At 44.6% G+C, this 53,629-nt stretch carries 64 protein-coding genes and 2 tRNA genes (2 of these 66 only partly in view); 49 read left to right on the top strand and 17 right to left on the bottom strand.

The annotated features are described in order from the left end of the window. Together ACXJGZ_RS05085 and ACXJGZ_RS05080 are read left to right on the top strand one after the other, a co-directional pair. A protein-coding gene (locus tag ACXJGZ_RS05085; protein WP_456321200.1) for a cation:proton antiporter crosses the window boundary here: on the top strand, nt 1-343 show its end. The gene continues 803 nt to the left of window position 1, outside the view; the window shows 343 of its 1,146 coding nt (coding positions 804-1,146); its start codon lies off the left edge, out of view; its stop codon occupies nt 341-343. Continuing rightward, nucleotides 336-581, top strand: coding sequence for a KEOPS complex subunit Pcc1 (locus ACXJGZ_RS05080; RefSeq protein ID WP_456321199.1), 246 nt, complete (start codon nt 336-338; stop codon nt 579-581). The genes ACXJGZ_RS05085 and ACXJGZ_RS05080 overlap by 8 nt, the downstream gene beginning before the upstream one ends. Here the strand turns inward: ACXJGZ_RS05080 and ACXJGZ_RS05075 are convergent. Further along, a complete protein-coding gene (locus tag ACXJGZ_RS05075) occupies nt 550-858 on the bottom strand; it encodes a DUF4389 domain-containing protein (protein WP_293252931.1) in 309 nt (102 codons plus the stop codon). The two genes, ACXJGZ_RS05080 and ACXJGZ_RS05075, sit on opposite strands and share 32 nt — an antisense overlap. 126 nt (nt 859-984) lie before the next feature. Between ACXJGZ_RS05075 and ACXJGZ_RS05070 the strand changes: the two genes are divergently transcribed. The 7 genes from ACXJGZ_RS05070 (at nt 985) to ACXJGZ_RS05040 (ending at nt 6,097) form a co-directional block, all read left to right on the top strand. Continuing rightward, nucleotides 985-1,332, top strand: coding sequence for a prefoldin subunit beta (locus ACXJGZ_RS05070; protein WP_293252974.1), 348 nt, complete (start codon nt 985-987; stop codon nt 1,330-1,332). Between the two features lie 26 nt (nt 1,333-1,358). Next, nucleotides 1,359-1,667, top strand: a complete 309-nt coding sequence (locus tag ACXJGZ_RS05065; RefSeq protein WP_293252928.1) for a DUF3194 domain-containing protein — start codon at nt 1,359-1,361, stop codon at nt 1,665-1,667. Continuing rightward, nucleotides 1,645-2,631, top strand: a complete 987-nt coding sequence (locus ACXJGZ_RS05060; RefSeq protein WP_456398413.1) for a DHH family phosphoesterase — start codon at nt 1,645-1,647, stop codon at nt 2,629-2,631. Before ACXJGZ_RS05065 ends, ACXJGZ_RS05060 begins: the two co-directional genes overlap by 23 nt. Nucleotides 2,632-2,783: 152 nt before the next feature. Continuing rightward, nucleotides 2,784-3,116 (top strand): hypothetical protein, encoded by a 333-nt coding sequence (locus ACXJGZ_RS05055; protein WP_456398412.1) that lies wholly within the window; start codon nt 2,784-2,786, stop codon nt 3,114-3,116. Then, nucleotides 3,113-4,189 (top strand): hypothetical protein, encoded by a 1,077-nt coding sequence (locus ACXJGZ_RS05050; protein ID WP_456321196.1) that lies wholly within the window; start codon nt 3,113-3,115, stop codon nt 4,187-4,189. Before ACXJGZ_RS05055 ends, ACXJGZ_RS05050 begins: the two co-directional genes overlap by 4 nt. Further along, nucleotides 4,173-4,898, top strand: coding sequence for a tRNA-binding protein (locus ACXJGZ_RS05045; protein ID WP_456398411.1), 726 nt, complete (start codon nt 4,173-4,175; stop codon nt 4,896-4,898). The genes ACXJGZ_RS05050 and ACXJGZ_RS05045 overlap by 17 nt, the downstream gene beginning before the upstream one ends. 62 nt (nt 4,899-4,960) lie before the next feature. Then, nucleotides 4,961-6,097 carry an RNA ligase gene (locus ACXJGZ_RS05040; protein ID WP_456326622.1) on the top strand — a complete coding sequence of 379 codons (1,137 nt, stop codon included), beginning with the start codon at nt 4,961-4,963 and terminating at the stop codon, nt 6,095-6,097. Nucleotides 6,098-6,099: 2 nt separating this feature from the next. On the opposite strand, the gene ACXJGZ_RS05035 is transcribed toward ACXJGZ_RS05040, so the two are convergent. Further along, nucleotides 6,100-6,693, bottom strand: a complete 594-nt coding sequence (locus ACXJGZ_RS05035; RefSeq protein ID WP_456321211.1) for an RNA ligase partner protein — start codon at nt 6,691-6,693, stop codon at nt 6,100-6,102. A 52-nt stretch (nt 6,694-6,745) separates the two neighbouring features. On the opposite strand from ACXJGZ_RS05035, the gene ACXJGZ_RS05030 reads away from it, so the two are divergent. Continuing rightward, nucleotides 6,746-7,954 (top strand): hypothetical protein, encoded by a 1,209-nt coding sequence (locus ACXJGZ_RS05030; RefSeq protein ID WP_293252902.1) that lies wholly within the window; start codon nt 6,746-6,748, stop codon nt 7,952-7,954. Nucleotides 7,955-8,000: 46 nt separating this feature from the next. On the opposite strand, the gene ACXJGZ_RS05025 is transcribed toward ACXJGZ_RS05030, so the two are convergent. Genes ACXJGZ_RS05025 through ACXJGZ_RS05015 form a run of 3 tightly spaced genes read right to left on the bottom strand, consistent with a single transcriptional unit; the run spans nt 8,001 to nt 11,765 of the window. Next, on the bottom strand, nt 8,001-10,313 hold the full coding sequence (locus ACXJGZ_RS05025) for a TRAP transporter permease (RefSeq protein WP_456398410.1): 2,313 nt from the start codon (nt 10,311-10,313) through the stop codon (nt 8,001-8,003). A gap of 1 nt (nt 10,314) precedes the next feature. Then, nucleotides 10,315-10,719 carry a DUF1850 domain-containing protein gene (locus ACXJGZ_RS05020; RefSeq protein ID WP_456398409.1) on the bottom strand — a complete coding sequence of 135 codons (405 nt, stop codon included), beginning with the start codon at nt 10,717-10,719 and terminating at the stop codon, nt 10,315-10,317. A gap of 47 nt (nt 10,720-10,766) precedes the next feature. Then, complete coding sequence (locus ACXJGZ_RS05015; RefSeq protein WP_456321191.1) at nt 10,767-11,765, bottom strand: TAXI family TRAP transporter solute-binding subunit; 999 nt, start codon at nt 11,763-11,765, stop codon at nt 10,767-10,769. Between the two features lie 234 nt (nt 11,766-11,999). On the opposite strand from ACXJGZ_RS05015, the gene ACXJGZ_RS05010 reads away from it, so the two are divergent. The 10 genes from ACXJGZ_RS05010 to ACXJGZ_RS04965 all read left to right on the top strand — a co-directional run bounded on the left by ACXJGZ_RS05010 (nt 12,000) and on the right by ACXJGZ_RS04965 (nt 18,703). Next, on the top strand, nt 12,000-12,818 hold the full coding sequence (locus ACXJGZ_RS05010) for a D-aminoacyl-tRNA deacylase (RefSeq protein WP_456326620.1): 819 nt from the start codon (nt 12,000-12,002) through the stop codon (nt 12,816-12,818). 73 nt (nt 12,819-12,891) lie between these two features. Next, on the top strand, nt 12,892-14,022 hold the full coding sequence (gene ftsZ / locus ACXJGZ_RS05005; protein ID WP_456321189.1) for a cell division protein FtsZ: 1,131 nt from the start codon (nt 12,892-12,894) through the stop codon (nt 14,020-14,022). A 31-nt stretch (nt 14,023-14,053) separates the two neighbouring features. Continuing rightward, on the top strand, nt 14,054-14,248 hold the full coding sequence (locus ACXJGZ_RS05000) for a protein translocase SEC61 complex subunit gamma (protein WP_293252881.1): 195 nt from the start codon (nt 14,054-14,056) through the stop codon (nt 14,246-14,248). A gap of 19 nt (nt 14,249-14,267) precedes the next feature. Continuing rightward, the gene (locus ACXJGZ_RS04995; RefSeq protein ID WP_293252878.1) at nt 14,268-14,720 is read left to right on the top strand and encodes a transcription elongation factor Spt5; all 453 of its coding nucleotides are present in this window, start codon (nt 14,268-14,270) and stop codon (nt 14,718-14,720) included. 15 nt (nt 14,721-14,735) lie between these two features. Further along, nucleotides 14,736-15,227 carry a 50S ribosomal protein L11 gene (locus ACXJGZ_RS04990; protein WP_456321188.1) on the top strand — a complete coding sequence of 164 codons (492 nt, stop codon included), beginning with the start codon at nt 14,736-14,738 and terminating at the stop codon, nt 15,225-15,227. Nucleotides 15,228-15,307: 80 nt separating this feature from the next. Further along, entirely contained in the window at nt 15,308-15,958 is a 651-nt protein-coding gene (locus tag ACXJGZ_RS04985; RefSeq protein ID WP_456398408.1) for a 50S ribosomal protein L1, read from the top strand. A 5-nt stretch (nt 15,959-15,963) separates the two neighbouring features. Beyond that, nucleotides 15,964-16,983 carry a 50S ribosomal protein L10 gene (locus tag ACXJGZ_RS04980; protein ID WP_293252869.1) on the top strand — a complete coding sequence of 340 codons (1,020 nt, stop codon included), beginning with the start codon at nt 15,964-15,966 and terminating at the stop codon, nt 16,981-16,983. A 64-nt stretch (nt 16,984-17,047) separates the two neighbouring features. After that, entirely contained in the window at nt 17,048-17,362 is a 315-nt protein-coding gene (rpl12p, locus tag ACXJGZ_RS04975) for a 50S ribosomal protein P1 (RefSeq protein ID WP_293252866.1), read from the top strand. Nucleotides 17,363-17,442: 80 nt separating this feature from the next. Further along, nucleotides 17,443-18,216, top strand: coding sequence for a hypothetical protein (locus ACXJGZ_RS04970; RefSeq protein WP_456321187.1), 774 nt, complete (start codon nt 17,443-17,445; stop codon nt 18,214-18,216). Nucleotides 18,217-18,460: 244 nt separating this feature from the next. Continuing rightward, nucleotides 18,461-18,703 carry a CGP-CTERM sorting domain-containing protein gene (locus ACXJGZ_RS04965; RefSeq protein WP_456398407.1) on the top strand — a complete coding sequence of 81 codons (243 nt, stop codon included), beginning with the start codon at nt 18,461-18,463 and terminating at the stop codon, nt 18,701-18,703. Here ACXJGZ_RS04965 and dcd read toward each other — a convergent pair. Further along, entirely contained in the window at nt 18,700-19,170 is a 471-nt protein-coding gene (gene dcd / locus ACXJGZ_RS04960) for a dCTP deaminase (RefSeq protein ID WP_456398406.1), read from the bottom strand. The genes ACXJGZ_RS04965 and dcd overlap by 4 nt on opposite strands. A 47-nt stretch (nt 19,171-19,217) precedes the next feature. Here dcd and ACXJGZ_RS04955 point away from each other — a divergent pair. From ACXJGZ_RS04955 to ACXJGZ_RS04935, 5 genes are all read left to right on the top strand, one after another. Beyond that, nucleotides 19,218-19,293, top strand: a tRNA-Arg gene (locus ACXJGZ_RS04955). Between the two features lie 369 nt (nt 19,294-19,662). Continuing rightward, nucleotides 19,663-19,863 carry an archaeal histone HpkA gene (gene hpkA, locus ACXJGZ_RS04950; RefSeq protein ID WP_293252857.1) on the top strand — a complete coding sequence of 67 codons (201 nt, stop codon included), beginning with the start codon at nt 19,663-19,665 and terminating at the stop codon, nt 19,861-19,863. Nucleotides 19,864-19,925: 62 nt separating this feature from the next. After that, nucleotides 19,926-21,194, top strand: coding sequence for a TIGR04013 family B12-binding domain/radical SAM domain-containing protein (locus ACXJGZ_RS04945; RefSeq protein ID WP_456398405.1), 1,269 nt, complete (start codon nt 19,926-19,928; stop codon nt 21,192-21,194). A 46-nt stretch (nt 21,195-21,240) separates the two neighbouring features. Continuing rightward, a complete protein-coding gene (locus ACXJGZ_RS04940; protein WP_456321183.1) occupies nt 21,241-23,460 on the top strand; it encodes an OB-fold nucleic acid binding domain-containing protein in 2,220 nt (739 codons plus the stop codon). 73 nt (nt 23,461-23,533) lie between these two features. After that, entirely contained in the window at nt 23,534-23,752 is a 219-nt protein-coding gene (locus ACXJGZ_RS04935) for a hypothetical protein (protein WP_293252965.1), read from the top strand. A 13-nt stretch (nt 23,753-23,765) separates the two neighbouring features. On the opposite strand, the gene ACXJGZ_RS04930 is transcribed toward ACXJGZ_RS04935, so the two are convergent. The 5 genes from ACXJGZ_RS04930 to ACXJGZ_RS04910 form a co-directional block, all read right to left on the bottom strand. After that, nucleotides 23,766-24,944 carry an MFS transporter gene (locus ACXJGZ_RS04930; protein WP_456398404.1) on the bottom strand — a complete coding sequence of 393 codons (1,179 nt, stop codon included), beginning with the start codon at nt 24,942-24,944 and terminating at the stop codon, nt 23,766-23,768. Between the two features lies 1 nt (nt 24,945). After that, nucleotides 24,946-25,245 carry a PadR family transcriptional regulator gene (locus ACXJGZ_RS04925; protein ID WP_293252849.1) on the bottom strand — a complete coding sequence of 100 codons (300 nt, stop codon included), beginning with the start codon at nt 25,243-25,245 and terminating at the stop codon, nt 24,946-24,948. A 109-nt stretch (nt 25,246-25,354) separates the two neighbouring features. Beyond that, the gene (locus ACXJGZ_RS04920) at nt 25,355-26,377 is read right to left on the bottom strand and encodes a PLP-dependent cysteine synthase family protein (RefSeq protein WP_456321182.1); all 1,023 of its coding nucleotides are present in this window, start codon (nt 26,375-26,377) and stop codon (nt 25,355-25,357) included. Continuing rightward, the gene (gene speB, locus ACXJGZ_RS04915; protein ID WP_456398403.1) at nt 26,374-27,342 is read right to left on the bottom strand and encodes an agmatinase; all 969 of its coding nucleotides are present in this window, start codon (nt 27,340-27,342) and stop codon (nt 26,374-26,376) included. Before speB ends, ACXJGZ_RS04920 begins: the two co-directional genes overlap by 4 nt. A gap of 137 nt (nt 27,343-27,479) precedes the next feature. Then, nucleotides 27,480-27,863, bottom strand: coding sequence for a PaaI family thioesterase (locus ACXJGZ_RS04910; protein ID WP_456321180.1), 384 nt, complete (start codon nt 27,861-27,863; stop codon nt 27,480-27,482). Between the two features lie 97 nt (nt 27,864-27,960). Between ACXJGZ_RS04910 and ACXJGZ_RS04905 the strand changes: the two genes are divergently transcribed. The 5 genes from ACXJGZ_RS04905 (at nt 27,961) to ACXJGZ_RS04885 (ending at nt 32,611) form a co-directional block, all read left to right on the top strand. Next, nucleotides 27,961-28,587, top strand: a complete 627-nt coding sequence (locus tag ACXJGZ_RS04905; RefSeq protein ID WP_456321179.1) for a hypothetical protein — start codon at nt 27,961-27,963, stop codon at nt 28,585-28,587. A 40-nt stretch (nt 28,588-28,627) separates the two neighbouring features. Further along, nucleotides 28,628-29,014 carry a DUF2240 family protein gene (locus ACXJGZ_RS04900; RefSeq protein ID WP_456326614.1) on the top strand — a complete coding sequence of 129 codons (387 nt, stop codon included), beginning with the start codon at nt 28,628-28,630 and terminating at the stop codon, nt 29,012-29,014. Between the two features lie 44 nt (nt 29,015-29,058). Next, nucleotides 29,059-29,436 carry a toprim domain-containing protein gene (locus tag ACXJGZ_RS04895; RefSeq protein WP_293253906.1) on the top strand — a complete coding sequence of 126 codons (378 nt, stop codon included), beginning with the start codon at nt 29,059-29,061 and terminating at the stop codon, nt 29,434-29,436. Nucleotides 29,437-29,457: 21 nt separating this feature from the next. Continuing rightward, on the top strand, nt 29,458-30,813 hold the full coding sequence (gene dnaG, locus ACXJGZ_RS04890) for a DNA primase DnaG (protein WP_456326613.1): 1,356 nt from the start codon (nt 29,458-29,460) through the stop codon (nt 30,811-30,813). Between the two features lie 76 nt (nt 30,814-30,889). Then, on the top strand, nt 30,890-32,611 hold the full coding sequence (locus ACXJGZ_RS04885; RefSeq protein ID WP_456398436.1) for a glutamate--tRNA ligase: 1,722 nt from the start codon (nt 30,890-30,892) through the stop codon (nt 32,609-32,611). A 1-nt stretch (nt 32,612) separates the two neighbouring features. Here the strand turns inward: ACXJGZ_RS04885 and ACXJGZ_RS04880 are convergent, their stop codons facing one another. Beyond that, entirely contained in the window at nt 32,613-32,906 is a 294-nt protein-coding gene (locus tag ACXJGZ_RS04880; RefSeq protein WP_456321175.1) for a hypothetical protein, read from the bottom strand. A gap of 129 nt (nt 32,907-33,035) precedes the next feature. Here ACXJGZ_RS04880 and sufC point away from each other — a divergent pair, with 129 nt between their 5' ends. From sufC to nuoI, 15 genes are all read left to right on the top strand, one after another. Then, nucleotides 33,036-33,782 (top strand): Fe-S cluster assembly ATPase SufC, encoded by a 747-nt coding sequence (gene sufC, locus ACXJGZ_RS04875; protein ID WP_456326612.1) that lies wholly within the window; start codon nt 33,036-33,038, stop codon nt 33,780-33,782. Then, the gene (gene smsB / locus ACXJGZ_RS04870; protein WP_456398434.1) at nt 33,775-35,103 is read left to right on the top strand and encodes an SUF-like minimal system protein SmsB; all 1,329 of its coding nucleotides are present in this window, start codon (nt 33,775-33,777) and stop codon (nt 35,101-35,103) included. Before sufC ends, smsB begins: the two co-directional genes overlap by 8 nt. Nucleotides 35,104-35,346: 243 nt before the next feature. After that, a complete protein-coding gene (locus ACXJGZ_RS04865) occupies nt 35,347-35,853 on the top strand; it encodes a Na+/H+ antiporter subunit E (protein ID WP_293253863.1) in 507 nt (168 codons plus the stop codon). Then, nucleotides 35,850-36,104, top strand: a complete 255-nt coding sequence (locus ACXJGZ_RS04860) for a monovalent cation/H+ antiporter complex subunit F (protein ID WP_293253866.1) — start codon at nt 35,850-35,852, stop codon at nt 36,102-36,104. The genes ACXJGZ_RS04865 and ACXJGZ_RS04860 overlap by 4 nt, the downstream gene beginning before the upstream one ends. Then, nucleotides 36,101-36,463, top strand: a complete 363-nt coding sequence (gene mnhG, locus ACXJGZ_RS04855) for a monovalent cation/H(+) antiporter subunit G (protein WP_456321172.1) — start codon at nt 36,101-36,103, stop codon at nt 36,461-36,463. The genes ACXJGZ_RS04860 and mnhG overlap by 4 nt, the downstream gene beginning before the upstream one ends. After that, nucleotides 36,460-36,741, top strand: a complete 282-nt coding sequence (locus ACXJGZ_RS04850; protein WP_293253872.1) for a DUF4040 domain-containing protein — start codon at nt 36,460-36,462, stop codon at nt 36,739-36,741. Before mnhG ends, ACXJGZ_RS04850 begins: the two co-directional genes overlap by 4 nt. Continuing rightward, the gene (locus tag ACXJGZ_RS04845) at nt 36,735-37,448 is read left to right on the top strand and encodes a Na(+)/H(+) antiporter subunit B (protein WP_293253912.1); all 714 of its coding nucleotides are present in this window, start codon (nt 36,735-36,737) and stop codon (nt 37,446-37,448) included. Before ACXJGZ_RS04850 ends, ACXJGZ_RS04845 begins: the two co-directional genes overlap by 7 nt. Beyond that, nucleotides 37,441-37,785 carry an NADH-quinone oxidoreductase subunit K gene (locus tag ACXJGZ_RS04840; protein ID WP_293253875.1) on the top strand — a complete coding sequence of 115 codons (345 nt, stop codon included), beginning with the start codon at nt 37,441-37,443 and terminating at the stop codon, nt 37,783-37,785. The genes ACXJGZ_RS04845 and ACXJGZ_RS04840 overlap by 8 nt, the downstream gene beginning before the upstream one ends. Continuing rightward, nucleotides 37,782-39,266, top strand: a complete 1,485-nt coding sequence (locus ACXJGZ_RS04835) for a proton-conducting transporter transmembrane domain-containing protein (protein WP_456398402.1) — start codon at nt 37,782-37,784, stop codon at nt 39,264-39,266. Before ACXJGZ_RS04840 ends, ACXJGZ_RS04835 begins: the two co-directional genes overlap by 4 nt. Further along, nucleotides 39,263-41,122 carry a proton-conducting transporter transmembrane domain-containing protein gene (locus tag ACXJGZ_RS04830; RefSeq protein WP_456398401.1) on the top strand — a complete coding sequence of 620 codons (1,860 nt, stop codon included), beginning with the start codon at nt 39,263-39,265 and terminating at the stop codon, nt 41,120-41,122. The genes ACXJGZ_RS04835 and ACXJGZ_RS04830 overlap by 4 nt, the downstream gene beginning before the upstream one ends. Beyond that, entirely contained in the window at nt 41,123-42,016 is an 894-nt protein-coding gene (locus ACXJGZ_RS04825; RefSeq protein ID WP_456326609.1) for a respiratory chain complex I subunit 1 family protein, read from the top strand. Between the two features lie 22 nt (nt 42,017-42,038). Next, a complete protein-coding gene (locus ACXJGZ_RS04820; RefSeq protein ID WP_293253887.1) occupies nt 42,039-42,617 on the top strand; it encodes a NuoB/complex I 20 kDa subunit family protein in 579 nt (192 codons plus the stop codon). Continuing rightward, a complete protein-coding gene (locus ACXJGZ_RS04815; RefSeq protein WP_456326608.1) occupies nt 42,608-43,120 on the top strand; it encodes an NADH-quinone oxidoreductase subunit C in 513 nt (170 codons plus the stop codon). The genes ACXJGZ_RS04820 and ACXJGZ_RS04815 overlap by 10 nt, the downstream gene beginning before the upstream one ends. Before the next feature lie 10 nt (nt 43,121-43,130). Then, on the top strand, nt 43,131-44,315 hold the full coding sequence (locus ACXJGZ_RS04810; RefSeq protein WP_456321166.1) for an NADH-quinone oxidoreductase subunit D: 1,185 nt from the start codon (nt 43,131-43,133) through the stop codon (nt 44,313-44,315). Between the two features lie 5 nt (nt 44,316-44,320). Then, on the top strand, nt 44,321-44,944 hold the full coding sequence (nuoI, locus tag ACXJGZ_RS04805; protein ID WP_293253898.1) for an NADH-quinone oxidoreductase subunit NuoI: 624 nt from the start codon (nt 44,321-44,323) through the stop codon (nt 44,942-44,944). A gap of 121 nt (nt 44,945-45,065) precedes the next feature. Here nuoI and malP read toward each other — a convergent pair whose 3' ends face one another. Continuing rightward, on the bottom strand, nt 45,066-47,552 hold the full coding sequence (gene malP / locus ACXJGZ_RS04800; RefSeq protein WP_456398400.1) for a maltodextrin phosphorylase: 2,487 nt from the start codon (nt 47,550-47,552) through the stop codon (nt 45,066-45,068). A 100-nt stretch (nt 47,553-47,652) separates the two neighbouring features. On the opposite strand from malP, the gene ACXJGZ_RS04795 reads away from it, so the two are divergent. From ACXJGZ_RS04795 to ACXJGZ_RS04785, 3 genes are all read left to right on the top strand, one after another. Next, entirely contained in the window at nt 47,653-48,411 is a 759-nt protein-coding gene (locus ACXJGZ_RS04795; RefSeq protein WP_293253018.1) for a molybdopterin-binding protein, read from the top strand. Between the two features lie 4 nt (nt 48,412-48,415). Beyond that, entirely contained in the window at nt 48,416-49,243 is an 828-nt protein-coding gene (locus ACXJGZ_RS04790; RefSeq protein ID WP_456398399.1) for a translation initiation factor eIF-2B alpha/beta/delta subunit family protein, read from the top strand. An 87-nt stretch (nt 49,244-49,330) separates the two neighbouring features. Beyond that, on the top strand, nt 49,331-49,666 hold the full coding sequence (locus ACXJGZ_RS04785) for a GMC oxidoreductase (protein ID WP_456321209.1): 336 nt from the start codon (nt 49,331-49,333) through the stop codon (nt 49,664-49,666). Nucleotides 49,667-49,873: 207 nt separating this feature from the next. On the opposite strand, the gene ACXJGZ_RS04780 is transcribed toward ACXJGZ_RS04785, so the two are convergent. The 4 genes from ACXJGZ_RS04780 to ACXJGZ_RS04765 all read right to left on the bottom strand — a co-directional run bounded on the left by ACXJGZ_RS04780 (nt 49,874) and on the right by ACXJGZ_RS04765 (nt 53,382). Then, a tRNA-Thr gene (locus ACXJGZ_RS04780) sits at nt 49,874-49,950 on the bottom strand. 44 nt (nt 49,951-49,994) lie between these two features. Then, the gene (nikR, locus tag ACXJGZ_RS04775; protein WP_293253776.1) at nt 49,995-50,411 is read right to left on the bottom strand and encodes a nickel-responsive transcriptional regulator NikR; all 417 of its coding nucleotides are present in this window, start codon (nt 50,409-50,411) and stop codon (nt 49,995-49,997) included. Nucleotides 50,412-50,680: 269 nt separating this feature from the next. Then, complete coding sequence (locus ACXJGZ_RS04770) at nt 50,681-52,006, bottom strand: TldD/PmbA family protein (RefSeq protein WP_456327010.1); 1,326 nt, start codon at nt 52,004-52,006, stop codon at nt 50,681-50,683. Between the two features lie 5 nt (nt 52,007-52,011). Then, nucleotides 52,012-53,382, bottom strand: a complete 1,371-nt coding sequence (locus ACXJGZ_RS04765) for a metallopeptidase TldD-related protein (RefSeq protein ID WP_456321693.1) — start codon at nt 53,380-53,382, stop codon at nt 52,012-52,014. A 146-nt stretch (nt 53,383-53,528) separates the two neighbouring features. Here ACXJGZ_RS04765 and ACXJGZ_RS04760 point away from each other — a divergent pair, with 146 nt between their 5' ends. Then, nucleotides 53,529-53,629: the 5' end (the start) of a cupin domain-containing protein gene (locus ACXJGZ_RS04760; RefSeq protein WP_456321686.1), read on the top strand. 238 nt of this gene lie beyond the right edge of the window; the window shows 101 of its 339 coding nt (coding positions 1-101); its start codon is at nt 53,529-53,531; its stop codon lies beyond the right edge, outside the window.

Below are 53,629 nucleotides of genomic sequence, written 5' to 3'. Positions count from 1 at the left end.
TTACGGGATATTTGCTCCCATATTCTTTGCATGGAGGGGGATTAATTTTGAGACCGAGTTCTCAATTCAGGTTATCTACTTCTTTGTTGTCATATACCTCGTTAGAATTCTGGCAACTATGGTGATGGTGTGGGAGAAGAACTTTAAGGTTTCTATCATGAGAGCGGCGGGGATATCAAGCTTTGGTGTGCTTGGACTTCTGGTCGGTGAAATAGGGTATTCCTACGGGGTTTTGAGCGAACACATGTATGCCCTTGCATCACTGGCAAGCATACTTGGAATATTTGTTTCAGCCACGGTGGGGAGAATAGTAAACCACATGGGAGGTATTGGTTATGAGTGAACCTATAGAAGGATTCATTGAAATTGAATTTCCAAGTGAGGAAATAGCCAGGGTGGTTTATGAGAGCGTCCTTATTGAAGATAAAAGCGTTCCCTACAGACGCACAAGGACGAGGCTGCTCTTGAAGGGTAAAAGAATAAAGCTGGAATTTACGGCGAAGGATAACTCAGCGTTGAGGGGAACTTTAAATTCCTACTTAAGATGGATCAAAGTTGCTCTGGATACTCTTGACCTTTAGCTTTTTTCAAATCCGTTGGTTCTAGTATCCTGAGTTCTCCTTCAATTGGCCATGCTCTCTTGTTGGTGGCCATATATAGATAGCGGTTTACGTCGTAGGAGTACGCCACGAACTGATTCACAAAATCCGCAAGTGTCTCACTCCTCTTCCCGAATATCAATGCATAGAACCAGTTTACTATCGCCGCAAGCTCTGCAACAAAGCCCCATATTCCTGTAATTATCCCATAGAGTATTGCAAGGGGAATCCTTACCAACGCTTCGATTCTTTCTCCCATTGGATCACCGAGATTTATTACTATTGTTGGATATATAAATTTAACGCTTTGATATAAGGGGAAGGAGGGTAAAACTATTTAAATGACTCAATAGACTATGAGATGGAAGGAAATGGAGGTGTTGAAATGCAGAATATTCCACCGCAGGTTCAACAGATGTTGGGACAGCTTGAGAGCTATCAGCAGCAGCTTCAGCTGGTCATCCAGCAGAAACAAAAAGTTCAAGTTGATCTGAATGACGCAAAGAAAGCTCTGGAGGAACTCGAAAAAGCCGGCGAAAATACTCTCATGTATAAGACAGTTGGCACTTTAATCGTGAGGACAGATAGGGCTGAGGCGCTCGAAGAACTTAAGGAAAAGATTGAGACTCTTGAAATTAGGCTTAAAGCCCTTGAAAGGCAGGAACAGAAGATAAACGAAGCGGTTAAAGCTCTGACTCAGAAGATACAGGGATCTTTAGGTGTTGCCGGCTGATTTCTTTTATCTATTTAGGTGATTCTATGAGGAAGGTTATTCACATAGGGCTTCCGGAGCTCGATGAAGAGGATATTATTGCCCTTGGGGACGTGGTTCAGGAGGTTATTTTAAAGCACATTTTCGATTCTCTTCATAAGAGCGATGTCAAGGATATAGAAGTGACCACGAGAATAAACCAGGAGGATACTCTCGATTTAGAGGTGGACGTCTACATTGAAGTTCCCATATTTGTGAAGGCAGATGTTGACAGACTCGTTGAAGAAGCCCTGGATATGGCTTATGAAAAAGTTGAGGAAAGGTTGAGGGAAATTGCGCGGGAAAATAAAGCTTAAGAGATTTCTAAAAGAGGCAAAGGAGAGAGATTACTCCTTCCTCCTGCTGTGCCATCATAATGCCGATCCGGATTCTCTGGGTAGTGCTATTGCTTTTTCCCGATACCTCCATAAACTGGGACTAGAATACAGAATAGGAGTTGCTCAAAGTGTCTCTTCCTATGCCAAACGCCTTCTAAATTTTGCTCCTGTTGAGAAGAACCCTTACGTGAAGGAGGATGTGGTGGTGATATTTGATACATCATCCCTTGAGCAGCTGGAACCTGTAAAAATCCCCAAAAAGGATGGGAAGTTTGTGATAGTCATAGATCATCATGTGGAAAAGGAGAATCCTATAAAAGGTGACATAGTTGTGATCGACTCATCGAGGACATCGACGGCTGAAATAGTGTGGGAGCTCCTGAAATACCTTAATTTTTATGATGAGATTGCTGCCAGAGCTATTCTCGCTGGAATTGTTACGGATACAGCTAATTTTAGATTTGCAAACGCCAGAACATTCAAGACCGTAGGCGAGATCCAAGCACTCTTCAACATACCCATGGGGGAGATTTACAATCTCATTGCACCCGTTAGCGATGAAGCCCTGGACATCGCCAAGAGAATGGCAATTTTAAAGGCATGCCAGAGGATGGAAATTAAGAAGATTGGAAAATATCTAATTGCGCTATCTAAAGTTTCAGCCTATGAATCCCTGGCATGCAAGGTGTTCCTCCAGCTTGGGGCGGATATCGCAGTTGTCGGGAGTGAGAAGAAAGGGGTTAGAATTTCGGCCAGGGCAAAGGAAAGTCTGGTTAAAAAAGGACTGCATCTTGGAAGGCTCATGGAAAAAATTGGCCCGATTATAGAGGGTTCTGGAGGCGGACATAGCGGGGCTGCGGGAGCAAATGGAAAGAAAAATCTTGAGGATGGAATCAGGTTCCTCGTTGATGAGCTTGAGAAGTTTTTAAAATCCTGCCCATAGGATGCATGTTTGATTTCACCTTTCGAGAGTGTCCCCCCGCTTAGGGATCACAATGACCATGATAGACCCTTAAATAAAAGCATACTATAAACAGCCCTTCCCATAGAAAAGCTTTATTTATCTGAGGACAAGTCTTATTTGAAGGTGGTAATATGGCAAGATGTCCAATATGCGGAGAGGCTCTGAAGTGGGAGGAAATCATAGAACAGATGCTCACACTTGAGGATTTTGAGAACCTTCTTGAGGATAGGGATGAATTTCTTAAAGCTCTCGATGAGTTTGTGTTCAGATGTCCGCACTGCGGAGAAGAGTTCTGGGGCAGGGCACTGGATAGGAGGGAAGCCTCCAAGGTTTTTGAACTTTTGAACGAATTTAAAGGTGGAATTGATTATAAGAATGGAAAGGTCAGGCTCAAACTCACAAACCTCTTGGCTTTGGATGTAATGCTTGAAGAATGGGATAGGAAGGTAGGGCGAGGAACATGATGAAGGATGCCATATCATCCCTCCTGAAGGAAGGGAATGTTGAGGGAGCGATAGAACTCGTGCTCCCGCTGGAGGATAAGATGTTGAAGCTCGAACTTCTGTGTTACATGATGGAGGAGCTGGGAGAAAAATACAAGGAGTATCCTGTTTTGCTCTCCGAGGCTGTTAGCCTAGCCCTCTCTCCTGTTGAGGATAAAGAAAAGGTTAGGGCATTGGGAATGCTCAGTCATGCTCTGGCTAGTGCAGGAGACTCTGAAAAAGCAGAGAAATATATGATTGAAGCCCTGAAAATCGCAAAGAAAATAGAATATCCCCTCTGGAAGGCAGAAGCCCTCGCCTACGTTGCCTACTATCTGGGGATGATGGGAACAACGAGCGATGCCTTCTATTACTTCAACGTGGCACTTGAGACGGCAGGGAGATCAAAAGAACAGTATTCGACGATTCTCCAAGTCCTCTCCCTAATCGCGGAATTGGCGATTGAAGTTGGAGATTCCTTGAATACCGGGGAAGCTGTGGATTTCTATTCAATAGCCAGGGATATATACACTTCTATCAAGAAGTTCGTGAGTGCAAATGAAATTGAAAACAAGATAAAGCTCGTTGAAGATGCAATCAAGAACGGTAGCTTTGCGGTTAAGAGGGCAATAGCAGAGGGGGATATAGATAGAGCCATAACAGCCGTTAAGTATCTGCCCCCTGAGGGTAAAGCGATAGCTCTTCTCGATATAGCTTACTGGCTCTTCCTTCACGAGAGAAAAGATCTGGCTAAAACGCTATTAGCTGATGTCTACAACATGTTCTTTGTTGAAAAGGTCAGACCGAATGATATCGAACTCATAGCTGTTGCCCATAAATTTATCAAGATAGGTCTGCTTGATGAAGCCCTAATCCTAGCGGGAATAATCCAGGATAAAAATGAAGCTTCAAAAGCTTTATATGAAATTGCTCTTGGATATGTCCGTTTCGGAAAGAAAGCCAAAGCCCTCAGCATAGCGGAGGGCATTCCAAACGAGCTGCTTAGAGAGAAAGCATTGAAGAAGCTGGGTGATAAAAATGTGGGATACGAGTAAGGATTATCGTTTGCTCGTTGCCGAAAAGAGCGTCGAGCTTTTCCTGAAGACCATTGAAGGTGCAAGATTTAAGGGAAGATGGGACAAGAAAAATGCCATCCGGCTCGCTAAGGAGATGATCCCGGAGCTTCAGGCTATGAGGTACTCCTATGTGGAACCCGGTCTTCTTGTAGAGTCACCTCAGATGAAGGCACTTAAGGAAAAAGCAGAGGGCATAATAGAAGCGCTTGGAGGGGATGAGTGGCACCACCGCTTTCTGGAGCTTGCAAGCAGGGAAGAGCGGGGCAAAGTGGAGGAGGCGGTCGCAAAGGTGAGGTTTTTCTTGAACACCATCATGAACCTTGACAAACGCCTCGCCCTTGGAAAGATAAATGATCCTGTTATAGCGGTGGATATAAAAGTTGGGGAGATCATGAGCGTCGGAAAGCACCCGAACGCGGATAAACTCCTCGTGTGCAATGTGAACATAGGGGATAGAGCCATAACGGTTGTGACGAATGATTTGAGCGTTAAGGACGAGGACAGGGTGGCAGTGGCTTTGCTCCCGCCCGCAAACTTCCGCGGTGTTACGAGTGAGGGAATGTTCTTGGGTGCTGGAGAGGGAGTTTTAAAGGAAGTTAAGGGAGAGGTTGGCGGACTGCCCAAAGGCATTCCATTAGAGGCATTCAATGAGACCAGGAACTTCGTGGAGGCATTTTTGAAGGCTTGAGCTTTCTCTCTCTTTACTAATTGTTATAAACTTCAAAGTCCAATTTATTACAGGTGCCTCCCATGGTGAGCTCTCACTTCAAGCACATTCTACTGAATCTGGGTGTAAGCGAGGAGAGAATAACCATACTGGAGAACAAAGGGGGTATAATGGAGGATGAATTTGAAGGTCTCCGATATCTCCGCTTTAAGGACTCTGCGGGACAGCTCAGAAGGGGCACGGTAATCTTTAACGAGCATGAGATCATACTCGGGTTTCCCCATATAAGGCGAATTGTTCATCTGGAAAACGGGATAAGGCGGGTCTTCAAGAGAAAGCCCTTCTACGTTGAGGAGAAAGTTGATGGCTACAATGTGAGGGTTGCCAGAATTGGAGATAGAATTCTTGCTTTTACGAGGGGCGGGTTTATCTGCCCTTTCTCCACCGAGCGGATTGAGGATTTTGTGAACTTTGACTTCTTCAGGGATTATCCCAACATGGTTATATGTGCGGAGATGGCGGGACCCGAAAGTCCCTACCTTGTGGAGGGTCCACCTTACGTTGATGAGGACATAAAGCTCTTCGTCTTTGATATTCAGGAGAAGAGGAGCGGAAAATCAGTTCCCGTGGAGAAGAGGTTGAGGCTCGTGGAGGAGTACTCCCTTCCAAGCGTTGAAACCTTTGGGATGTACGACCTCAGCAAAATAAAAGAGTTAAGGGATCTAATAGATTGGTTGAGCGAGGTTAGGAGAGAAGGTATAGTCATGAAGAGTCCGGATATGAAGCGCATCGTCAAATATGTGACCCCTTATGCCAACCTCAATGATATAAAGATAGGCTCAAGGATATTCTTTGATCTGCCGCATGGTTATTTTATGCAGCGCATAAAGCGCCTTGCATTTCACATGGCAGAGCGAAGGGTGAAGGAGGATTTTGATGAATATGCAAAAGCCCTTGGGAGAGCTCTTCTTGAACCCTTTGTGGAAAGCATATGGGATGTTTCAGCAGGGGAGGAGATTGAAGAAATCTTCACGGTTCGAGTTAAGAGAATTGAAACCGCCCACAGAATGGTCTCCCATTTTGAGAGGCTCGGCCTGAAGATACACATCGAAGAGATAGAAAAGCTTGGCGACTACTGGAGGATAACATTCAAACGCGTTTATCCGGATGCCACGAGGGAGATGAGGGAGCTGTGGAACGGCAGGGCTTTTGTGGATTAGCATTAACCCTTTCCAACCTTCTCAACAAGCTCCTCAAGGACTTCTTTAAATTTCACCGCATCCACCCATTTAATTCCCATCTTTTGTGCCCATGTCAAAATCCCGATGTCCGCCGAAACTATTGTGGCGTCGAGCTCTTTGGCTAAAAGAATCAGCTCAAAATCTTCTTTGCTATCCAGGATTCCCTCCCTAAGTGCTCTCCTATAATTTCTCCTGAGTTTCCGGATTATTTTATCCACATTGTTTATGTCTATAACACTCTCCCTCACTGCAGTTTCGGCAACCCTTAGACCTTTATCAATTCTCCGCCTTATGTCTTCGATGAGCTCATAAACAACAAAAGCCGGGATTCTAATGTCGTGCACATTGGGCGGCTTCCGAATAATATAAAGCTCGATATCCGGAGAAACCTCCTCTTCCTCGACGAAGTTCGTGAGTTCTCTGTATATCCCAGGAGATACATAGAACTCTACCCTTCCAAAGAGCTTCTCTGCATAGCTTAGAAAGCTTTTCATGGCTTCTGTGGGATTATCTCCCAGTTTTCCTCTGACGTCGGGATTTACAAAAATGCTCGTGTCGAGGACAAAGCGGATCATTCCAACCACAAGTTTATTTAAGACTTTGAGGTTTAAAATACTTGGTGATAGCATGAAAGTTGGAGTCGTTTTTGGTATAAGCGAACTGGCAGACCCCAAGATGTTTGAGAATAAATCATCCAAATTTTTAATGGCCATTGCAAAGGATTTTGAAGTTATGGGAGGGGTTTTTCTATCTGAAAAATCCGAATTCAAAAGCATGAAGGAGGAGATTGATTTTAATGAAGCTGATGTGCTCGTTCTCTATCCTCTGACTGGCGGAACGGAAAACGCACTTAAAGAATTCACAATTTACAGGAAGCCGATAGTTCTTTTTGGTGATTCCTTTAACAATTCAATAGCAGCGGCAGTTGAGCTTAGGGAGTACTTCAGGGATAATCTCATTCCGGCAACTCTTGTAAAGGATTTGGACTCTCTCAAAGCTGCACTGTTGGGGTACGAGGATATGAAAGAGCTGTTCGAAAAATTCCTCAAAATGCGTCTTGGACTCATTGGACGAACTTCGCCGTGGCTCATAAATGAGCGTTTCGAACGTCCGTATGTTCATATAAGCCTCAAAAAGTTCTACGAATACTATGATGCAACAACGGAAGCTGAGGGATGGAGGGCAGTGGAGGAGATAGTTGCAAAGGCAAAGAAAATTGAAGAACCTCACAGGGAAGATTTGATAAAGGCTGGAAGGATTTATGTGGCACTGAAGAGAATAGTAGAGGATTACAGGTTGGATGGCTTCACTATAGGATGCTTTGATCTCATAGGCAAGATTAAGGGAACCCCCTGTTTAGCACTGGCGATGTTCAATGCTCAGGGAATCCCTGCAGCGTGTGAGGGAGAGCTCAATTCCCTCTTGGGCATGGTGATAGCCCGTAGATTCTTTAACAAGCCTGCTTTTATGGGAAACATAGCAGATTATAGTGAAAACCATATAATCCTCGCTCACTGCACGGCTCCACTAATATCGAGCTATGTTATAAGATCCCACTTTGAGAGCGGAATGGGCGTGGGGGTTGCCGTCAAGCTTCCAAAAGGAAAAGCATCCCTGCTGAAAATTAGGGGGAGGAAAGCCGTTGTTGCAGGAGTAGAGGTCATTGAGCAGGAAAAGAGCGAGTATCGCTGTAGAACACAGCTCAGGCTTAAAGTGGAGGAAGCAGGGGATTTCATAGATGGAACCCTTGGGAATCATCACCTTCTCATATACGCTGACAGTGAGGAGCTGGCAGACCTTTTAAGCGAGCTCGGCTTTGAGGTTATGCTCTACTGAAAGCCTTTTTCTCAGTAGAGCATTAATAAAATTTAGAAAGGAGGATTTAACGCTCCACTATCGGGAGTTTGTCCCCAAAGAACCATATGCCGAGCACTGCGAGAAGTCCTATGCCAATAACCAAATAGTTAAGTGTGGCTCCAGCAACTCCCACTATAACCAGCAAAGCTCTAATCTCTTTCTTTAGGGACCTCCTGAACCATCCTGTTAGAGCTATAGCAAGTAGATACATTACCAGTAGTGTTGCTCCGAGGTCGTATGCTACTTTTATTGCGGTTCCAGCAGTCCATGGATGCACGGTTATTATGAACATCTCCGGGTGTGTGAAGTATATGTATGGCCCAATGTATCCTGCAAGGGCATATTTCACTGCATTCATCGCAGTTTTCCAGAAGTCTCCTCCCGCTAGAGCAGAGCCCGCATAGGATGCCAGAGCTACAGGTGGAGTTACATCTGCTAAGATCCCAAAATAGAACACGAAAAAGTGTGCCGCCAGGAGAGCTATAGGCGTTCCAAAGCCCGGAACCGGAGAGCTGTATGGCTGTAATCCCAAAACGGCATTGTATATTGCTGGAGCTGCTACAAGGGATGTTATAATATAGTTTGCCGTTGTTGGGACGCCCATACCGAGTATCAGGCTAAATATCATGGTCAATAGGAGTAATAACCATAGGTTCCCGGCAGTGAGGCTGACCAAGCGGTACCCCAAGCTCGTCACGAGCCCGGTCATTGTAAGAACTCCCTGTATCAATCCAGCACTTGCTGCGGCTAGCATAACGCTCGTACTTGTCTTTCCTGCATCTATCATCGATTCATAGGTCGCCGAGTACATCTTCCTCCCTTCCTCTGTCTTTGAAAAGTAGCCCACTATAAGTGAGAAAACTATTCCCAGAACTCCTGTCATTAGGAGTATCTGCTCCTTTCTCATGCCCAGGTATTTTGTCATTGCAATAAAGAGTATAAAGAGCAGACTTATGTAGAGCTTCTCGTTCCTTTTTGTCAGATTTGATACGAAGGAGAGAGCTACAAGGGTGAGGGCTAGCAGCAGCAGGATCAGTGCCACGGGCTTCCCTATCTCTCTCCCGGTGAACATCAACACCGTCGTTAAGAACGCCACACCGACATAGAACATCTCATGTCCTTCTATTTTGTCCTTTGAAATCCATGAAACCCAGATGGCTATTCCAAGGGACGATATTGCCGATATGTGAGGGGCTATGCCCCAAACCAATGCCACGGTGATTACGAGTATTGGAGAGAGTATGTAGAGCTTTCTCACGAAGTATCTAAGGGGGGGAAAGCTCTCCTTGGGCATGCCTTTCAATCCAAGGCGCTTTGTTTCAAGGTCTATGAATAGGTAAACACCGGAGTAGTAAACCAACGCTGGGAGAACCGCGGCGATGATGAGTTTGTTATATGGGACTCCCAAAAACTCTGCCATGATGAATGCCGCCGCACCCATGATTGGGGGCATCAGCTGGCCTCCCGTCGATGCCACAGGCTCAACAGCCCCGGCTATTTCTTTGGGATAACCGGCTTTTTTCATAAGAGGTATGGTAAATGTTCCTGTCGTTAGAACGTTAGCGACACTTGAGCCGCTCACCGTACCCATGAGTCCGCTTGAAACGACTGCTGCCTTTGCAGGTCCGCCCGGACGGGCGCCAAATAGGGATATCATAAACTCCGTGATATAATCGCTCACGCCTATTTTGAGGAGGAACGCTCCAAAGAACACGAAGGCAAAAACGTATATTGTCATGACGAAGAGAGGAATACCAAATATTCCTTCATCAAAGTAGAGCTGCTGGGTAAAGCGTATCCAGTTAAAGCCGACCTTATAGATTCCGTAAATTAGGAATACCATCACTACGGATGGCAGAACCCATCCCAAAACCCTCCTTGTAGCTTCAAGCACGAGAATTATTGCGAGGATTCCAAATATCACGTCCTGCATGTAAACCTCGGCAAACTCTGCATATCTGTTGTAGACTGCGAAGAGGTAAAACATTGAGATCAGACTTAGAGCTACAAGCAGATAATCGTAAATCGGCACTTTTTTGAGCTCCTTCTCCCTTTTCCTGAATGGGTAGAGAATGTATGTGATTAGGAGAATCATTGCCAGTACAAATGCTTCTCCCTGCTTGCTCTGAAATGTGATCTTTAGTATTCCAATGTTTATCCCCAATCTTGAGAACAGATCGTAGAGAGTGTAGTTGAAGTTGAATATGAAGAGTATTTCATAGATACCGATCAAAACTGCTGCGATTCTTATTAGAATCTCCAGTTTGGGTGATAGTGTTCTGGTTCTTTCCAAAACAACCTCTACTTTTTCTTTTTCCAGTTCTTTTATCTCTTCCATCTCAGCACCTCCCTACCATAGCTTGTACTAATAAACATCTCTTCACCTCGAATTTCATAAGCGTTTCCGTTTTTGGAGCAAAGATAAGAGAACCATCAACACTTATTTGGGCCTTGTTTAGGGGGATAAACCAGAGTTCCAGGCTTTTTCCCAGGTATATGTTGATTTCCTTCACGTAGTAGCCGTTTTCCATGTATTGGATATCTTCGGGCAATCCTGCACCAAAGTCCTTCCATCTCATTTCAGTGGCATAAATTCCTGTTCTATTGATTTTTAAGCCTTCATATATCTCGCTCCTTTCAACACTGTGTATATAGAAAATCGTGACGTTCTTTTCCCCCAAAATGTAATCATGAGATGAACTCCCATCACTAACAATGAGGACATTAACCGGAAAAAATACCACGAGAAGAACTGCTAGAATAAAAAAATAAAAAAGTTTGTTCAAGAAATTCACCCTTTAATTTCACTTGGTATGCTCAATCCTTTCTCCTCGTAATACTTGATGGCTCCCGGGTGGAGTGGTATGCTCATACCATCCAGCGCTGTGTCAAGGCTTATCAATTTGGCTTTCTGATGGACAGCTCTCAGATCTTCCACATGCTCGTAAAGTATTTTAGTCATTTCATAGACGACATTATCCGGTAAATCAGCACTCACGGCAAGCATGGCTTTAACCGCGACTGTTGGTGTATCTTCCTCAACACCATTGTATGTTCCCTTTGGAACAATCTGTCTAACGTAGAATATGTATCCTTCGTCTTTGAGTTTGTTTAGGGTCTCATCCGGGATTGGCAAGACTCTAACGGGTGTTTGAACTGCTATTTGATTAACGGCAGGAGTGGGAATTCCTGCAACTAGAACAGCTGCATCAACTTGGCCAAGCTTTAAGCTTTGGGCTGCTTCACTAAACTTCTGGTTAACCTTCTCGATGCTGTCCCAGACGCCAGCCGCTCTAAGAACCTGCTCGGCTGCAACGGCTGTACCGCTTCCCGGAGCACCGATAGCAACTTTCTTACCTTTCAAGTCTTCTAAACTCTTAATATCACTGTCCGCTCTAACTACAAATTGCACTGTTTCGGGGTATAAAGCAGCAACACCCTTTAATTTCTTTATGGCTGTGCCTTGGAACATGTATAGCCCATTATAGGCATAGTATGCAACGTCGTTCTGGAGAATAGCGGCTTGGGCGTTCCCATCGCCAATTGCCTTTGCATTTGCAACACTTGCACCGCTTGTGACAGCTTCAGCACTTACAACCGTGCCATACTTTGTTAGAAGTTCTGCATACTTGGAACCAAGCGGGAAATATACACCGCTTGTACCACCGGTGTATATTGTAATTTTCGTCTTTTCAACGGAGCTGGTTGTTGTTCCTCCCTGCTGTGTGCAGCCCGAAACAACTAAACCAAGGGCCAAAACAAATATTATTCCCAAAATTTTCCACTTCATTTCTCGTTCCCCTCACAATAGTTCTTGATTTTATCTATGTTATATTTTAATCCCCCACTCCGTTATATATTTTACGGTTGTAAAGTTTTACAAGCAAATAAATGTTATGATTTCGATATGAAAATGCAAAATTTTTAGAATTTTCGAAAAATATTCGTGATTGTTGACAGTATACTGTAAGTTTATGAGGCAAACCTTTTTATTATGCTTCCTACTTCAATGTGGGGGTTGAAAATGAACGTGATAATGACGACCAAAGTGGATCTCGCGTCCATGAATATTAAGAGAAAGCTTATAGAGAATTTTGGGTTTAAAGAGAGCGATGAGCTTTTTGATGGGAATCCGGTCTATCAAAACGCGAAAACCATAATTCTGACGACCAACGATGAGATGATATATTACGATAATCTGGATCACGAAATTGAGAAGCAGCTCGGATTTAAGCCAGAGATAATAATCTTTGCCTCAAGGCATTCCAGCAAACAGAAACTTCCTGCGTTAACAACCCATATAACCGGAAACTGGAGAGAGGCAATGTATGGAGGAAGAGATGGGAGTCTGGCAATTGCGGAACCAAATGCCATGAAGCTTGCGCTCCTTAAGTTAAATGAACTGAATGATATGGACTGGTTGGTTTGTTATGAGGCTACCCATCATGGTCCGAGCGAGCTCGATGTACCATCTCTCTTCATCGAGATAGGTTCGAGCAAAGAGGAGTGGATAAATGATAGAGCGGGTGAGATTGTGGCGGAAACGATAATTTATGTGTTAGATAACTATAAAAAGACTAAAAACAAAATTGCTCTTGGCATTGGCGGTGGACACTATGCACCGAAACAGACGAGAAGAGCACTTGAAGGCGAGCTTGCATTTGCACACATAGCACCGAAATATGTTCACCCATTACCCAAGGAAATGCTTTTAAAGGCATTAGAGAGAACAAACGGAAGAGTCGAGGCGATTCATGTGGATTGGAAGGGAAGCAGGGGAGAAACTCGTCAGATGGCAAGGGCACTTGCTGAAGAGAGGGGCATAGAATTTATTAAGGATTAGCTAAGTTTATATATTGCTTTGCAACAAAATTTACCAGATTTTAAATTATGATTTCCCGTGGAGGGTGAAAAAGATGTTGAAGTTGGTTGAAGGCGTAATCGAAAGAACCTCGGAAGAGGTTAACAAAGTCGAAGCTACAGTTAGCACACAAATTCCCGGTTCCGATATTGATGAGGAGCTTAGAAAAATTTTGGAACAAACACAGGCAAAAATATACGTTGTCGGCGTTGGTGGTGCTGGTTGTAATACTATAAATAGGATGATGGAAGTGGGAGTTGAGGGTGCCAAGATTATTGGTGTTAACACCGATGCTCAGGATCTGCTTAAAATTAGAGCTCATAGGAAGATCTTAATAGGCAAGGAAATCACCAAAGGGTTGGGAGCTGGAAACAATCCAAAAATCGGTGAAGAAGCTGCAAAGGAAAGCGAGAGAGATATTAGAGATGCATTAGAAGGAGCCGACATGGTCTTCATAACCTGTGGATTGGGGGGAGGAACGGGAACCGGTGCTGCTCCCGTAGTGGCTGAGCTCGCCAAAAAGATGGGTGCATTAACGGTTTCTGTCGTAACACTTCCCTTTACCGTAGAGGGCATTAGAAGAATTAAAAACGCTGAATATGGCCTTGAGAGATTGAGGAAGAACAGCGACACCGTAATTGTAATTCCAAATGATAAGCTGATGGAGGTCGCTCCTAACCTGCCAATACACATGGCATTCAAAGTTGCGGATGAGATACTCGTGCACTCCGTTAAGGGGATTACAGAGCTCATAACAAAGCCAGGGCTGGTTAACCTCGACTTTGCGGACGTCAGAGCGGTGATGAAAGACGGCGGAATTGCCATGATAGGCATTGGTGAAAGTGATAGTGAGAAGAGAGCTCAGGAAGCAGCGATACAAGCCCTCAACAGCCCGCTGCTGGATGTGGATATAAGCGGTGCAAAGGGCGCGTTGATAAGCATAAGCGGTAGCGATGTTAAGCTTGAGGAAGCCCAGCAGATAATAGAGCAGGTCACGAGTAAACTTGACCCGGAGGCGCAGATGATCTGGGGAATCCAGCTTGATCCCGAGCTTAGCAAAACGATTAGGGTTATGATTGTGGTGAGTGGTGTGAACTCACCCTATGCCGTTACGGAAGAAAGACCCCTGACATTCGAAGAGGAAGGAGAAAGGAAAATAGTCAGGCTCGACATAGAAGAGCTTTGATCTTCTTTCACAATTTTTGGAGGGTTGAGTGATGGCAGAGAAGAGCTTCATGGAAAAACTTAAAAACTTCATAACGGAGTCCAAGAGGGTTTTGCTGGTTACAAAAAAACCGAGCACCAAGGAGTTTAGTATGGCCGCAAAGATTACAGGCCTTGGAATGATCCTAATTGGTGCCATTGGGATGATAATCAGAATTATTGGAACTCTGGTATCAGGCGGCAGTTAAACACATTTGGGTGGTTGAAATGGGCAAGATATTTGCAGTAAGGGTCACGGTAGGTCAAGAGGAGAATACGGCCAGCTTGATTTATAGCAAGGCCAAGACATACAACATTCCCATATTTGCAATACTGGCTCCAAGCAAGGTTAAAGGGTATATATTTGTTGAGGCTGAGAATAAGAGTGCCGTTGATGAGGCGATTAGGGGCATCAGGCATGCTAAAGGGACTCTTCCCGGAGAAGTTGCTTTTAGTGAAATTGAGCACTTCTTAGAGGAGAGGCCGAGTGTCAGCGGCTTCGAGCCGGGAGATATTGTTGAGCTCATTGCGGGCCCGTTTAAGGGCGAAAAAGCTAAAGTTGTTAGGGTTGATGAGGCCAAGGATGAGATTGTTGTCGAGCTCGTGGGTGCAATAGTCCCAATACCCGTCACCGTAAAAGGTGAATACGTTAGACTTATAAGCAAACGTTCAAACCAATAGCCAGAGGTGAGGTAGATGGCACAAATAGTTGAAGTGTTAGTTGAGGGAGGTAAAGCTACTCCTGGTCCACCACTTGGACCTGCAATCGGTCCATTAGGATTAAACGTCATGCAGGTAGTCCAAAAAATCAACGAAGCTACAAAGGACTTTGCAGGAATGCAGGTGCCGGTGAAAGTCATAGTCACAGATCCAAAGAAAAAGACGTTTGAGATTGAGGTGGGTAAACCACCAGTCAGTCAGCTCATAAAGAAGGAGCTGGGGATTTCAAAAGGTTCAGATGCTTCAAGGACGAACATAGTTGGTGATTTGAGCATTGAACAGGCAATAGCCATCGCAAAAACAAAAATGGATCAGATGCTTGCTGCTGATCTGAAAGCGGCTACCAAAGAGGTCATTGGAACAGCTTTAAGCATGGGTGTTACAATAGACGGCAAGCCTGCGAAACAGGTTCAAAGAGAGATTGATGAAGGCCTCTACGATGAGGTATTTGCAAAGGAGGAGCAATAGAAAAGTTTAAAAATCTCCTCTTTTTACGAAACTTTGATTTTTAATGGCTTAAATCACAAAAAATTTGGGAGGTCTAAGAAATGGCCTACGATAGGCAAAAATTCGTGGAAGCGGTGAAGGAGGCTAAAGCCCGGGCCAAGCCGCGTAACTTCACACAGACCGTCGAAATGGCAGTGAACCTCAAGGATATTGATTTAAAAAAACCTGAGAACAGGTTTAAGCTTGAGGTTTTGCTGCCTCACGGGAGAGGTAAAGAAGTTAATATCGCGGTCATAGCTGATGGAGCCGTTGCCGAGGCGGCTAAGAAGCTCGGGCTAGACGTGATTAGTGGTGAGGAATTGGAGAAGCTTAAGGAAAGCCCAAGGGAAGCCAGAAAGGTAGCTAGGAAGTACGACTTCTTCATAGCAGCAGCGCCATTGATGCCAAAGATTGGTAGATATCTCGGTAGGTTCTTGGGTCCCAGAAACAAGATGCCCCAAGTTGTTCCACCAACAATGACAAACTTGGAACCCATAGTTAACAAACTCAAAAAGACTGTCAGGCTTCAGCTGAAGAACAACCCGGTTCTGCATGCTCCAATAGGTATTGAGAACATGGAAGACGAGAAAATAGCGGAAAATGCCGAGGCACTGCTGAATGCAGTGATCAACAAGCTCGAGAGAGGAGAGCACCAGGTTAGATCAGTGTACGTCAAAACAACCATGGGCCCCGCTGTAAAGGTGGAGAGGTGATGTAGATGGCCCACGTAGCCGAATGGAAAAAGAAAGAAGTTGAAGAGCTTGCAACACTCATCAAAGAATACCCAGTAATTGCCCTAATAAACGTTGCAGACGTTCCAGCATATCCGTTATCGAAGATGAGGGATACCATTAGAGAGCAGGGTGTTCTCAGAGTTTCAAGAAACACTTTAATTGAGCTGGCAATAAAGAAGGCTGCTCAGGAAGGTGTTGAGGGAATAGAAGAGCTTGCAAAGTACATTCAGGGTGGGGCTGCAATTTTGGCTACAAGCATGAACCCGTTCAAGCTCTATAAATTCCTTCAGGAGAGCAAGAAACCGGCTCCAGCCAAACCCGGTGCGGTGGTAAACAAGGACGTCATCATACCTGCAGGACCGACATCATTGGCTCCAGGCCCAGTTGTTGGTGAGATGCAGGCTATGGGCATACCAGCGAGGATTGATAAGGGTAAGGTTAGCATTCAAAAGGACACCGTTGTTTTGAAAGCTGGAGAGACAATCACTCCCCAACTTGCCAACATATTGAACAAGCTTGGGATAGAGCCCCTTGAAGTGGGTCTCGAACTGCTGGCTGCTTATGAGGAGGGATTGGTCTACAAACCCGATGTGCTGGCAGTGGATGAGGAGCAATATATCCAAATGCTTCAACAAGCCTATATGCATGCATTCAACTTGGCAGTTAACGTAGCTTACCCAACAAAGCAGACGATAGAGGCACTTATTCAGAAGGCATTTATGGGCGCAAAGAACGTTGCGGTGGAGGCAAACTATCTCACGAAGGACACAGCTGGCGACATACTTGGCAGGGCATTCAGGGTTGCTTTGCTCATAGCTCAAGAATTGCCGGAGGACTTGCTTGACGAGAAGACCAAAGAGCTTTTAAACCAACAGGCACAAATAGCCGTTGCCGCTCAACCTCAACCACAGGAAGAAAAGGTTGAGGAAGCTGAAGAAGAGGAAGAAGAAGAGGAAGCCTCTGAGGAGGAAGCCCTCGCAGGATTGGGGGCGTTGTTTGGTTGATTCCCTTTCAATTTCCCTCGTATCCTAAATAAGTGAAAAATGAAGATGATTGGAGGTGCAAGAAATGGAGTATGTATATGCTGCATTGTTATTACATGCCGCTGGCAAGGAGATAAATGAGGAGAACATCAAAAGCATCTTGAGCGCTGCTGGTGTTGAAGTTGATGATGCTAGGGTTAAAGCTTTAGTTGCAGCCCTTGAGGGCGTCAACATCGAGGAGGCAATCGAAAAGGCCGCTATGCCAGTTGCAGTTGCCGCCGCTCCGGCTGCTGCTCCAGCTGCAGCTGAAGAAGCACCGGCAGAGGAAGAAGAGGAAGAAGAAGAGGAAGAGGAGAAGGAAGAAGAGGCTCTCGCTGGACTTGGAGCCCTCTTCGGTTGAAGTTTCCTTTCCTCTCTCTATTTCAACTTTTCTGAGCATTTAATCGCAAAGCTTATTATGATGTGCCTGTATTCTCTTATGTGAGAGCTATGGATGAGGTTCTACCACCTGATCTTAAAAAGAGGAAAGGAAGGGGAATTGATGAATACCTCTCGGAAAGTTTGGATATTATACTCTCAAATCCAAAGCTCCTCATACCATTTGTACCAGCCCTTCTGGCGATCTTAATTTACAGTATTTATATTCTCATACCCCTTATTAAAGGAGGTTCTCTTTTCCATCCTCGCCTGGACTTCTTCACCTCAAAAAATTTCATAATTCTATCGATAGCCGTTACGTTAATAATGCTCCTCTTTTCGTTGATTGGCATGATAGGTGTCTCATATTTCATTCTGAAGAAAAGTGCTCCAGAGGAGGCAATTCGCTTCGGGGTCAAAAGACTTCCCTTAGCCTTAATATCCTACACAGTTTTACTCGCGCTTTTAATGATCCCCTATGCTCCGATAGTGGTTGTACGCAATGTTCCCTTTATCATAGTATATACTGTGATCATCTCGATGCTCATAGTATCTCCTCTCTTCATGCTTTCTCCACTCATTGTAGAGAAGAGCTTTCCGATAATAGATTCCTTTAGGGTTTACACTGCCAACTTCAAGAAAGGCGTGATCCTAGCTATACTTTACTCTCTGGCTTCATCTGCCGTGAGCTCCCTAATACCCTTCATAGGCTCCTTCCTCAATATCCTTATAGTTATCCCGATGTTTACAGCTGCCTATACTCTGATGTATGAGGAGTGGAAAATAAGCAAAGAATCCCTTTTCATGATATTTCATGAGGAGGACGTGGTGAAATGAAGGGCTTGCAGCAAATGGAACTCATGCAATGGCGAGTTATCACATAAAATTTTCGCATTTATTCCAACGGTTCGGCAGTGCTTATAGCGACGAATTATGGTATTTATTCTTACAACGGGAACATTAACAAAATCTCCCCAATGAATGCCCATTTTCTCAAATGGGGTGGGTATTGGATGATTGCTACGGGTAGGGGACTCTTCAAATATGATGGAAAAAACACACAAAGATTGCTGATTCCAGCATGAGCATTGTTCATATTAATAATTTCTGGCTGATTGCGGGTACGCACGGGCGGCTCTTAAAGTATAATAGTACATTTGAGGACCTGACAGGCGAACTTTCAAATCCAAAGCCGTGGCCAATTCCGGGATTAAATGACTTCACTCCCCTCAACTCCACAGAACCTCAGGGAAGAAAAGGGATATGCGGGCCCGGTGTGTTAATGCTCCTTTCTCTGTTCCCGCTCGTGAAGATGAGAACTTAACGTTTCCTCCTTTTGGACAGAGCTAAATGCTGACTTCCCTGGTAGCTTCCCCTGTATGGTCTGCTTGAGGGGCTTTCCAAACGGTGAAAAGCTATCTGGACAAACCTCTCCCCGTACTCAAGGACAACCTCCTCTTCGGAGGAGTTGAAGAGCGCCAGCGTCAGATTCCCGTCCCATCCCGGGTCAACCCACGCGAAGCTCCCGAGAATTCCTTCCCTCGCAAACGTACTCCTCAGCCTCATATCCCCCATTACATCGTCGGGTAGCTTAATTCGCTCAAGTGTTAAAATTAGCGCATGCCCTTTTGGAGGTATGACCACTTTCCCCGTCTCCTCAACGTTGATGAACTCTCCATTGACCATCGCTTCTCTTCCTACTCTCAAATCATAGCCTGCCGATTGAAGTGAGCGCTCATTGAAGGGTTCGATTAGGATTTCCTTCACTATTTTAGTATCGGGCAGCATCATTTTATCACCGCAACTTTTATGTATGCGGGGATTATAACCTTTTTGAGGGGCCCGTGGCTCAGGGGATACGGCACCGGCCTTCGGAGCCGGGTTTCCCGGGTTCGAATCCCGGCGGGCCCGCCATAGATTTCTCCTTCTATTACCTTCTGTTTCCATGTATCCACATACCTCCTACATGACATCATTAACATCTGAAGAACTCATCTTCCATCTCATGAACTGCTCTTTTTTCGACAATTGTTTAAAGGTATGTTCAATCTGAATTCTAAAATTTAAGCCTCTACCCAGATAAAGCCTTGGATTAGTGGGAATGTTTTCCAGCGTCGATGTACCCTGCAGATTGCTATCGAAAATTTTTAGATTGCCTGCATATATTTGTTAAACCCTTCATACGCCTAAAATTACCCTGAAAATGCTCTTTTAACCAAAAAGCTTATATACCTCTAATTCGAAAAAGAATAGTGAAAATGCTTTGTATGGAGGTGTTGAAAGATGGAGTTGCCAATTGCACCAATTGACAGGTTGATTAGGAAGGCTGGTGCTGAGAGAGTTAGTGAAGATGCCGCTAAGGTATTGGCCGAGTACTTGGAGGACTATGCTATCGAGCTTGCTAAGAAGTCAAGCGACTTCGCAAGGCACGCCGGTAGAAAGACAGTAAAAGCTGAGGACATTAAGCTCGCTATTAAAGCCTGAAGCCTCTTTTATTTTTGTTTTTACAGTAAACCTTTTAAAAGCCTCTTCTTGGAGTTTTTATCATGTATGAGATAGCCGTTAGAATGACAAAAAGGAACCACAATGCTTTCGTTCATCTCCTGGGTGCACTGGAGGCTCAGGGCTTTGATGTGGGGGAAATCCTGATTACCAAGGACTTTGAGAGAATATTAGAATCGAGACCCAGAGCTGTGCTTTACTCATTCTACACTGAAGAGCTCTGGGAAATTGAGAGGGAGATTGAGATACTTAAGGAGAAAACAAATGCCCTTCTGATAGCAGGGGGATACCACGCCACAGCAATGCCCAAGCACACCCTTAGATACTTTGACATTGCTATCATAGGGGAGGGGGAGGAGGTTCTTTATCAACTTCTAACATTCCTTAAAAGAAATAGTTTTAAGCTGACGAAGGAGTTGATGAAAATTCGTGGGCTCGCATTTTATCTCAACGGTGATTTCATATTCACGGGCTTTGCAAAGGTGGATGATTTCACAAAATTCCCTCCCTATGCTGAAGGCCTCCGGTACATAGCTCCCATAGAGATAAGCCGTGGCTGCCCCTTTGCATGCTACTACTGCCAGACTCCCTACATGAAGGGCTTTAAAATGAGGCACCGCCCCATACCTCAGATAGTTAAATATTCCCGGAGGATGAAGGATATACGTTACATAACTCCAAATGCCTTTGCTTACGGCTCTCCGGGTGCTCTTTTAAGAATCGATAAGCTTGAAGCACTTTTAAAGGCACTTCAGCCCCTCAGGAAAGAGGGAAGGAAGCTTTTCTACGGCACATTCCCAAGCGAAGTGAGGCCCGAGTTTGTGAAACCTGAAACTCTGGAGCTCATCATGAGGTATGCTGATAACAGGAGGCTCGCAATAGGTGCACAGACGGTAGATGAGATGATGCTTAAAAGAATACACAGGCTCCACACGATCACTCACGTAAAGGAAGCAGTGGAATATATGCTCGAATATGGCATAGAACCGGTGGTTGACTTTATAGTGGGCCTCCCTGGGGAAAGTGAGGAGAGTCAGAGGAGGAGCATGGAGTTTATGAAGTGGGTCATGCGCAAGGGAGGAAAAGTCAGAGCACACTATTTCATGCCCCTGCCGGGAACTCCCTTTGCGAGATGCAAACCCTCACCAGTTAGCGATGAAATGAAGCGCTTTTTAGGGCAGATGGCTGCAAAGGGAAAAGTCGAAGGGTCCTGGACAAATCAGATGGAGCTCTCAAAGAAGCTTCAACGCCTTATAGAGGAGTTTTATGAAGAACCAATGAGCTATAACGGACAGGTTAGGAGTGTGTGTTAGATAATGTTTTAAATTCAAGACATTATCTCTTTTGGAGGTGGGCGAGATGGTTGTTAAGGAGTGTCCCGAATGTCACGGGAGCGGTAAAGTAAAGATAGGCGAGAAAGAATGTGAGGTTTGCAATGGATGGGGTTATGTTCCAGCGGATTTCAAGCTCGACAAGCAGCTTAGGGGTTATAAAAACCTCGATTATTTTGGAGTGGACGAGGAGGTTGATGAGATTCCATGTCCCGAATGCCATGGGAAGGGCACCGTCCCGGTTTACGGAGACTGCCCGATGTGCGGCGGCACGGGAAGAGTTCTGGCATGTGATATATGCGGAAAAGTTAAAGGTTCATGGGAGCCCGGGATGGAGAGCACCTGGATATGCCCCGAGTGCGAGAGGAAGTTCAAGATAGTCTATATTCTTGACAACACGTGTGACTACGAGGATGTTGAGGTGGGCAACGCATATAAGGGAAGTGTTGAGAGAGTGGAACGTTTTGGGGTATTTGTGAGACTTAACAAGCACGTTGTAGGACTCATAAAAAGAAAGGACCTCCTTAAAAAGGATTATTCTGTGGGAGACGAAATAGTGGTGCAGGTTCTGGATGTTAGACCCGATAGAAACGAAGTTGATTTGATTGAATCCGCCTTAAAGAAATACCGCGAGGTGCTGGTTAGGAAGGAGATACCTCTAAGTGATATAGGGGCCTTAACCAAGGAAATGGCGGGTAAAACCGTGAGATTCAGGGGGAAGGTCACCCAAATTCAGGTCACCGGGGGTCCAACGGTATTCACGGTGAGTGATGGAACGGGTATAACATGGGCTGCAGCATTTGAAGCTCCGGGCGTTAGGGCTTATCCCAAAATCGAAGTTGGGGATGTTGTGGAAGTAATTGGAAAGGTTTCCTTCCATGCGGGGGAGATCCAAATAGAAGTAAGTGATATGGCGAGGCTTTGGGGCCCCGATGCGGCTCAGGTGAAGACCAAAATAGAGGAAGAGCTCAATAGAAAGGCACAGCCCGAAGATGTGGGCTTTTTAATTGACAGTGAAATTCTGGAGAAGCTCAAGCCCAAGATAATGGAGGCTGCATTTATAATTAGAAAGGCTATTTACGAGGGGAGACCGATCCTCCTGAGGCATCATGCGGATACGGACGGTTATGTCTCCGGTTTGGCATTGGAAAGCGCAATAATTCCTCTCTTGAAGGAAGTTTCACCCGATCCTGATGCCGAGTGGCACCTCTTTAAGCGTAGACCGAGCAGGGCTCCTTTCTACGAGCTTGAGGATGTCCTCAAGGACATAATCTTTGCCGTTGAGGATTCGAGGAAGTTTGGGGAGGAGCTTCCCCTTATAGTTATAGTGGATAATGGAGGTACGAGTGAGGACATACCTGCTTACAGACGCCTGAAGGCATATGGTGTTCCCATAGTTGTTGTGGATCACCACGACCCGAGGGAGTTTGTAAGTGAGAACAGAGCCCTCGTAGATGAGTACGTGGACGTTCATGTTAACCCTCATCTCGTAAAGCGCGGCTATTATGAACTAACCGCCGGAATGCTCGCCACAGAACTTGCACGCTTTATATACCCACCTGTGGAAGAAAAGATCAAACATCTCCCTGCGATAGCGGGAACAGGCGATAGGAGCAATGCACCTGAGTTTGAGCAGTACAAGAGGATAGCAAAGCAGATGAAGGGATTAACAGAGGAGGATTTAAAGAAAATAGCAGAGGTTGTTGACCACGAAGCCTACTTCTGGAAGTTCATGGACGGGAAGGGCATAATAGAGGAACTCCTCCTTTTGAGCGGCAACCTAAAGAGGCACCGCCTCTTGGTGGATTCAATCTATCCCGAGGTGGAGGAGAAGCAGGAAAAGGCCTTGAGAGCATCGTTACCTCATGTGAAGAGCGTGGTTCTTCCAAACGGCATAAGATTTAACACAATAGACATAGAACTCTTTGCTCCCAAATTCTCGTATCCAAGCCCTGGCAAGCTGGGTGGGCTGATACACGATCATTTCAAGGAGAAATACGGAGAAAATAGCCCAATTTTAACATTGGCATACGGTCCAGATTTTGCCGTTATCAGAGCGAGCGATGGAATGGGCGAGTATAACTTTGACCTGAACATGATAATACCCAAACTTCAAGAGCTTCTTCCCGCGGCGGGAATAGAAGGAGGGGGACACAGCTTTGCCGGTTCCATAAAGTTCTTTGAAGGCATGCGCAAGGAGGTCCTTGAAGAGTTTGCAAAGCAGGTCGTTAAGCTTAGGAAAGCTTAACCTTACCTCAACTTTTCCGCATTTGATGAACAAACTTTTATATTCCAAGGACTATACTTCTTTGGTGATGTCCATGTACATGGCGGAGTTCAAGCTCAGATTCGGTTCTTTAAAATGGTACGTTAGGAGAATTGTTGAAGCGAAGTCTTTTGAGGAAGCTAAAGAGCTAGCAGAGCGTTATGCAAAAGCCATGAACAAAGGAGAGGTTTCCTGGGAACTTGCTGATATCTATGAGTCGGATAAACCATTAACTTTAACTGAGGAACTTGTTGAAAAGCTTGAGAAGGTTTAATCTTTGAGGGAGGTCAATCCTCCCCCACAAAGCTCATCAAGACCATAGCCACAGCACTCATGAAGGCAGCGTACAGGAAAGCGTACTCTAAAGAGTAATTCTGCCATAGAAATCCTGCTATCACAGATGCAGGGAAGACGAACAAACCAAACACGGTGTGATATGCCCCTATTACCATACCTTTTTCGAATTCCTTGGCAAGATCCGCCATATACGCCCGGGGTATTGTATCCTCTATAGCCAGATATATTCCATAGAGCACGAATCCCAGGATCAGGGTTGGAAGGGTATTTGCAAGGGCGAATGTAAGTGCGGCGAGGGTTGCAACTCCAAAGCCGAGTGTTATAACCCTCTTTTTTCCAACCTTGTCCGAACGAACCCCTATGGGGTATGCGGACAGGGCGTATATCACGTTGAAGAGAGCATAAAAGGCAAGGCTTTGAACGACGCTGTATCCAAGCTCCTCCGCCTTCCACATGATAAAGGCATAGCTGTATCTGCCAAGGGCTCCTATGGCGACCACAATTAAAAAGAGCCTTAAATTTTTGCTCTTCAGTGCCGAAATTCCAGTTATCTTCTTTTTAACTTCCTTTCCAGTATCCTTCACAAGGAAGAGCACTATGAGTACGCCGATTATTCCAGGAACTGCGGAGAGAAGAAAAACGTATCTGTAGGCTTCCACCTTGGCATAGTTTCTCAAGAGCGCCAGAATCCCAATTGCAACGAGAGGCCCCGCAACGGCGCCCATTGTGTCCATCATGCGGTGGAAGCCAAAGGATTTTCCGCTCTTCCCTTTTTCACTCGATTCTGCTATTAGAGCATCTCTTGGAGCCGTTCTTATTCCTTTTCCGACCCTGTCAAGCACTCTAAGGCTCAAAAAGTCCCACCATGCATGTGTGAATGCGAGCGCTCCCTTTGCCACGGTTGAGAAGAGGTATCCAAAGGCAACGAAGAGTTTTCTTTCTCTGAATCTGTCGCTTATATATCCAAAGGCAACCTTGAAGAGGGAGCTCAGACTTTCTATTAGCCCCATAAGGGAACCACTTAGCGCCTTATTTATCCTCAGGATGTCCGTGAGGTAAGAGGGAACTATGGGGGCAATCATTTCGCTGCTCATGTCATTTAAAAAGCTCACGATTCCGAGGAGAAACACGTTCCAGCTTATTCCAATGATTTTCTTCTTTTCTGTCATCTTAATCACCTAAAATTTCTTGTGAGAGCTCTCTAACCTTCTTCCTTCCTTCTTCAAGGAATTCCATCCCCTTAGATGTTATTCTGTAAAGCTTTACCCTTCTGCCATTTTTAACATCCCATCTACTCGTTAGAAGATCCATATCCTCCATTTTATGGAGGAGAGGATAAATTGTCCCGGGGCTTACCTTGTATCCATGTCTCCTGAGCTCTTCCATTATAAAAACCCCGCTTATATCTTCTTTGCTTGCATGGTAAAGTATATGGAGCTCCATGAAGCCGAGGAGGATGCGCCTCATCATATCGAACACCGATATCGATCTCCAATATCAAGGTATAAAAATGTTGTGTTTTCTCTTGGAGTTAGCGTTGGGATAGGGGCCTCCTGAGTATGAAAATTAAAAGTAAAAGTCAATCTTTTCTGGCTAATTCTAGCATTTTTTTGTGTTCTTCTGTTGTCAATCTTCTTTTCAAGAATAATCTGGTGCTGAAGTATCTAGCTGCATAGTCGGGCAATATTGTAACTATCTTATCTCCTTCATCAAACGAATATTTTTCTGCAAGTTTTATTGCTGCTGCTACGTTTGCTCCTGAGGAGATGCCCACTCCTAAAGCTTCTTTCCTAGCTATTTTTCGAGCCATTTTAATGGCCTCATCACTGCTCACGGTTATCCATTCATCAATGTAGTCCCTGTATTTCTGGATTAATCCCGGTACAAACCCATCTCCAATTCCTTCTACTTCATGTCTTCCCCAAGCCCCAACTTTGCCTGTCTTAAACCAGCCTTCTGCAGTTGGGCACTCTGCTGGCTCCATTCCTGCAGTTATTATCTTTGGATTGGCTTCCTTCAACCGCTTTGCCACTCCAACGAGTGTTCCTCCCGAGCCAACTCCGGTTACAAATCCGCTTATATTTTCTGCCCCAAGCTGCTCTATTATTTCCTTTCCGGTTGTTTCGTAATGGGCTTTGAAGTTTGCTTCATCACTCCATTGATCAAGAGCTAGGTATTTATCGGGATTTTCTTCTTCCAGCTGTTTCGAATATTTTAGTGCACCCATTGCGTCGCTTTCTCCTCCGGGAGTATAAATTAATTTAGCACCAAAGAGCATGTCTAAGAGCTTTCTTTCGTAGCTCATTTCTTCAGGCATGACAATTAGCACGTCATAACCAAAATAAGCCCCCCATGCAGCAAATGAGATCCCTGTATTCCCGGTTGTAGCTATTACTATAGTCATTCCGGGTTTTAGTTTCCCCTGTTTTTCCGCTTCCCTTATCATGTAATACGCCATCCTATCTTTCACACTACCTGTGGGGTTCATAAACTCACATTTTGCCCAAATTTCAAATGGATAGTCTTTATCTACCTTAGAAAGCCGAACGATTGGAGTATGTCCAATCAATTCAACACTATTTTTGGCTACCTTATCATTCATATTTTCGCCTCCAAACCTGCTTTCTTATTCAGGGCTATTAGGGATATAAACTCGAAGATTACATGTGCCGCTAGAAGTGAGGTGATGAATCCCGGATCATATTGCGGATAGACCTCTACTAAATCAAAACCCACAAAATTTAGCCCTTTCAACCCTTTTCGTATTAATTCCAAGGTTTCTCTGCTTGTAAAACCTCCCACTTCCGGCGTGCCTGTTCCGGGGGCATATGCGGGATCGACGAAGTCGATATCAAATGTAACAAAAACTCTAGCATCTCCCAACCGCTCTTGGATCCTCTTTGCTACATAATCAATCCCGGTTTTGTAAACCTCTTCGGCAGTTATAACCTCAAATCCAAGGTTCCTGGCATTATCTATCTCCCCTTTTGAATATGTGGATCCTCTTATCCCAACCTGAATCGAATGATCAACTAGGAGCAAGCCTTCTTCAACAGCCCTGATAAAAGTGGTTCCATGGTTATACCTATGCCCATAATAATCTGGGTCGGTATCCGTATGTGCATCGAATTGTACTAGAGCCACGGGACCGTATTTCTTAGCTATTGCCCTAAGCTCCGCTAAGGTTATTGAGTGATCCCCTCCAAGAGCTATTGGAATCACATCCCTGCGTATTATCGAGAGATACTCTTTCTCAATACTCTCATACGAGTGCTCTATGAATCCTGGGATAACCTGTATGTCACCATAGTCAATTCCCGAGCAGTATTCAAAGGGAGTTATGTTCAGAGCGGGATTGTGAGATCTCAATATGAGCGACTGGCTTCTAATTGCCTCTGGCCCATATCTGGCTCCAACTCTATAGGATGCTCCAGTGTCAAAGGGTATACCGACGATTACAAAATCAACGTCTTTAGGCACATTTTTTAGATAAGGCAGGCGCCAGAAAGTCCTGATACCAGAAAATCTCGGCACTTTCAAGGGGTTAAGAGGTTTGTACTCCTTCATTTGTGCCACCATAAGATTCTTGGCTCTTACAGTATTTTTACTTTTTTATTGTTTAGGAGAGTGTATGGAGCTTCAAGCTCGGATCTTTCAAATTTGAAAATTAAGATGGGGTTTGAAAAGAGTTTTATCGCAATAAATTACTCCAAAACATGCTTCTCTAGTACGTAGCAGTGGAAGGTGCCCTCAAAGACCTTCTCGTTCTTTTGGTTGAAGACCTCAACAAAAACTATTTTTTTCTTTCCAATATCTTCTTTTATTTGCGCTTCAGCCAGAAGTTCATCTCCTACCTTAACAGGCTTTGTGAACTTTACTTCCGCCTTTCCAAGAACCACCGTAGGTTCGTTAACAGCCAGCATTGCCGCATAATCCGCCAGCCCGAAAGTGAATCCTCCATGAACGAGTCCATGCCCATCGACCTTCATATGCTCTTTCGTTTTGAGCTTCACCTTTGAAAAACCTTCGCCAAGCTCAATTACCTCTCCAACAAGCTCTTTTGATGTGAGCAAGTGAGTCCTCTGCATGCCATCACCGGATATTAGTATGCCGTTGTGAATATAAGCCTTCTCACTTTTACAATGCAGTAAAACTTAAATAAAGAAGAACCTATGTACCCCTGAGGTGGTAAATGTGTATTATGAGCACTACCCAACCTTCGGAGGTTACTTCTTATCATACATATTCTATTTTATCCTAATACCCGCAGTGATCCTGATAATTATCAGAGCTAAATGGGGCTACATTCAGGAGAGAAGGTGGAAGCACGTTCTAAAGCCACTGGCTTACGGACTTATCATAGGATTCTTTTTAACGGCACTCCTTCAGCTAAATCTTACCAACGACTACATCTACTTGTATTCACTAACAGGAACGGGCACGTGCTTCACCTCCTCATGCCTCGTGGAAGAGATGCAGAGCAACACCCAGTATAAATTCAATGTCGAGGGCATTGAAAGATTCGGAATGCCAAAGTTTGGAATAATGAGATCTTTTAGGCTTTCAGACAGGAAGTACAACAAGCTGAAGTTTAAATACGATGTCGTGAACTCCGTTGTAATAACAAGGAGCATCCCATTGCTTCCCATTGTCGAGGTCTGGGACTACAAGGTGGATCCCACGGATAGGCACACCATCACTGATTTGCAGAAGTTTTACATCCTCTATCCCTACGACCCGGCCACCCTCCTCTCCCGGCATTACAATTTCAGCTTCACGATGTTCATGTGGGATGTGGGAGGAGCGCCATAAACGTTTTATTCTTTCCCTCCCTATTATCTTCGGTGGGAATGTGAATCCTCTTAGAGATGCCATCCTCCTCAAAGGTTCAAACGAGTTCAGGAGACAGGAGCTTCTGGCGATTCTCTCACTGAATCTCAAAGCGATGAGCCCAAAAGAAGCCAAAGCCTTCATCAATGACTGCATTGAAAAGGGAATTATTGAGGTGAAGGGAGATATTCTGCTCGTCCATCCTGAACGTGTCGGGGAAAAGGAGGATATCTTTGAGGAGATGATTGAGTACCTCACTTCCTCTCTGGGATGGACCCGGGAGGAGATTCTAGAGGATTTGAGGAAATTTGGAGAGCGCTATGGCAGCTTGGACAGGAAGCTAATAGCATACCTCTACGGCATCGAAAAAGGGGTTGATATGTCCATGTTTAAAGAGAGGATTGAGTAACAAAATGTTTATAAACACATTTCAACCCCTTTTTCATGAAGGCTATGCTGCCCGAAAACTATAAAAGATTTGAAATCCTTATTAACAAATTGCGAGAGTTTGGTGGTGTTATCATTGTTGAAGGAAGGCGAGACGAGGTGGCTTTAAGGAAATTGGGGGTCGAAACGGGGATAATTAAACTTTCCCGCTTACCACTATCTGAAATTGCCCTGACCGCTTCGCAGTATCACGAAGTCATGGTGTTAACAGATTTGGATAAAAAGGGTGAAGAATTGGCAAAAAAGTTGATTTCCTATTTAGAGGGGTATAACTGCAGAGTGGATTCAGAGACACGGAAAGAACTTAAGAGAATTGCAAAGAAGGACATAAAGGGCATTGAAGATTTGTACTCTCTCTATTTGAGGACGCTTTCCCGTTTCTGACCCCCTTAGGAGGGATTCAAATTGAAGAGGAAAAAAGTGGTAATGCAGCACCTACTTGAAAAGACAGCCAAGCATAAAGCAAGGAGGAAAGAGGGTGATATTATGGCAGGTAAAGATGAGTTTGGAACCACAAAATATGTTGTTTATGCAGAGTTTGAGGCTAATGGAATTGTAGAAAGACCTGATGTTGTTGGAGCTATTTTTGGTCAGACTGAAGGTTTGCTTGGAGACGATTTGGATTTAAGAGAGCTCCAGAAAACCGGGAGAATTGGGAGGATAAAGGTTGATGTTCACACGAGGAGTGGAAAAACCTATGGAAGCATAACCGTTCCATCGAGCTTGGATAGAGTTGAAACAGCAATCTTGGCAGCAGCCCTTGAAACCATAGATAGAGTGGGCCCCTGTGAGGCGAGCATAAAAGTTTCAAGGATTGAGGATGTGAGGGCAACCAAGAGGAGATACATAATTGAGAGGGCCAAGGAGATACTCGAGAGCCTGATGGAGGAGGAAATCCCGGAGAGTCAGGAGATTACTGATGAGGTTAAAAAAGCCGTTAGGGCCAAGGAGCTTATAGAATACGGCTCCGAGAAACTTCCAGCTGGACCTCACGTTCCGTTCTCGGATTCAATAATCGTCGTTGAGGGAAGAGCTGACGTGCTGAACCTTCTCAAGCACGGAATTAAAAACGCGATAGCGGTTGAAGGCACATCAATACCCGAGACAATTGTCAAGCTGAGCAAGGAGAGGATTGTAACCGCATTTACGGATGGAGATAGGGGAGGAGAGTTGATACTCAAGGAATTGCTGCAGGTTGCGGATGTGGACTATGTGGCGAGAGCACCTGAAGGAAAGGAAGTTGAAGAGCTCACAAAAAAGGAGATTGTTAAGTCCCTTAGAAGCAAGGTGCCGGCAGAACAGGTCATAAATGACATATTCTACAAGGGCAGAAACTTCTATGAGGTCATAAGGGAAAAGAACCGTGAAAAGGAAAGAGAAGCTGTGGTTCCAATCCAAAAGGAAGCCAAAGCCAGAGAGGAGAAGAAAGAGGAAAAACCAGAGCGCATAATAAAGCCGATTCAAAAGAGCAGACCCAGTGAAGTTGAGAAGTTCAAGGAATATGTTGAGAAGGTTAAAACGAATTCCAATGCGATCCTCCTGGATCAGGAGAACAAAGTGATAGCTGAGATACCCGTTAGGGATTTAATATCCACGTTAAATGAGAAAGAAGGTATTCAGACCGTAGTTTTCAATGGAATAATCACACAGAGACTTATTGACTTGGTGAGCGATAAAGGCGTTAAATACCTCGTTGGCGCAAGGAAAGCCAATGTCGTTAGGAGACCCATAGATTTGAGGATAATAACCTTTGCCGAATGAGCCTTTTCCTTTACCTTCTTTTTTCTTGAGCACCGCATAACCTTTATAACTGCACTTTCCCTTTCTCATTTAGGTGGTGGAAGTGGAGGAGACTATACTCAAGTATGCGCTCATCAATGCCCTTCAGCATGGAGGAAAAGCCAACTCGAAGGCGGTTATTGGGAAAATACTGGGAGAGATCCCTGAGTTAAGACCGAAAGCTAGGGAGATAATCCCCATTGTAAAGCAGGTTGTTGAGAAAGTTAATGGAATGGATATAGAGGAGCAGGAAAAGAGACTTAGGGAGATTTATCCGGAATTTTTTGAAGAGAAAAAGGAGAAAAAAGAGGAGAAAAAAGTTCTTCCCCCTCTTCCAAAGGCGGAGAAGGGTAAGGTTGTCACGCGCTTTGCCCCAAACCCCGATGGAGTCTTCCATTTGGGAAATGCAAGGGCTGCCATTTTGAGCTATGAGTATGCCAGGATGTATGACGGAAAGTTCATTTTGAGATTTGATGATACTGATCCAAAGGTTAAGAGGCCGGAGCCCATTTTCTACGAGTGGATTCTTGAGGATTTGAAATGGCTTGGTATGGAACCCGATGAGATTCACTATGCCAGTGATAGGCTTGAACTCTACTATGAATACGCCGAGAGGCTCTTGAGAATGGGAAAGGCTTATGTCTGCACGTGTGAACCATCTCACTACAAAAAGCTCAGGGACGAGGGAAAACCATGCCCTCACCGCGAGCTTCCTCCGGAGATTCAGCTTGAAGAATGGAGGAAGATGCTCGATGGGGAGTATAAAGAGGGGGAGGCGGTAGTAAGGATTAAAACCGACCTGAAGCATCCAAATCCCGCAGTTAGAGATTGGCCGGCTTTGAGGATAATCGATGAGCCAAATCATCCAAGGACGGGCAATAAATATCGTGTATGGCCTCTCTACAATTTCGCTTCGGCTGTGGATGATCACGAGCTAGGTGTTACCCATATATTCAGGGGTCAGGAGCACGCCGAAAACGAGACGAGGCAGAGATACATGTACGATTATCTTGGATGGGGATACCCGCAGGCAGTTCATCACGGACGTCTATCAATTGAAGGGGTTGTTTTAAGCAAATCAAAGACCAGGAAAGGAATTGAAGAGGGCAGATACCTGGGATGGGATGATCCGCGCTTGGGAACCATAAGGGCATTAAAGAGGCGTGGTATAAAGCCGGAAGCAATTAGGGAGGTTATAATCGAAGTGGGCTTGAAGAGGAGTGATACAACTATAAGCTGGGATAATCTAGCTGCAATAAATAGAAAATTAATCGAGCCCATCGCAAACAGATACTTCTTCGTTGCGGATCCAATCCCAATGCATATTGAAGGATTTGAGGAGGAGTTCACAGCGGAGGTACCCCTCCATCCTGATCATCCAGAGAGGGGTGTTAGAAAACTCAAATTCACGCCAGGGAAACCGATCTATGTCTCAAAGGATGATCTGGAGCTCCTCAAAAAGAGTGAGTACATAAGGCTTAAAGACCTCTTTAATGTGAGGTTGCTTGAGGTTAGCGAGAGGGGGGTAGTGGCAGAGTTTGATAGCCTTGAGTATGAGAAGGCGAGAGAACACAGATGGAGAATGATTCACTGGGTTCCCGAAGGCAAACCATGTGAGGTTCTGATCCCTGAGGGGGATGAGCTCATAGTCAAGAGAGGGCTCTTGGAGATGGATGCAACGTTAAACGTTGATGATGTTGTACAATTTGAGCGCTTTGGCTTCGTTAGAGTTGATGCAGTTGAGGAAGGAAAGCTTAGGGCAGTGTTTGCTCACAAGTGATCTATTCAAGGACATCCAGAAGATCCGCACATCCGAGAACTTCCTTCGCAATTTCTTTACCCTTTTTTGAATCTTCAAGGAGCTTTATGATGAGCTTTCCGCTTGGATATATGCTAACTTCATACCCTCCAATTTCGGCTATGAGAAGCATCTGCGGGATTATCTTTTTGATTTTGACTCCATTCTCCTTTAGACATCTTGAAATCTTGATGAGATCAATTTTTATCTCCCTTTCCCATGAATAAGGCTGGATAACCAGTCCCTTCATCGTGACGCATGCCTTTGCTATTATCATTTTCTCACCTTTCGAGAGATTCATCTTTGGATATTTATAACTTGCTCCATTTCGGGATCTGGGCAGTATCCATTTTTGACCAGAAATGCTTAAAAGTTGGTTATTGATTGTTAACCCGGAGGTGGGATGATGCTTAAGGTTGATAACTTAAAGGTCACGGTTGAGGGTAAAGATATCCTCAGAGGAGTAAACCTCAATGTTGGAGAAAAGGAATTTCATGTCATTATGGGACCCAACGGGAGTGGAAAGTCCACTTTAGCCCTAACCATAGCAGGACATCCAAGATACACCGTGGTTGATGGAGGGATATTTTTTAATGGAGAGGATATCACGGAGATTCCGGCTAATGAGAGGGTCAAAAAGGGTATATTTCTGGCTTTTCAGCATCCCGAGGAAGTAGAAGGCGTCAAAATCATGGAATTTCTTCAGACTATCCTAAACAAGGTCAAAGGCATGGATTTAGCGGATGCCTATGATAGGATCACAGAGCGTCTTAAGGAGGTATGGTTCAGGGAGGATATATTAAAGCGCTTCATAAACGTCGGATTCTCGGGAGGAGAGAGAAAACGCTTTGAAATTCTCCAGGCCCTGCTAATGGAGCCAAAGCTCCTGATTCTGGATGAGCCGGACAGCGGGGTTGATATAGATTCTCTGAGCGTAATATCCATGAAAATTGAAGAGCTCTATCGAAGAGGAACGTCAATTCTCCTCATAACGCACTACGGGAGAATTCTGCAGCATCTCGATCCGAGCATCTTAAAGGTGCACATAATGAAGGATGGAGAGATTGTGATGAGTGGAAGCGGCGAACTTGTGAGTGAGATTGAGCGGAGAGGATTTCAGAAGATTTTTGAGGAGTGTGGTTGCGATGAGTGAAACCCTGACCATTAAGGATGCCAAGTCGGTTATAGAAAATCAGATTGAAGAGCTTTCGAAGAGGAACAGGGAAACCGAATGGGTTACAAAGCTCAGATATAAAGGGCTTGAAGCCTTTGAAAGCGCTCCCTATAATGATCTTGCTCTTCCAAACTTGCTTGATTTCATAGCAAAAGCCGAAGAAGTCCCAGTTCCTGAAATTAAGAGCTTGGAAGACCTACCTCCGGAAATGAAGGCTCTTTTGGATAAACTCGGGATAAGTGAGGTGGAGCAAAAATACATAGCGGGACTGGCTGTCCAAAGTGATACAGGAGTTATATACAATGAATTTTTGAAGCAGTGGGAGGAGAAGGGTTTAATAATGACATCAATGGAGGAAGCCGTTAAGAGGTTCCCCATAGTTAAGGAGCACTTCATGAAGCTCTTCAATCCAGAGGAGAGCAAACTCACGGCATATCACACCGCGGTATGGAATGGGGGAGTGTTCCTCTATGTAAAGGAAGGCTTAAAGGTTCCCTTTCCCCTTCACCTGTTTTTCCTGATTCAGGAAAGCTCCCTTGCTCAGGCTCCCCATATAATAATCCTCGCGGAGAAAAACACCGATGTTCACCTGATAGAGGGGTGCACATCTCCAGTTTTGGTGAGACACTCTCTCCATCTGGACATGAGCGAAATTTACGTCCATGAGGGCGCCAATGTGAAGCTTTCGGTGCTTCAGAACTGGCCCGAATATGTGCACACAAGACCCATGACGAGGGCAAGGATAGGAAAGAATGCTCAATTCATAAACACCACGGTAGGACTGGGAAGCGGAAAGAGCAATATAGCGAACCCAAAATACTGGGTGGATGAAGGAGGCTATGTGGAATTAAACGGGATTCTCCTAGGTCAGAAGGACTTCTATGTGAATCTTGGAGGGGAAATGTATCTTCAAGGCAGAGGGGCAAGGGGAATAAATGCCAGCAAGTCCGTTATAATGGATGAGTCAACCGTTATAACAAGGGGTATAATACATGCCCGGGCACCCAAAACCAAGGGACACATAAGCTGTGATGCACTTTTGATGAGCGATGGGGCAAAAATGGAGACATACCCGGGGCTCATATCAACGGTGGATGATGCAGAGCTCAGTCACGAGGCTGCAATAGGCAAAATAAAGGAGGAAGAGCTCTTCTACCTGATGAGCCGCGGCTTGAGCGAGGAAGAGGCAACTCAGCTGATAGTTAAAGGATTTGTAGAACCACTGCTGAAGGACATCCCCATGGAGTTTGTGGTTGAAATCAGAAAGATTATTGAATTGGCAATTAGTGGTGGCATGTAGCCTCCCTCTTGGTTTCTTCTTAATTTTTGTATTTTCATTTCAAACCCCCTGTTATCAGTACTTTTTCTCTCAATGAAATCTATGGGCAGTAGGAGACATAATGGAGCATTATAGAACTAAATATTCCAAAACTGTTCGTTTTTAACCTAATGTTCCATTGATAAAGTTTATATATACTAATTTTGAACTATAGGTTAACCAGTATGTAAAAAGTTTCAAATTTAACGTTTGGAGGGTTGTTATATGGGAGAAGCAAGCAAAATAAGCCGTTACCTATACACTGTAATCGTGCTCTTCGTTATTTGGATATTTTTGACAAGCAGCCTTGACATCCAGGAACTCGAAATTGGACTGGTATTTTCCCTTGTAGTGGGTGCATTGACCTATAGCGTGTTCACCGAAAGCGGATTGGCAAACTTCCATCCAAAGAGGATTATTTACGGCATAGCATATATCCCCTACTTCCTCTGGGCAATGCTGATGGCAAACCTGGATGTTGCATATCGTGTTCTGCATCCAAAGAGACCTATAAACCCGGGAATAGTCGAGTGCGAAACCGTTCTGACCAATGATGTTGGGAAGCTCGTCCTTGCAAACTCCATCACATTGACACCGGGAACAATCACCCTTGATGTCAGAGATGGCAAATACTACATTCACTGGATCGATGTGAAGGATGCAAGCATTGAAGGCGCTTCGGAGAACATAACTAAACCCTTTGAAAAATTCCTGAAGGTGATATTTCCATGATAGGCATTAACATTTATCTCCTCATAATTGCAATAGCAACGCTTTTGAGCATGTATCGCGTTTTCAGGGGACCAACCACAGTGGACAGGCTCGTGGCTGTTGATATCATGACCACAATAACCACAGGTTTGATGGTTTTATTTGCACTTTATTATAAGAGGGCGATATTCCTCGATGTGGCACTTGTGTATGCCATACTCGCGTTCCTTGGAGTGATAGCTTTTGCTAGGTATCTGGAGGGAGGCATATGAGCATCACATCAACGGTGGGGGAATTCCTCGTTTTATTTGGGACGATATTCTACTTCCTCTCAACACTTGGTTTAATCAGAATGCCCGATGTTTATAACAGAATGCAGACAGCAACAAAGAGCGCCACTCTTGGCTCCCTTGGTGTCATTGTAGGCGTGGGAATATGGGCAATTGGTCATGTGGGGAGCTACTCATGGGTGACCAAGACCATCATCATAGCGGTCTTTCTCCTCCTAACAAACCCAATAAGCGCTCATGCATTGATAAGAGCGGCTTACAAGAGTGGAATTCCGCTTTGGGAGGGAAGCGTGGTCGATAAATACAAAGAAGCCCTTGAAAGGGAGGAGGGAGAGCAATGAACTGCATCGTGTGTATTGAATACATAATCGTGGCGGTCATGGTTCTCTCCGCAATATTTGCGGTTGAGTGGGGAGATTTGCTTGCGGCAGTGGTGGGAATGACAGCGGTGAGCCTTTTTGCATCGGTGCTGTTTTTCTTCCTTCAGGCACCGGATGTGGCAATGACAGAAGCAGCAATAGGAGCGGCCATGAGTGCAGCTGTCTTTATATTCGCAATCAAGAGGACTCAAAGGTATGAGAGTGAAGAAGAAGGTGCAGGGTGGTGGCTGAGATGGTGAAGAGAATTCTCGCAATCATCATGCTTCTCATAGTGGGCTTTTGGATGGCGAATGCATTGAGTGGAGTGCCCTTTGGCGAGGATAAAATGCTCGTGGGAAAGTATTACCTGGAGAACGTTAAGGAACAAACTGGCGCTGTCAATGCTGTCACTGCAGTGGTCGTCAACTACAGAGGCTTCGATACCCTTGGAGAGGTTACGGTCCTTTTCATAGCGTCTACGGGAGTAGGTGCCCTCCTGTGGAGAAAGAAGAAGGAGAGAACTGCTAAAAGTGAGGGAAGCGTGGTTTTGAGAACGGGTTCAAGAATTCTCCTGCCCTTTATAATGCTATTCGGTGCCTACATCTTCATCCACGGGCACCTGACACCGGGAGGAGGCTTCCCCGGAGGAGCTACGATAGCAACGGCATTTCTAATGCTCTATCTGGCATTCAAGGATTATGAAATCGAACACAAAGTCTTTGAGCCTATTGAAGGTCTCGCAGGAGTGGGTTACGTTACGGTGGGTCTTATAGGCCTTGCAATAGGGAGCTACTTCCTCTTTGACTGGATATGGCAGACGTGGGGATGGGGACATGAGAACATCGGAAGGCTCCTCAGCGCCGGTTTTATTCCAATAATCTACACGCTCATTGGTATAAAAGTTGGAACCGAACTTACCGGGATAGTCGATAATATGGTCAGGGAAGAGGTGAAGGACAATGATTAGCCTTTACTACTTCGGAGCAATTTCGCTCATCCTAATAGGAATGTACGCGGTTCTGGTTAAGAGAAATTTGCTTAAAATGCTCGTTGGCCTTAGCATAATGGAGACAGGGGTTAATCTGCTCCTCATAAGCATTGGCTATGTGAGCAACAGAACGGCACCAATCTTGAGTGAGGGTGCCACACCCCAGAATACGGTTGATCCAATTCCCCAGGCACTGGTTCTCACGGCGATTGTCATAGGAGTTGCCACAACGGCACTTGCATTAACCGTTGTGATTAACCTTTATTCCAAGTACAAAACTCTGGATGTTGAGGAAATAAGGAGGTTGAGAGGATGAGCCAGTACGCATCGCTGCTCATTGCATTACCCCTGATTAGTGCGTTCTTTGTGCCCATCATCAAGAGGATAAGCAGAGATGCCATAATGCCCTATCTGAGCTTAATAACCCTAATTCAGACAGGAGTTGCGGCTTGGGTATTTAAAGAGGTCTATACCACAGGAAAGCCCATAATAATAATGGCTGGAGGATTCAAACCGCCCGTTGGAATTGACCTCTACATAGGGCACTTTGCGGCATTGTTTATCCTCATAGTTGCACTGGCTTCGTTTATAATGGCAGTCTTCAGCAGGAAGGCAATAAGTATTGAACCGAAGGACAAGTATGCAATGCTATTCCTCTTGCTCATGCTTGGAGCGACGGGGATGATAGCGACGGGGGATATCTTCAACCTCTTTGTTTTCATGGAGATTACCTCAATAAGCGCCTACGCACTCACGGGATATAACAAGACTGGAGAAGCCAGCGAGGCATCAATGAAGTACATAATACTCGGGGGAATAGGCTCAAGCTTCTTCCTCGTTGGTGTCGCCCTCCTCTACGGGAGCCTGGGAACTCTAAATCTCGCTCAAATTGCCCAGCTTGCAGGGAATATGAACGCCACAGTTGCTCAGGCGGCTTTGGCTCTTATAATCTTCGGTCTGGCGGTTGAAGCGGAGATATTCCCGCTGAATGCATGGGCGCCCGATGCATATCAGGGTGCACCTCACCCTATTACTGCTATGTTCTCCGCATTTGTAGTCAAAGCAGCACTCTATGCGATGGCGAGAATACTTTATATAACAAGTTCGGCAAGTTCGTGGAGTAATATTCTAAGGCTGCTCATAGTTTTGGGAACTTTAACCGTCATCGTAGGCGAAATGAGTGCTTTGAGGCAGAAAAATGTTAAGAGAATGTTAGCTTACTCAAGTATAGCTCAAGTGGGTCTAATAGCCGTTGGTTTCGCGTTAGGAACCCAAGCAGGTGTCAATGCGAGCGTTTTCCACATGTTTAATCATGCAATAGTTAAAGCCCTCCTCTTCCTTGCCGCGGGTTATGTTGCGGTTGAGCTCGGAGGTACAGAGCTCGAAAAGTTCGAAGGATTGGGCAGAAAAATGCCTTTGACGGCTTTCAGCATCACTGTTGGAGCGGTTAGCATCATTGGAATTCCACTCTTCAACGTCTTTTGGAGCAAGCTTAGACTTATACTCGCTGCCCTTAGTGCAAACTATGCATGGGTTGCCGCACTCGTCCTTGGGGCAAGCGTCGTGGAAGCGGTCTATTACATAAGGCTCATACACCTCATGTGGTTCAAGGGAGAGGGGGAAAAGATGGAAGAAAACTTCGTGCTGGGAGGTATAATGGTGCTCCTGGTTGCAGCAATCATAATCATCGGAGTTTATCCAGGACCGGTATGGAACATCGTCCAGAAGGCTGGAAGCGATCTGTTTAATGTGGCGAATTATGTTAAGAACGTTCCCTTACTGGGGGTGAGCCCATGAACGAGATAGCAATCATGCTTTTGGCTCCCATAATCGCGGGAGTTCTGGCATGGCTTTTGGATATAAAGAGAGTTAGAGAGATTGTGGGAGTTATTGGCGCTGCAGTGCCTTTAATTTATATAGTTCAAACCTACCAGAGTGTATTCAACGGGGGAACAATAAATCTGGATGTTCCTGTAGGTGGATTCACACTCTCATTTGCCCTCTACAACCTAACATGGTTCTTCACCGCAATAGCTGCGCTCTTGGGCTTTACAATGGCTCTTGGGATGGCATCGACATCAAAGGATGGCTATGAGTGGCTTTTCGCTCTCATGAGCATGACGGGAGTTCTGGGAGTCTTTATGGCAAGGGAGTTCGTGAGCTTCTTCCTGTTCTGGGAGCTCATGACCTTTGCGAGCTTCATGATGGTGCTCAAGTATAACAGGAGTGCGTCCCTTAAATACTTCATTCTGAGTGTTATAGGAGCTTATGCAATGCTCATAGCAATAGGCATACTCTATGCGAAAACTGGAAGCTTTGAATTCAGCACCATACAACAATTCATGTATCAGGATGCAACAAAAACTGCATTTGGAATGAAAGGAGCATTTGGTAAGAGCGAGACGATTCTCCTGTATCTGCTCTTCCTCACGGCATTTGGGGTGAAAGCTGGAGCATTTCCGCTTCATGTATGGGCGCCTGATGCTTACAGTGAGACAAACCAGAGCTATACATCATTTTTCAGTGGTGTCTTGAGTAAAGCTGGGGTTTACGGGTTTGTTCTCCTTTATAGCATGATGGGAATTAAGCTATTTTACACTCTAGGCACCTTTGGAGGGCATTCCTTATTTGCTTATACGATAGCCTGGATAGGAGCTTTAACAGTGGTAATAGCATCATTCCTGGCGGTTCTTCAAGAAGATATTAGAAAGCTCTTCGCTTATTCGAGTGTTGGTCAGGTGGGTTATGTGCTCTTGGGAATAGGAGTAGGGACTCAACTGGGCTTTGAGGGGGCATTATTCCATGCACTAAGTCATGCGATCTTTAAAGGTCTCTTTTGGCTTGTAGTTGCTGCTCTTATCCTTCAAACAGGAAAGACCGAGTTCAAGGATTTTGGAGGTTTAGCAAAGAAAATGCCTATAACCTTTGCCTTTGGTTTGATTGCAGTTCTTAGCCTGGCAGGGATTCCACCTTTGGCAGGATTTGCGAGTAAATGGATACTATATGAAGCGGCTATAAGTGCTAAAATGCCTCTTGTAGCTGGTGCAATATTCCTGGGGAGCGGTTTAGCATTTGCCTATGTTGTTAGATTTTTATATGCGGTGTGGTTTGGGCAGATGCCAAGTGATTTGAGGAATGTTAAGGAGGCTCCTTTACCGTTGCTACTTGGAATGGCACTCTTGGGAATGCTTAACTTGGTCTTTGGCATAGCTCCAGGTTTAGTTACAAAGTTTCTTAACACAATATTCGGTCATGAAGTGATTACGGGAGATATTTACACAATAAACACAGGTGTTGGAAACTACAATGCTTTGATGGTTGCTATATGCCTTGTAGCTGGCATAGTGGTAGCAGGAGTATTGTTCCTCTATGGAGCAAAAACGAGAAAAGTTGAGGTGAATGATACGTATCAATCAGGTAACCCAGTAACCCAAGACTTCAATTTGAGCATAAGAGTGCACTTCTACAAGCCACTCGAGGAAGCTCTAAGCTTCTGGCTTAGGATTAGCTTCGATAAACTGTACACAATAATTGCAAAATGGGTTGAAGACTTTGCGGAAGTTTTAAAGAATGCAGTTTACAACGGCAATGTCCAGAGCTATGCATGGTATTTGGGCATAATACTCTTAATTCTGGCATTATGGGGGTGGTGAATGATGAATATGATAATTCAAGCAGTACTCATCTTAATTTATGCCACATTCATGGGCTTTATATTTATGGGTATTGAGAGAAAGACTATGGCGAGGATTCAGAGGAGAATTGGACCTCCATTATATCAGCCCCTTCTTGATACTCTAAAACTCTTGGGAAAGAGAGAAAGCATAACCCATGGCTTCATATATGACTTTGGGCCAATATTTGCATTAGGTGCCAGTATACTGGCATTGATGTTCCTCCCCTTGACTCAAAACTTCCAGCTCTTTAGTTCAAGTGGAGACCTAATTGTGGTTGCCTACCTATTGGAAGTACCAATGCTTGGAATAATGCTAGGTGCTATGAGTTCGGGAAATCCATACTCTGGAGTCGGTGTTCAAAGAGGTCTTTTAACAATGGTAGCAATGCAACTTCCCTATGGTTTAGCATTAATTGCTTTAGTAGAACATTATGGAACTTTTAGCCTTCAGGAGATAGTAAAAGCACAGCAGATTGCTGGATGGAGCATTTTAGTCCCTGCTCTGCTCCTGGCAATGATAGTATTTGATATAGTCTTTCAAGCCCTCCTTGGTTTAGAGCCCTTTGACATAACTACAGCTCCAGCGGAAATATCTATGGGTCCCATGGTGGAATATGGAGGAAAGCAAGCGGCATTATTATTCACACAGCATGCAGTTCAACTCTTTGCCGAAACAGCATTCTTTGTAATACTCTTTCTCGGAGGAGCAAACAATTTACTGGAACTCCTTATTAAGCAGATAGCAGTGCTCTTCATAGCAATATTCATTGCAAGTATTTATCCAAGATTCACCATTGATCAAGCAGCAAAGTTCCTTTGGAAGTGGCCTACGATAATGGGTATAATAGCGGCCCTCCTGGCCGTTCTCTGATAATTTATGTGGGGTGAGTGAGATGGAAAACAATGAAATTAAATACGAGCTTAAAGAGTTCAAGCTCTTTGAACCTCTCTTTAAATGGGCGAGAAAGAAGAGTCTCTGGATAGTTGCATTTTGTACAGGATGTGGCGGCATTGAAATGCCCCCTCTGGCTACGGCAAGATATGATTTTGAGCGTTTTGGTATAATGCCTAATCCTGCACCAAGAATGGCAGATCTATTCCTCATAACGGGCTATGTGACTCCAAAGACACTTAAGAGGATAATCATAACCTACGAAATGATGCAGGACCCGAAATATGTTTTAATACATGGTTCATGTCCGATCAACGGTGGAGTTTACTGGGACTCTTATAACGTCGTGAAGCAACTCGATAAGTACATACCGGTGGATGTTGCCATAGCAGGCTGCATGCCTAGACCAGAATCTGTTATGGAAGGGATACTTACCATAATTAGGAAGATTGAAGAGGGAACAGCGGACGGATGGAAGAGATACAAAGAGAACTATGAATATTACAGAAAGAACCAAGATGAGCTTTTTGGAGAAGGATGGAGAGAAAAAGATGCAAAGAGGTGGTTGGCATGGCTTTAGAAGAGAAAATTATTGAGGAAATCATTCAAAAGGCTCCCTATGTTGAAGGGAACGTTAGAAGGGCCAAGAGAATAGACCTTAAGGTTCCAGCTGACAGAATAAAGGAGTTTCTTGAGCTCATAAAAAAAGAAGGATTCAACATGCTCATCCAGATCAGTATAGTGGATTGGATTAAAGAGAAAGAATTTGAAGCTATTTATCAAATGTGGAGTGTTGATAAGAAGGTTCACGCTTTCGTTAGGACAAGAATACCAAGAGATGATGCAAAACTACCTAGTATGAGGGATATATTTCCAGTTGCTGAGACCTACGAGAGGGAAGCTCACGAGTTCTTCGGTATAATATTCGAAGGAAATCCACGCTTAGGGCCGTTCATCTTGGAACCCAGGGAATATGAGAAGCATCCTTTTAGAAAGGACTTCAACATGCTTGGATATGTTAAAGCAGTCTATGGAGAAGATTTCGATAGATACGACGAGAACAAGACTAATTATGTGATATGAGGTGAGAAAAATGGAGAAAGTTGAAGTTCCAAGAGAACTTAAGGAAGAGGCAAAGGCACATGACATGTACCTCTATCCTATTGAGAAGGATACATATGAGCTATTCTTTGGACCCCAGCATATGGCTACTGAGAACTTTAGCATAATTCTAAAAATGGATGGAAGTAGAGTGGAGAAAGCAATTGTTAATCCGGGCTTCCTTCATAGGGGCTTTGAGAAATTGGCTGAACAGAGACCTTACTTCACAAATATAGCCTTGCTCTTGAGAATTTGCGTTCCTGAGAGTGATGTTCCCGAGAATATATATTCAATGGCAGTGGATGAATTGGTAGGATGGGAGGTTCCGGAGAGGGCACAATGGATCAGAACTGTGGTTTTAGAAATGGCTCGTTTAAGTGCTTGGATGTTCTGGATATTTGGATTTGGGAATGAGTTGGGTCTCTATACTGCCGGACAATGGGCGGTTGCTTACAGAGAAAGGTTCATGCGCTTATTTGAGGAGCTGACGGGAGGAAGAGTTTACCACATTTATACAATACCGGGAGGAGTTAGGAGAGATATTCCGGGAGATAAGTGGTTGAGACAGCTCAGAGATACCGTTGAGTACATCAAAGCAAAAATGAAAGATTTTGATGAGATACTCTTTGATAATTATATAGTCTTTGAAAGAACTGAGGGCGTTGGTGTAATGGACAAGAAGTTTGCCCTTGATCATGCAGTGACTGGACCTAATCTCAGGGCAGTTGGTATTGACTATGACGTTAGAAAGGATGATCCTTATCTATTTTATCCCGAAGTGGAGTTTGAAGTACCCATATTAAAAGAAGGAGACTCATTAGCGAGAGCTTTAGTCAGAAGATATGAAATAGAGCAGGATCTCTATATATTGGAGCAACTCCTTGAGAGAGGACCGCCGAGTGGCCCCTATAAGGTTCAGGATGCAAGGCTTAAGGCACTTCCAAGATTTAAGGTGCCCAAAGGAGATGCGTATGCTCACGTAGAGTCTACAAAAGGAGACTTTGGAGCTTATGTGGTTAGTGATGGGAGTCACAAGCCCTATAGGGTTCACATCAGAGGTCCGAGCCAGAGTCATGGTGTGACGGTGCTTGAGAACCTATTAGTAGGAGCAAGATTGGCCGATGTGCCCGTTATATTGAAGACCCTCGATAACTGTCCACCGGATATTGATAGGTGATGCTCATGGAAGAAGTGAAAACTCCAAAGGTTAAAGTGGTCACGGTTAAGATAACGAAATCATTTGTCAAACCGTGGCTTGGAATAAAGTACCTATTTAAGAAACCTGTTACAATAAAAATACCCTACGAGAAGATAGAACCCGCTCCCAAATACAGGGGATTCCACACACTCGATTGGAAGAAATGCATTGGATGCAACTTCTGCGGCCAAATATGTCCCGCAAGAGCAATAGAGATGACCTGGATTGAAGGAGAAAAGAGACCCCATCCAAAAGTGGATTACGGAAGATGCACCTTCTGTCAGTTCTGCGTGGATGTATGTCCAACAGGAGCACTTGATCACGTGGAGAACTATTATTTAACCACTGCAGGGTTTGAGGAAGATTTGGAGCTTTATGACTGGATTCCAATAGAGCCAAAGAAGGTTCAAGAGCTCAATGAAAAGTTCGGGGACTACCGCTTCCCCGTTGAGAGAATAGAGAAGTTGGAAGGCAATACATACCGCTATCATTTAAGAGATGGTGATATCGTGGAATTCAAGATTTTGGGATATGGACTAAAACCACCTGCAGCAGCAAAACCTGCCTCTAAGAAAGTAGAACCTAAAACTAAGGAGAAGAAAGAGTAACCTTCTCGCTCTTTTTGGTTTTATTGTATGTAAACGGTTAAATATTAGCAAACACCATATAACCAAACAGAGAAAAGAGCAGAACTTCTTCTTTTTTAAATTTTATAGAAAAAAATAAAATTCAGTGCTCGAAGAAGCTCTTCCATTTTATCAGGCCAAGCAGGAATTTATGGGAAAGCTTTTCATGGTGTGGATAAACCCTTATTGCATAGTGCCAGCAGGGATGTCCCAGGTTCTTCAGAGCATTCCCTTCGTACGCATACTTCCATCTTCCATTTCCAAGCTCCTCCGGGTGTCTTAACTCTTGAATGTGTGGCTTCTCTATGTAGTATCCTTCGGATGTGACACCACAGTATATTTCCACTTTCACATCATCGGGGGTCAATCCATCGAGATTGACGATAATTTCAGCTTCACTGGCGTTGTACGTTATTATGCTCTCAATTTTGACCTTATCCCATGACCTCATAACCTTCTCCTTCCATGCGGCTATCTCCCTAGTTACCTGGTAGTTGTCCCTCTCAAAAGTTATTCCATTGCCCATTGCCCGTGAATAGAACCTGTCCATATACTCCTTCACCATTCTGTGGGTGCTGAACCGTGGGGCTATGGTTTTAATGCTCTCCTTCATCATTGAAATCCATTTGTCCCTGTTTTCGTAATAGGTTGGGATTACCTCCATTTCCAGGAGCTCATAGAGCCTCTGGGCATCTTTGGGGTCGTCGGCTTCGCTCTCGGGCTCGTATGTTTCGTCGCCTATTACCCACCCATTTCTTCCGTTGTATCCTTCTACCCACCATCCATCGTATACGCTCAGATTCAAAACCCCGTTTAATCCTGCTTTCATTCCACTGGTTCCGCTGGCTTCCAGGGGTCTTCTGGGAGTGTTGAGCCATACATCGACGCCCGCCACCATAGCCCTAGCGCTTCCCATGTCATAATTTTCAAAGATTATTATCTTCCCTTTGAATTCCGGCATCTGGGAAATTTCATAAACTCTTCTAAGGAACTCTTTGCCCGCCTCATCCATGGGATGTGCCTTTCCTCCGTATACTATGTAGACGGGTCTCTTGGGGTTATTCACTATTTTTTTAAGTCTCTCCAGATCACTCAGGAGAAGGGTTGCCCTCTTATATGTTGCGAACCTCCTTGCAAATCCGATTATGAGGGCGTTCTCATCTATCTCCGGGAGGGCTTCATCTATTCCCAAGCGCTCATTCCGCTGCTTTATCTTTCTCCTCAAAACTTCGATGAACTCCCTCTTGGCCTTTAAGTGAGCCTTCCAGAGCTCCTCATTTGGTATCCTCTCAACTGCGTACCATATACCCTGAATATTTGGGTATTCCCTCCAGCTCTTGCCTATATACCTGTCGAAGAGCCTCTTCAGGTCTTTTTGAAGCCACGTGTGGGTGTGGACTCCATTTGTAATACCCTCGATTGGGATCTCATCCAGGGGAACACCCTTCCACAAGTCCTTCCACATCTTTTTGCTGACTTCCGCATGGAGCTTGCTGACACCATTCACATGGCTGGAGGTTCTTATGGAGAGGAGTGTCATGTTAAACTGGTCACCCTCACGACCTAGCTCCATGAATTTTTCCTTATCAAACCCCTCAAGAAACTTCTCAAGCCTCTTCTCCACTTCTTTTATTGGAAATCTATCGTGTCCAGCAGGAACGGGAGTGTGTGTGGTAAACACCGTAGTGCTCCGGACAAAGCTTAATGCTTGGAGAAAAGTCAGCCCCTCTTCCATGTACCATTCAATCCTCTGGAGGTTTGCAAAGGCAGGATGCCCCTCGTTTAGATGTATAACACCGGGTTTAATGTTCAGCGCCTTTAAAAGTCTCATCCCACCTATGCCCAGCAGTATTTCCTGTTTGATTCTCTTATCGAGCTCGGCATTGTACAGATAATCACATATCGTTCTATCATCTTTGCTGTTCTCCTTCACATCAGTGTCAAGAAGATACAGTTTAACGCGGCCTACGTTGACTTCAAATGCCCTTGCATAGACGAATCTATCTTCAATTGGAACTTCTACAAGAAGAGGCTCTCCGTTTTCTTTTAGAATCGGTTTGAGGGGCATCTCTTCGATTTTATACTCAGGAAAGACTTCAATCTGCATTCCATCCCTATCAATTTCCTGCTTGAAATAACCATGTTTGTAGAGTAACCCAATGGCAATGAAGGGGAGCCCCAAATCGCTTGCCGTCTTCACGTGATCGCCCGCTAGAATTCCTAATCCTCCCGAATAGATGGGGAGGCTTTTGCTTATCCCATATTCCATGCATAGATAGACAATTGGCTTGTCCCACTTGGGATAGTTAATCGAAAACCATGTGCTTTCGGGGGTCATATAAGAGTTAAATCGGTTCATAATTAGCTCATAGAGATTCAGAAAATCATCATCGCTTGCAAGCTCTTCAAGCCTTTCTTTAGGTGTTTCTAGAAGGAGTTTAACAGGATTTTTGTATTCGGCCCAGTTCTCTTTATCTACAACCTCCCAGAGGCGCATAGCAGTTCTTGACCATGTCCACCAGTAGTTGTATGCAAGCTCTGCGAGCCCCTTTAAATTCTCGGGAAGCTTTGATTCAATCTTACTTTCCATCACAATCACCTCTTAAACTATCCACTCATTGGGGGTGATACATTAAAAGACTTCCGCTTAACTTATTAAGGGGAAGCTTGAAAATGTTCAGGGGATTGATATGTTCGCCGAAATACTCACAATAGGGGATGAGCTTTTAAGCGGAAACACCGTGGACAGCAATTCATCCTTTATAGCTCAAAAACTCACGGAGCGCGGCTATTGGGTGAGGAGGAAAACTACAGTTGGCGATAATATTGAGGATATTGCCGAGGTCATAGAAGAGATTTTAGAGAGAAGACCTGAGGTTTTGATAATTTCTGGTGGTTTGGGACCGACCCATGATGATGTTACGGTAATGGCTGTTGCAAAAGCATTAGGAAAAAAGCTGATTTTGAGTGAAGAAGCACTGAAAAGGATTGAGAGATTTTACATAGAGCTGTATGAAAAGGGACTTATTGATGACCCCTCCCTCAATGAAGCGCGTAAGAAAATGGCGTATATCCCAGAAGGAGCCGAAATTTTGAGGAATGCCGTGGGGGCGGCTCCAGGCGTGTACTTAGTTGAGAGGGGAGTCAGAATATTCATCCTCCCAGGAATGCCGCGCGAAATGAAGGCAATGCTCGAAAATGAGGTCTTGCCCCGTCTTGGAGAGAAAAAATTCATCCAGAAAAAGCTTTTAGCGGAGATAACGGATGAATCAAAGCTGGCACCCCTTTTGATTGAAACCCTGAAGAGATTTAATGTCAGGATCCATTCCTCTCCTAAAGGTTTTGGGAGGTATATAGGCATAATTCTATTTGGAGAAAACGAGGAGGTTATAGAAAAGGCTAAAAGGTTCATGGAGAAAAAGGGGATTAGATTTGAGGAAGGCTGGTGATTGAATGCTTCCTTTACAGGTTAGGAAGATAATTGAAGAGATGCGCGAAGAGAGGATTATGGGGGCTTCATATCTAGCTAAGAGGGGCGCTGAGGCTTATCTAGAGTTGGCTGGGCTCCTAGAAGGAGAAGAACTTTTAAGTGCCATGGAAGAACTTGGAAAAGAAATTCGGGCTGTAAACCCGACCATGGCTTCCCTCTACAATCTGACTGAATTTATAAAATCTTCACCGAATAGAGAGTTTGTAAAGTCAAAAGCACTTGAGTTCATGAAGCTGAGTGAAGAAGCCAGGCGGGAAATAGGCAACATAGGAAGCGAGCTCATAGATGACGGGGATGTAATAATTACACACTCGTTCTCTTCAACTGTTCTGGAGATTTTTAAGGTTGCGAGTAGAAAGGGAAAGCGTTTTAGGGTTATCCTCACGGAGAGTGCACCTGATTATGAAGGTCTGACTCTCGCAAAGGAGCTTGAATCAATCGGAATACCCTTTGAGATAATAACGGATGCCCAGATGGGACTCTTTGCGAAAAATGCCACATTTGCCCTTGTGGGTGCCGATAATATCACCAGGGATGGCAGCGTTATTAATAAAGCGGGCACATATCTTTTAGCTTTAGCCTGTCATGATAGTGGTGTTCCTCTTTATGCTGCCGCTGAAAGCTTCAAAATCCATCCAAAGCTTAATGCGGCGGAAGTTGAGATAGTTGAGCGTAAATTTAAGAGGAACCATTTTTTGGTAAGGAACTACCTTTTTGATATAACTCCTTGGCGATATATACGGGGAATAATAACAGAGTTTGGAATCCTTGTTCCTCCTAAGGAACTATGAAAATTGTGTCATCCATCAAAACCCGTATATAGTTTAAAGTCTGATTAACAGTGACTCAATTCACTCCTTCTAAATAACTTTTTCCAAATCGGCAGATGTTGGGGTTGGTTTTATCCCGATGGAAGTGTTTCAAAAGCAGTAACCAAGGACGATTGGAAGAGGATAAATGAGGGCTCGGCCATAGCAAAGGAAATATTGGAAAAAATAGGAGCGGATCCTAAATCCATATTCGTTTCAAAGCCTCAGGGGGCGCACGTTGGTGGAGTAGCTTCCATTGGACAGGTTGTAGATGGGAACCTTGAAACGAAGATAAGAAATCTCTACGTCTGTGATGGAAGTGTTTTGCCAAAGGCTCCCGGATTGCCACCAATTTTAACAATAGTGGCGTTAGCTAAGTGGCTCGGAAAATCCCTAGCTCACTGATTCTTTTTAATTTTGTCCATTTTTGTCCACCACTCCCTTCTATTTTGAACACCCCATATTAATATGAGGTGGTGAGATGTTCGATTTGGAGAGTTTGAAGTTTTGGAGAAAGGTGAGCAAAGATGAGAGTGCCATCATACGGGAGTATGCTCACAAGGAAATGCTTGATCTCAGGAGAATTTGGGGTTGAGAAGCATCACTCATAGATGGAGCCGGGACCGGGATTTGAACCCGGGACCTGCGGATTACGAGTCCGCCGCCCTGCCGAGCTAGGCTACCCCGGCACTCAAAAGATTAGGATGGTAGAGAGTTTATAACTTTTTCGAAATTAGACGAGCTCTCTCCCGGTAGTGCTCATAACGAGCTTGCCGTGCTTCACACCTTTTAGGCTTATCAAACGCTCGGCTATAGTTTTAACATCGCTGGCGCGTCCTTTGACGATTATTACCTCAAGGCAATTATGCTCATCCATATGAACGTGGATGCTTGAGATGATGTTATTCACATACTCATGTTGCATGTCGAGGAGTTCTTCCACCACGTCGGCTTCATCGTGGTTGTAAACGATGGTGATGGTTCCGGCAACCTCCTTATCTCCAACCTCCCACTCATGCCTTACTATGAAGTCTCTTATGAGATCCCTTATCGCCTCGCTCCTGTTGGCATAGCCTTTTTCATCTATTATGTCGTCAAACTTCTTGAGCAGATCTTCGGGAATCGAAACACCAAAGCGCACAATCTTCATGCTCCCACCGGTTTATATTGGAGTTTTTTGTTTAAAAGATTAAGCATTATTATTTCATCTCGGCATTGAGTGTGATGTTTTAACATGTCTTTGTAAAGGAGATGATTTCCTCCTGGTGCGGTACGATGGGACTAAAACACTAATCCACATGCCATTGGCGAATAAAACCTACGAACTCGAAAAAATCAAAATCATTGGGGTCATTAACCGGGGTATAGTGGGAACGAAAGAAAATGAACTCCTGATCCTGAAAATAAAAGAGTAAAAGCTCACTTCCCGGCGATCCTCACGTTCTCAAAGGCTATGGATGGAGAGATCACGGTTCCCATGAAGGGGATTGCCTTCTGCTCTTTGCTTATTTCGTATACCTGGTTTAAGAGGTCGTAGACGTTGCCGCTCATCATGAAGACCGTTGAGCCCTTGATTTCTCCATCTTCGATTATAAACGCGGGATTTGCAACGACGGCAAAGTTTCCGTTGTCCGGATTGCTTGAGTGTGCGCCTTGAAATCCATCCACAAGATAACCGTGCTCTATCTCACCTATCATATCCTCAAGGCTCTTCTTGCCCTTTTCGATAACGGCATTATGCATCCCTATGCTTATTCCTCCGGTGCTTGGGTTCCTAATACCACTCCCGGTACTTTCTGTGCCCTTAATCTTTGCCCAGTAGTTGTCCCACAGGAATCCTTTGAACTTTCCTTTCTCAATTAGAACATTCTTCCTCGTGGGAACACCTTCCCCGTCGGCTATTCTTGGGTTTAGGCTCATCTCATGGAGAGGGTCATCATAAATTGTCAGAAGTTCACTTGCCACACTTTCACCGACTTTGCTGGCTAAAGGTGTGGTGCCTTTTATAAGGCGTTCGCCGCTGAATGCAGGGAATATGGTGTATTGAAAGAGCATTGAAAGAGCCCACGGTTCAACTATGACCTTCGTTTCCTCTGTTTTGCTCTTTTCAACAGTGTAAGCCCATTTAACTTTCCTTGCAGCATTTTCAACAGCCATCTCCACATTGAGATCTAGGCTTAATTTTGCATCAAAATCGAATATCCCTGGTGTTACTTTGCCTTCCTTCATGCCAATGAGCTCGAAGTATATATAGGCACCTCCTCCTTCTTGAATAACATCTACTCCCTGGGAGTTCGTTATTCTTTCCTCTGACCATTCAACGCCTCCCCCTCCACCTGCAACGACAATGTTCTTATCTTTTTCCAGAGCAAGTTTAATACCTCTCTTGGCTAATTCCACGAAGTAGTCGGGAGAAACATCCTTCAATTCCTCGTTTATCTTCCTTGGCTTTCTGTACTCTCCGGGGCTCGGGAGGGATTTCCAACGTTTATCTTGGCTGTTGAGCTTTGCCATCCTGTAAGCCCGTTCTATCCCCTCCTTTATTCTTTTTCCGTCTTCGCTGTCTATTATTGCAAGTCCAAGGCTCCTGTTCTTTATTCCCCTTATTATCGTGATCGTCCTTTCCCTTACGGCTGACATTGAGAGTTCGTTGAGCTCTATATTAACACCGATCTCCCGGTTCCTGTAAACTGCAATCTCAAGCTCGTCGAAAAACCTTTCACCATATCTAAGTAGCTCCTCCATCTTCCTCACCCGATTATAATTCCTCCATCAAAGCGCATGTGGGGACCACCTGAGCTCACGAAAGCCGTTTGTCCCTTCCCGCAGAAGCCGGTTTCAATTCCAAAGTCCTTTCCCACTGCCGTTATCTTTTTCAAGGCATCTATGGCTATTCCGCTTATTGACGTATCTCTTATTGATTTCGTTATTTCCCCATTCTCTATAATATACCCTTCTTGAACTCCGACCTGGAAAGCTGAATTGAGCTGTGCCTGTCCCCCTCTAAAGTCCACCACGTAGTAACCGAATTTTATGTCCTCTATCATCTCCTCAAAGCTCCAATCCTTCGGCTCGAATATTGTGTTGCGCATCCTAATTATTGGCGGATAAGTGTAGTTCTCGGCCCTAGCATGTCCGTTTGGTTCCATGTTCCATTTGTGAGCGTATTCACGGTTGAGCATTATCTCATTCAAAACTCCGTCCTTAATTATGTTGATGTTCTTAAATGGGACTCCCTCGTCATCATACCTGTCATTTCCGAAGCCTCCATCAACGTAACGCTCACTCATCGTTACATACTCCGGGGCTATCTCCTTCCCCATGAGATCCTTGAATGGTGAATTTATCGTTAAATCAGCTTCCGCCAGGTGCCCCAGTGCCTCATGGGCTATTATACCAACCACAATCGGGCCGGCAACTATTGGGAATTCACCCCTTTTTGGGGCAACCCCCTCAAGCTGGGAGTGCAGCTTCCTCAAAACCCTCTGGGCAACTTTTTCGTTTGGCTGTTCATCTTTAAATATCTCCCATCCATAATCTACTGTTCCTATGGAGTCCCTTCCAGCGGCTAGCTTATCCCCTCTCTTTCCCGTTGCCCATATGTATTGAACTATGTAGTTCACATCCCATCTTATGTTTGTTCCTTCGTTTGTCAGGAGTATCTTTTCTCCGCTGGCATCCTCGTACCTAATCTGAGTTGATTTTATGCTCCTGTCCTCTTTGAGGAGCTTTTCCAGTTCCCTCATATGTTCAACTTTTTCCTCGATTGAGACCTCTTTGGGTTTTATCTTCATCTTGCTCTTTACAAAATCTTCATGGGGCTTTATATCAGCAAGCTGAATTTTTTCTTTCTTTGCCTGTGCTGTGGCTTTTGCAAGCTTGTAAGCCTCCTCTATGGCTTGCCTTAAATTCTCAATCCTATTTGTAGAAGAGAATCCCCAAGCTCCATCCGTCAGGATCCTGATAGCAATTCCTTCTTGAACCTTCCCTGCAAAGGTTGTGAATGTCCCATCTTTGAGCTCCAGATTGTTTTTCTTCAGATTCTCATACCTCAATTCCACGTATTCCGCTTTTAAATTATTCATCGCCCAGTTGAGGGCTTTTTCAAGTTCTTCCTGCATATCCATCACCAGAATCGATTTTGTGCATCCACTGGGAATTTAAGATGATTTACTTATAAAAGGTTTTTGTCTATATTTAAACACTAAAATGGACATCTTAAAGAAGTCTTTTTAGGGAAGTAAAAAAGGATTACTCAGGTGGAAATATGAAAGCCAAGTGCGGGAACTTTGTGGATAGGGGCACCTACAGAAAATGTCCCCTCTTTGAGGATGATCTTCCGGAGAAGAGCTTTGCCCAGATCGTGGA

It is taken from the genome of Palaeococcus sp. (in: euryarchaeotes) (assembly GCF_053987695.1).
The sequence above is the reverse complement of the archived record's forward strand: the minus strand, read 5'-3'. Positions and strand labels throughout refer to the sequence as shown.

Excerpts from the sequence above, each read along its gene's own strand:
- ACXJGZ_RS05080 (WP_456321199.1), top strand. The coding sequence starts at position 336 with ATGAGTGAACCTATAGAAGGATTCATTGAAATTGAATTTCCAAGTGAG.
- ACXJGZ_RS05075 (WP_293252931.1), bottom strand. The coding sequence starts at position 858 with ATGGGAGAAAGAATCGAAGCGTTGGTAAGGATTCCCCTTGCAATACTC.
- ACXJGZ_RS05070 (WP_293252974.1), top strand. The coding sequence starts at position 985 with ATGCAGAATATTCCACCGCAGGTTCAACAGATGTTGGGACAGCTTGAG.
- ACXJGZ_RS05065 (WP_293252928.1), top strand. The coding sequence starts at position 1,359 with ATGAGGAAGGTTATTCACATAGGGCTTCCGGAGCTCGATGAAGAGGAT.
- ACXJGZ_RS05055 (WP_456398412.1), top strand. The coding sequence starts at position 2,784 with ATGGCAAGATGTCCAATATGCGGAGAGGCTCTGAAGTGGGAGGAAATC.
- ACXJGZ_RS05050 (WP_456321196.1), top strand. The coding sequence starts at position 3,113 with ATGATGAAGGATGCCATATCATCCCTCCTGAAGGAAGGGAATGTTGAG.
- ACXJGZ_RS05045 (WP_456398411.1), top strand. The coding sequence starts at position 4,173 with ATGTGGGATACGAGTAAGGATTATCGTTTGCTCGTTGCCGAAAAGAGC.
- ACXJGZ_RS05040 (WP_456326622.1), top strand. The coding sequence starts at position 4,961 with ATGGTGAGCTCTCACTTCAAGCACATTCTACTGAATCTGGGTGTAAGC.
- ACXJGZ_RS05035 (WP_456321211.1), bottom strand. The coding sequence starts at position 6,693 with ATGATCCGCTTTGTCCTCGACACGAGCATTTTTGTAAATCCCGACGTC.
- ACXJGZ_RS05030 (WP_293252902.1), top strand. The coding sequence starts at position 6,746 with ATGAAAGTTGGAGTCGTTTTTGGTATAAGCGAACTGGCAGACCCCAAG.
- ACXJGZ_RS05025 (WP_456398410.1), bottom strand. The coding sequence starts at position 10,313 with ATGGAAGAGATAAAAGAACTGGAAAAAGAAAAAGTAGAGGTTGTTTTG.
- ACXJGZ_RS05015 (WP_456321191.1), bottom strand. The coding sequence starts at position 11,765 with ATGAAGTGGAAAATTTTGGGAATAATATTTGTTTTGGCCCTTGGTTTA.
- ACXJGZ_RS05010 (WP_456326620.1), top strand. The coding sequence starts at position 12,000 with ATGAACGTGATAATGACGACCAAAGTGGATCTCGCGTCCATGAATATT.
- ftsZ (WP_456321189.1), top strand. The coding sequence starts at position 12,892 with ATGTTGAAGTTGGTTGAAGGCGTAATCGAAAGAACCTCGGAAGAGGTT.
- ACXJGZ_RS05000 (WP_293252881.1), top strand. The coding sequence starts at position 14,054 with ATGGCAGAGAAGAGCTTCATGGAAAAACTTAAAAACTTCATAACGGAG.
- ACXJGZ_RS04995 (WP_293252878.1), top strand. The coding sequence starts at position 14,268 with ATGGGCAAGATATTTGCAGTAAGGGTCACGGTAGGTCAAGAGGAGAAT.
- ACXJGZ_RS04990 (WP_456321188.1), top strand. The coding sequence starts at position 14,736 with ATGGCACAAATAGTTGAAGTGTTAGTTGAGGGAGGTAAAGCTACTCCT.
- ACXJGZ_RS04985 (WP_456398408.1), top strand. The coding sequence starts at position 15,308 with ATGGCCTACGATAGGCAAAAATTCGTGGAAGCGGTGAAGGAGGCTAAA.
- ACXJGZ_RS04980 (WP_293252869.1), top strand. The coding sequence starts at position 15,964 with ATGGCCCACGTAGCCGAATGGAAAAAGAAAGAAGTTGAAGAGCTTGCA.
- rpl12p (WP_293252866.1), top strand. The coding sequence starts at position 17,048 with ATGGAGTATGTATATGCTGCATTGTTATTACATGCCGCTGGCAAGGAG.
- ACXJGZ_RS04965 (WP_456398407.1), top strand. The coding sequence starts at position 18,461 with ATGAGCATTGTTCATATTAATAATTTCTGGCTGATTGCGGGTACGCAC.
- dcd (WP_456398406.1), bottom strand. The coding sequence starts at position 19,170 with ATGATGCTGCCCGATACTAAAATAGTGAAGGAAATCCTAATCGAACCC.
- hpkA (WP_293252857.1), top strand. The coding sequence starts at position 19,663 with ATGGAGTTGCCAATTGCACCAATTGACAGGTTGATTAGGAAGGCTGGT.
- ACXJGZ_RS04945 (WP_456398405.1), top strand. The coding sequence starts at position 19,926 with ATGTATGAGATAGCCGTTAGAATGACAAAAAGGAACCACAATGCTTTC.
- ACXJGZ_RS04940 (WP_456321183.1), top strand. The coding sequence starts at position 21,241 with ATGGTTGTTAAGGAGTGTCCCGAATGTCACGGGAGCGGTAAAGTAAAG.
- ACXJGZ_RS04935 (WP_293252965.1), top strand. The coding sequence starts at position 23,534 with ATGTACATGGCGGAGTTCAAGCTCAGATTCGGTTCTTTAAAATGGTAC.
- ACXJGZ_RS04930 (WP_456398404.1), bottom strand. The coding sequence starts at position 24,944 with ATGACAGAAAAGAAGAAAATCATTGGAATAAGCTGGAACGTGTTTCTC.
- ACXJGZ_RS04925 (WP_293252849.1), bottom strand. The coding sequence starts at position 25,245 with ATGATGAGGCGCATCCTCCTCGGCTTCATGGAGCTCCATATACTTTAC.
- ACXJGZ_RS04920 (WP_456321182.1), bottom strand. The coding sequence starts at position 26,377 with ATGAATGATAAGGTAGCCAAAAATAGTGTTGAATTGATTGGACATACT.
- speB (WP_456398403.1), bottom strand. The coding sequence starts at position 27,342 with ATGAAGGAGTACAAACCTCTTAACCCCTTGAAAGTGCCGAGATTTTCT.
- ACXJGZ_RS04910 (WP_456321180.1), bottom strand. The coding sequence starts at position 27,863 with ATGCAGAGGACTCACTTGCTCACATCAAAAGAGCTTGTTGGAGAGGTA.
- ACXJGZ_RS04895 (WP_293253906.1), top strand. The coding sequence starts at position 29,059 with ATGCTGCCCGAAAACTATAAAAGATTTGAAATCCTTATTAACAAATTG.
- ACXJGZ_RS04880 (WP_456321175.1), bottom strand. The coding sequence starts at position 32,906 with ATGATAATAGCAAAGGCATGCGTCACGATGAAGGGACTGGTTATCCAG.
- sufC (WP_456326612.1), top strand. The coding sequence starts at position 33,036 with ATGCTTAAGGTTGATAACTTAAAGGTCACGGTTGAGGGTAAAGATATC.
- smsB (WP_456398434.1), top strand. The coding sequence starts at position 33,775 with ATGAGTGAAACCCTGACCATTAAGGATGCCAAGTCGGTTATAGAAAAT.
- ACXJGZ_RS04865 (WP_293253863.1), top strand. The coding sequence starts at position 35,347 with ATGGGAGAAGCAAGCAAAATAAGCCGTTACCTATACACTGTAATCGTG.
- ACXJGZ_RS04860 (WP_293253866.1), top strand. The coding sequence starts at position 35,850 with ATGATAGGCATTAACATTTATCTCCTCATAATTGCAATAGCAACGCTT.
- mnhG (WP_456321172.1), top strand. The coding sequence starts at position 36,101 with ATGAGCATCACATCAACGGTGGGGGAATTCCTCGTTTTATTTGGGACG.
- ACXJGZ_RS04850 (WP_293253872.1), top strand. The coding sequence starts at position 36,460 with ATGAACTGCATCGTGTGTATTGAATACATAATCGTGGCGGTCATGGTT.
- ACXJGZ_RS04845 (WP_293253912.1), top strand. The coding sequence starts at position 36,735 with ATGGTGAAGAGAATTCTCGCAATCATCATGCTTCTCATAGTGGGCTTT.
- ACXJGZ_RS04840 (WP_293253875.1), top strand. The coding sequence starts at position 37,441 with ATGATTAGCCTTTACTACTTCGGAGCAATTTCGCTCATCCTAATAGGA.
- ACXJGZ_RS04835 (WP_456398402.1), top strand. The coding sequence starts at position 37,782 with ATGAGCCAGTACGCATCGCTGCTCATTGCATTACCCCTGATTAGTGCG.
- ACXJGZ_RS04830 (WP_456398401.1), top strand. The coding sequence starts at position 39,263 with ATGAACGAGATAGCAATCATGCTTTTGGCTCCCATAATCGCGGGAGTT.
- ACXJGZ_RS04825 (WP_456326609.1), top strand. The coding sequence starts at position 41,123 with ATGATGAATATGATAATTCAAGCAGTACTCATCTTAATTTATGCCACA.
- ACXJGZ_RS04820 (WP_293253887.1), top strand. The coding sequence starts at position 42,039 with ATGGAAAACAATGAAATTAAATACGAGCTTAAAGAGTTCAAGCTCTTT.
- ACXJGZ_RS04815 (WP_456326608.1), top strand. The coding sequence starts at position 42,608 with ATGGCTTTAGAAGAGAAAATTATTGAGGAAATCATTCAAAAGGCTCCC.
- ACXJGZ_RS04810 (WP_456321166.1), top strand. The coding sequence starts at position 43,131 with ATGGAGAAAGTTGAAGTTCCAAGAGAACTTAAGGAAGAGGCAAAGGCA.
- nuoI (WP_293253898.1), top strand. The coding sequence starts at position 44,321 with ATGGAAGAAGTGAAAACTCCAAAGGTTAAAGTGGTCACGGTTAAGATA.
- malP (WP_456398400.1), bottom strand. The coding sequence starts at position 47,552 with ATGGAAAGTAAGATTGAATCAAAGCTTCCCGAGAATTTAAAGGGGCTC.
- ACXJGZ_RS04795 (WP_293253018.1), top strand. The coding sequence starts at position 47,653 with ATGTTCGCCGAAATACTCACAATAGGGGATGAGCTTTTAAGCGGAAAC.
- ACXJGZ_RS04790 (WP_456398399.1), top strand. The coding sequence starts at position 48,416 with ATGCTTCCTTTACAGGTTAGGAAGATAATTGAAGAGATGCGCGAAGAG.
- nikR (WP_293253776.1), bottom strand. The coding sequence starts at position 50,411 with ATGAAGATTGTGCGCTTTGGTGTTTCGATTCCCGAAGATCTGCTCAAG.
- ACXJGZ_RS04770 (WP_456327010.1), bottom strand. The coding sequence starts at position 52,006 with ATGGAGGAGCTACTTAGATATGGTGAAAGGTTTTTCGACGAGCTTGAG.
- ACXJGZ_RS04765 (WP_456321693.1), bottom strand. The coding sequence starts at position 53,382 with ATGCAGGAAGAACTTGAAAAAGCCCTCAACTGGGCGATGAATAATTTA.